This window comes from Limimaricola variabilis (assembly GCF_014195545.1).
Classification (GTDB): Bacteria; Pseudomonadota; Alphaproteobacteria; order Rhodobacterales; family Rhodobacteraceae; genus Limimaricola; species Limimaricola variabilis.
In genome coordinates this window covers 53,892-96,255 of sequence record NZ_JACIBX010000012.1, presented here as the reverse complement: position 1 = coordinate 96,255, position 42,364 = coordinate 53,892, and the positions used below count along the sequence as shown (strand labels likewise).

At 67.8% G+C, this 42,364-nt stretch carries 39 protein-coding genes (1 of these 39 running past the window's edge); 21 read left to right on the top strand and 18 right to left on the bottom strand.

Going from position 1 to position 42,364, the window contains the following annotated elements; genetic code table 11:
* From FHS00_RS14330 to FHS00_RS14295, 8 genes are all read left to right on the top strand, one after another.
* Positions 1-618 (top strand): substrate-binding domain-containing protein (locus tag FHS00_RS14330; RefSeq protein ID WP_183474773.1); only part of this gene is annotated, 618 nt, incomplete at its 5' end.
* Between the two features lie 144 nt (positions 619-762).
* Positions 763-1,827, top strand: a complete 1,065-nt coding sequence (locus FHS00_RS14325; RefSeq protein WP_183474772.1) for an ABC transporter permease — start codon at positions 763-765, stop codon at positions 1,825-1,827.
* A complete protein-coding gene (locus FHS00_RS14320) occupies positions 1,824-2,618 on the top strand; it encodes an ATP-binding cassette domain-containing protein (protein WP_183474771.1) in 795 nt (264 codons plus the stop codon). Before FHS00_RS14325 ends, FHS00_RS14320 begins: the two co-directional genes overlap by 4 nt.
* 26 nt (positions 2,619-2,644) lie before the next feature.
* Positions 2,645-3,322, top strand: a complete 678-nt coding sequence (locus FHS00_RS14315) for a nucleoside/nucleotide kinase family protein (RefSeq protein ID WP_183474770.1) — start codon at positions 2,645-2,647, stop codon at positions 3,320-3,322.
* A gap of 147 nt (positions 3,323-3,469) precedes the next feature.
* The gene (gene glgC / locus FHS00_RS14310; protein ID WP_183474769.1) at positions 3,470-4,732 is read left to right on the top strand and encodes a glucose-1-phosphate adenylyltransferase; all 1,263 of its coding nucleotides are present in this window, start codon (positions 3,470-3,472) and stop codon (positions 4,730-4,732) included.
* On the top strand, positions 4,732-6,171 hold the full coding sequence (glgA, locus tag FHS00_RS14305) for a glycogen synthase GlgA (RefSeq protein WP_183474768.1): 1,440 nt from the start codon (positions 4,732-4,734) through the stop codon (positions 6,169-6,171). Before glgC ends, glgA begins: the two co-directional genes overlap by 1 nt.
* Positions 6,168-8,279, top strand: coding sequence for a glycogen debranching protein GlgX (gene glgX / locus FHS00_RS14300; RefSeq protein WP_183474767.1), 2,112 nt, complete (start codon positions 6,168-6,170; stop codon positions 8,277-8,279). Before glgA ends, glgX begins: the two co-directional genes overlap by 4 nt.
* 1 nt (position 8,280) lies before the next feature.
* Positions 8,281-9,912 (top strand): alpha-D-glucose phosphate-specific phosphoglucomutase, encoded by a 1,632-nt coding sequence (locus FHS00_RS14295; RefSeq protein WP_183474766.1) that lies wholly within the window; start codon positions 8,281-8,283, stop codon positions 9,910-9,912.
* 39 nt (positions 9,913-9,951) lie between these two features.
* Here the strand turns inward: FHS00_RS14295 and FHS00_RS14290 are convergent, their stop codons facing one another.
* The 7 genes from FHS00_RS14290 to FHS00_RS14260 form a co-directional block, all read right to left on the bottom strand.
* On the bottom strand, positions 9,952-10,911 hold the full coding sequence (locus FHS00_RS14290; RefSeq protein ID WP_183474765.1) for a magnesium transporter CorA family protein: 960 nt from the start codon (positions 10,909-10,911) through the stop codon (positions 9,952-9,954).
* A 66-nt stretch (positions 10,912-10,977) separates the two neighbouring features.
* The gene (locus FHS00_RS14285) at positions 10,978-11,187 is read right to left on the bottom strand and encodes a hypothetical protein (protein ID WP_183474764.1); all 210 of its coding nucleotides are present in this window, start codon (positions 11,185-11,187) and stop codon (positions 10,978-10,980) included.
* A 115-nt stretch (positions 11,188-11,302) separates the two neighbouring features.
* A complete protein-coding gene (locus FHS00_RS14280) occupies positions 11,303-11,869 on the bottom strand; it encodes a PqiC family protein (protein ID WP_183474763.1) in 567 nt (188 codons plus the stop codon).
* A gap of 3 nt (positions 11,870-11,872) precedes the next feature.
* Positions 11,873-14,878: an MlaD family protein gene (locus tag FHS00_RS14275; RefSeq protein ID WP_183474762.1), complete on the bottom strand. Its 3,006-nt coding sequence runs from the start codon at positions 14,876-14,878 to the stop codon at positions 11,873-11,875.
* Positions 14,875-15,519 (bottom strand): paraquat-inducible protein A, encoded by a 645-nt coding sequence (locus FHS00_RS14270; RefSeq protein ID WP_183474761.1) that lies wholly within the window; start codon positions 15,517-15,519, stop codon positions 14,875-14,877. The genes FHS00_RS14275 and FHS00_RS14270 overlap by 4 nt, the downstream gene beginning before the upstream one ends.
* Positions 15,516-16,178: a paraquat-inducible protein A gene (locus tag FHS00_RS14265; protein WP_183474760.1), complete on the bottom strand. Its 663-nt coding sequence runs from the start codon at positions 16,176-16,178 to the stop codon at positions 15,516-15,518. The genes FHS00_RS14270 and FHS00_RS14265 overlap by 4 nt, the downstream gene beginning before the upstream one ends.
* A 219-nt stretch (positions 16,179-16,397) precedes the next feature.
* Positions 16,398-19,988 (bottom strand): hydantoinase B/oxoprolinase family protein, encoded by a 3,591-nt coding sequence (locus FHS00_RS14260; RefSeq protein WP_183474759.1) that lies wholly within the window; start codon positions 19,986-19,988, stop codon positions 16,398-16,400.
* Between the two features lie 162 nt (positions 19,989-20,150).
* Between FHS00_RS14260 and FHS00_RS14255 the strand changes: the two genes are divergently transcribed.
* Positions 20,151-20,831, top strand: coding sequence for an HAD family hydrolase (locus FHS00_RS14255; RefSeq protein ID WP_246391346.1), 681 nt, complete (start codon positions 20,151-20,153; stop codon positions 20,829-20,831).
* Positions 20,828-21,787 carry a sugar-binding transcriptional regulator gene (locus FHS00_RS14250; RefSeq protein ID WP_183474757.1) on the top strand — a complete coding sequence of 320 codons (960 nt, stop codon included), beginning with the start codon at positions 20,828-20,830 and terminating at the stop codon, positions 21,785-21,787. Before FHS00_RS14255 ends, FHS00_RS14250 begins: the two co-directional genes overlap by 4 nt.
* An 18-nt stretch (positions 21,788-21,805) precedes the next feature.
* Here the strand turns inward: FHS00_RS14250 and FHS00_RS14245 are convergent, their stop codons facing one another.
* From FHS00_RS14245 to FHS00_RS14220, 6 genes are all read right to left on the bottom strand, one after another.
* Complete coding sequence (locus tag FHS00_RS14245) at positions 21,806-23,272, bottom strand: mannitol dehydrogenase family protein (protein WP_183474756.1); 1,467 nt, start codon at positions 23,270-23,272, stop codon at positions 21,806-21,808.
* A gap of 32 nt (positions 23,273-23,304) precedes the next feature.
* Positions 23,305-24,078 (bottom strand): L-iditol 2-dehydrogenase, encoded by a 774-nt coding sequence (locus FHS00_RS14240; RefSeq protein ID WP_183474755.1) that lies wholly within the window; start codon positions 24,076-24,078, stop codon positions 23,305-23,307.
* Positions 24,075-25,079 carry an ABC transporter ATP-binding protein gene (locus tag FHS00_RS14235; RefSeq protein WP_183474754.1) on the bottom strand — a complete coding sequence of 335 codons (1,005 nt, stop codon included), beginning with the start codon at positions 25,077-25,079 and terminating at the stop codon, positions 24,075-24,077. The genes FHS00_RS14240 and FHS00_RS14235 overlap by 4 nt, the downstream gene beginning before the upstream one ends.
* An 11-nt stretch (positions 25,080-25,090) precedes the next feature.
* On the bottom strand, positions 25,091-25,921 hold the full coding sequence (locus FHS00_RS14230; RefSeq protein ID WP_183474485.1) for a carbohydrate ABC transporter permease: 831 nt from the start codon (positions 25,919-25,921) through the stop codon (positions 25,091-25,093).
* Positions 25,922-25,992: 71 nt separating this feature from the next.
* The gene (locus FHS00_RS14225; protein ID WP_183474753.1) at positions 25,993-26,865 is read right to left on the bottom strand and encodes a carbohydrate ABC transporter permease; all 873 of its coding nucleotides are present in this window, start codon (positions 26,863-26,865) and stop codon (positions 25,993-25,995) included.
* Positions 26,866-27,033: 168 nt separating this feature from the next.
* The gene (locus FHS00_RS14220) at positions 27,034-28,344 is read right to left on the bottom strand and encodes an ABC transporter substrate-binding protein (RefSeq protein ID WP_183474752.1); all 1,311 of its coding nucleotides are present in this window, start codon (positions 28,342-28,344) and stop codon (positions 27,034-27,036) included.
* A gap of 208 nt (positions 28,345-28,552) precedes the next feature.
* On the opposite strand from FHS00_RS14220, the gene FHS00_RS14215 reads away from it, so the two are divergent.
* From FHS00_RS14215 to FHS00_RS14190, 6 genes are all read left to right on the top strand, one after another.
* Positions 28,553-29,857 carry a hypothetical protein gene (locus FHS00_RS14215; protein ID WP_183474751.1) on the top strand — a complete coding sequence of 435 codons (1,305 nt, stop codon included), beginning with the start codon at positions 28,553-28,555 and terminating at the stop codon, positions 29,855-29,857.
* Positions 29,854-30,606 carry a COG3904 family protein gene (locus FHS00_RS14210; protein ID WP_183474750.1) on the top strand — a complete coding sequence of 251 codons (753 nt, stop codon included), beginning with the start codon at positions 29,854-29,856 and terminating at the stop codon, positions 30,604-30,606. The genes FHS00_RS14215 and FHS00_RS14210 overlap by 4 nt, the downstream gene beginning before the upstream one ends.
* 57 nt (positions 30,607-30,663) lie before the next feature.
* Positions 30,664-31,701 carry an alanine racemase gene (gene alr, locus FHS00_RS14205; protein WP_183474749.1) on the top strand — a complete coding sequence of 346 codons (1,038 nt, stop codon included), beginning with the start codon at positions 30,664-30,666 and terminating at the stop codon, positions 31,699-31,701.
* Positions 31,702-31,893: 192 nt separating this feature from the next.
* Positions 31,894-32,616, top strand: a complete 723-nt coding sequence (locus FHS00_RS14200) for a DNA repair protein (RefSeq protein WP_183474779.1) — start codon at positions 31,894-31,896, stop codon at positions 32,614-32,616.
* Between the two features lie 88 nt (positions 32,617-32,704).
* Positions 32,705-34,096: a DNA repair protein RadA gene (radA, locus tag FHS00_RS14195; protein WP_183474748.1), complete on the top strand. Its 1,392-nt coding sequence runs from the start codon at positions 32,705-32,707 to the stop codon at positions 34,094-34,096.
* An 8-nt stretch (positions 34,097-34,104) separates the two neighbouring features.
* A complete protein-coding gene (locus FHS00_RS14190; RefSeq protein WP_183474747.1) occupies positions 34,105-34,665 on the top strand; it encodes a CvpA family protein in 561 nt (186 codons plus the stop codon).
* 3 nt (positions 34,666-34,668) lie between these two features.
* Here FHS00_RS14190 and FHS00_RS14185 read toward each other — a convergent pair whose 3' ends face one another.
* From FHS00_RS14185 to FHS00_RS14175, 3 genes are read right to left on the bottom strand one after another with little or no spacing between them, the layout of a single operon-like run.
* The gene (locus FHS00_RS14185; RefSeq protein ID WP_183474746.1) at positions 34,669-34,764 is read right to left on the bottom strand and encodes a DUF2474 domain-containing protein; all 96 of its coding nucleotides are present in this window, start codon (positions 34,762-34,764) and stop codon (positions 34,669-34,671) included.
* Positions 34,764-35,783: a cytochrome d ubiquinol oxidase subunit II gene (gene cydB / locus FHS00_RS14180; RefSeq protein WP_183474745.1), complete on the bottom strand. Its 1,020-nt coding sequence runs from the start codon at positions 35,781-35,783 to the stop codon at positions 34,764-34,766. The genes FHS00_RS14185 and cydB overlap by 1 nt, the downstream gene beginning before the upstream one ends.
* Positions 35,783-37,219, bottom strand: coding sequence for a cytochrome ubiquinol oxidase subunit I (locus tag FHS00_RS14175; RefSeq protein ID WP_183474744.1), 1,437 nt, complete (start codon positions 37,217-37,219; stop codon positions 35,783-35,785). The genes cydB and FHS00_RS14175 overlap by 1 nt, the downstream gene beginning before the upstream one ends.
* Before the next feature lie 213 nt (positions 37,220-37,432).
* Between FHS00_RS14175 and purF the strand changes: the two genes are divergently transcribed.
* Entirely contained in the window at positions 37,433-38,896 is a 1,464-nt protein-coding gene (purF, locus tag FHS00_RS14170; RefSeq protein WP_183474743.1) for an amidophosphoribosyltransferase, read from the top strand.
* A gap of 25 nt (positions 38,897-38,921) precedes the next feature.
* Here purF and FHS00_RS14165 read toward each other — a convergent pair whose 3' ends face one another.
* Together FHS00_RS14165 and FHS00_RS14160 are read right to left on the bottom strand one after the other, a co-directional pair.
* On the bottom strand, positions 38,922-39,392 hold the full coding sequence (locus FHS00_RS14165; RefSeq protein WP_183474742.1) for a VOC family protein: 471 nt from the start codon (positions 39,390-39,392) through the stop codon (positions 38,922-38,924).
* 48 nt (positions 39,393-39,440) lie between these two features.
* Positions 39,441-40,070 carry a biotin transporter BioY gene (locus FHS00_RS14160; protein ID WP_183474741.1) on the bottom strand — a complete coding sequence of 210 codons (630 nt, stop codon included), beginning with the start codon at positions 40,068-40,070 and terminating at the stop codon, positions 39,441-39,443.
* A gap of 107 nt (positions 40,071-40,177) precedes the next feature.
* On the opposite strand from FHS00_RS14160, the gene FHS00_RS14155 reads away from it, so the two are divergent.
* From FHS00_RS14155 to FHS00_RS14140, 4 genes are all read left to right on the top strand, one after another.
* Positions 40,178-40,777, top strand: coding sequence for a hypothetical protein (locus tag FHS00_RS14155; protein ID WP_183474740.1), 600 nt, complete (start codon positions 40,178-40,180; stop codon positions 40,775-40,777).
* On the top strand, positions 40,774-41,427 hold the full coding sequence (locus FHS00_RS14150; RefSeq protein WP_183474739.1) for an SDR family NAD(P)-dependent oxidoreductase: 654 nt from the start codon (positions 40,774-40,776) through the stop codon (positions 41,425-41,427). Before FHS00_RS14155 ends, FHS00_RS14150 begins: the two co-directional genes overlap by 4 nt.
* 79 nt (positions 41,428-41,506) lie before the next feature.
* Positions 41,507-42,307, top strand: a complete 801-nt coding sequence (surE, locus tag FHS00_RS14145) for a 5'/3'-nucleotidase SurE (RefSeq protein ID WP_183474738.1) — start codon at positions 41,507-41,509, stop codon at positions 42,305-42,307.
* A protein-coding gene (locus FHS00_RS14140; RefSeq protein WP_183474737.1) for a protein-L-isoaspartate(D-aspartate) O-methyltransferase crosses the window boundary here: on the top strand, positions 42,304-42,364 show its beginning. 581 nt of this gene lie beyond the right edge of the window; 61 of the gene's 642 nt are visible here — the first part of the coding sequence; the start codon lies at positions 42,304-42,306; its stop codon lies off the right edge, out of view. The genes surE and FHS00_RS14140 overlap by 4 nt, the downstream gene beginning before the upstream one ends.

The following is a 42,364-nucleotide window of genomic DNA, read 5'->3' as shown; positions in this document are numbered from 1 at the left end:
GCGGGCGAACTGATCGGCAAATGGGCCGCCGCCAAGCTCGGCGAAGAGGCCGCCAACGCCAAGATCGCGATGCTCGACCTCGGCGTCAGCCAGCCTTCGGTCGACGTTCTGCGCGATCAGGGCTTCCTGACCGGCTTCGGCATCGACACCAAGGACCCGAACAAGTGGGGCGACGAGGACGACCCGCGCATCGTCGGCAACGACGTGACGGCCGGCAACGAGGAAGGCGGCCGCACGGCGATGGAGAACCTGCTCGCCAAGGATCCCGAGATCAACGTCGTCTACACCATCAACGAGCCCGCCGCCGCCGGTGCCTACGAGGCGCTCAAGGCGATCGGCCGCGAGAACGATGTGCTGATCGTCTCGGTCGATGGCGGCTGCCCCGGCGTGCAGAACGTGGCCGACGGCATCATCGGCGCCACCTCCCAGCAATACCCGCTGGAGATGGCCCGGCTCGGCGTCGAGGCGATCGCGCAATACGCCGAGGATGGCACCCTGCCCGAGAACACCGAGGGCAAGGACTTCTACGACACCGGGGTGAAGCTGGTGACCGACGAGCCCGTCGATGGCGTCGAGTCGATCTCGGTCGAGGAAGGCCAGGAACTCTGCTGGGGCTGAGGCCCTGCCACACAAATGATTTGTCCTGAGCCTCCTCGGAGGCGCAGGATGTCCCAGACGGGGCGGGCCCCGTGCCCGCCCCGATCACGAGGGGCTGCGCGCCGGTGGCGTGTGCCCTGACACACGCCACGGGAGGGGCGCGTCATGACAGATACCGATCACTACGAAGCCTCGGTGCGCGAGAAACGCGCCGAGACGGTAGCCGAGTTCCACGAAGACCGCAGCAGCCCGCTCAGCCGCTTACAGCACGCGCTGCACGTCACGCCAGCGCTGGTACCGCTGATCGTGCTGCTCGCCTCGATCGTGATTTTCGGCCTGCTCCTGGGCTCGCGCTTCTTCTCGCCTTTCGCTCTGACGCTGATCCTGCAACAGGTGCAGATCGTCGGCATCGTCGCCGCCGCGCAGAGCCTCGTCATCCTGACCGCCGGGATCGACCTCTCGGTCGGCGCGATCATGGTGCTCTCCTCGGTCGTGATGGGTCAGTTCACCTTCCGATACGGCATCCCCGCCCCGATCGCGGTTCTGTGCGGGCTGACCGTCGGCACCGCCTGCGGCTTCGTAAATGGCTGGCTCGTTTCGGTGATGCGGCTGCCGCCCTTCATCGTGACGCTGGGCAGCTGGCAGATCTTCCTCGCCACCAACTACCTCTATTCCGCCAACGAGACGATCCGAGCGCAAGAGATCGAGGCCGCCGCCCCGATCCTGCAGATCTTCGGCGCCAAGTTCCAGATCGGCGGGGCGGTGTTCACGGTGGGCGTGGTGTTCATGATCGCGCTGATCCTCGTGCTGGGCTGGGTGCTGCGCCACACCGCCTGGGGACGGCATGTCTATGCGGTGGGCGACGACGCCGAGGCCGCGCAGCTGTCGGGCGTCAACGTCAAGCGCACCCTCGTCTCGGTCTACATGCTGTCGGGGCTGATCTGTGCCTTCGCCGGCTGGGCGCTGATCGGACGGATCGGCTCGGTCTCGCCCACCTCCGGCTACGACGCCAACATCGAAAGCATCACCGCCGTGGTGATCGGGGGCATCTCGCTCTTCGGCGGGCGCGGTTCGATCATGGGCTCGCTGTTCGGCGCTCTGATCGTGGGCGTGTTCTCGCTCGGGCTGCGCCTGCTCGGGGCCGACGCGCAGTGGACCTATTTCTTCATCGGCGTGCTGATCATCGCCGCCGTGGCCGTGGACCAATGGATCAGGAAGGTGTCGGCATGAGCATCGAACAGAAACGCGAACCCATCCTCAAGGGCCGAAACCTCGTCAAGCGCTACGGCAAGGTGGTCGCCCTCGATCATTGCGACTTCGACCTCTACCCGGGCGAAATCCTCGCGGTGATCGGCGACAACGGCGCGGGCAAGTCGACGCTGATCAAAGCTCTATCGGGCGCGGTCACGCCCGACGACGGCGAGGTCTCACTCGAGGGTCGGCAAGTGCATTTCCATTCGCCCAACGACGCCCGTCATGCCGGCATCGAAACGGTGTACCAACAGCTCGCCATGTCGCCCGCTTTGTCGATCGCCGACAACATGTTCATGGGGCGCGAACTGCGCAAACCGGGCTTCCGGGGCAAGTGGCTCCGTCAGCTCGACCGCCCGGCGATGGAGCAGTTCGCCCGCCAGAAGCTGAACGACCTCGGGCTGATGACGATCCAGAACATCAACCAGGCGGTCGAGACGTTGTCGGGCGGGCAACGCCAAGGCGTGGCGGTCGCCCGCGCCGCGGCCTTCGGCTCCAAGGTGATCATCCTCGACGAGCCAACCGCCGCGCTCGGCGTGAAGGAAAGCCGCCGCGTGCTCGAACTCATCCTCGATGTGAAGTCGCGCGGCATCCCGATCATCCTGATCAGCCACAACATGCCGCATGTCTTCGAGGTCGCCGACCGGATCCACGTGCACCGTCTCGGCAAGCGGCTTTGCGTCATCGACCCCAAGAATCATTCGATGTCGGACGCGGTTGCCTATATGACGGGGGCGAAGGAACCCGAAGACGAGTTCGAGGCCGCATGACGGCCGACCAAGACCGAGAGGCGCGCTTGCTCGACGTGACATCGCACATCAACGCGCTGGCGGAACGGGTCCACGAACTGGCCGAGCGCAAGCCCCGGGTGATCGTCGGCATCGCCGGCGCGCCCGGCAGCGGCAAATCCACCCTGGCCGCCGAACTGGCCCGACGGCTGGAGCGGCAGAAGCTTTCGGCCCGGCTGGTGCCGATGGACGGTTTTCACCTCGACAACGCCGTGCTCGACCGGCGCGGCCTGCGCAACCGCAAGGGCGCGCCGGAGACCTTCGACGCGCGCGGCTTCGTGCTGCTGGTCAAGCGGCTCGCGCGCGGCGAGGAGGTCGTGGCCCCGGTGTTCGACCGAACGCGGGACATCGCCATCGCCGGCGCGCAGCTGGTGGAGGCCGAGGCCAAGGTGGTGATCGTCGAAGGCAACTACCTGCTGTTCGATGAAGCGCCCTGGTCCGAACTGGCTCGGATCTGGGACATCTCGGCGCTGCTCGACGTGCCGCTTCCCGAGTTGCGCGCGCGACTTATCGCTCGCTGGCTCGGCCATGGGTTGAGCCGTGCGGCGGCGACGCAGCGGGCGATGCACAACGACGTGCCCAACGCGCAGCGGGTGATCGAGCACGCCCTGCCCTCCGATCTGGTTTTGCGCCCCCCTTACGTCGCGTCATCGGCTCAGCCCGCCATGCGTCACGCGTCGGATTAGCCTTAACCAAAAAAACCTGCGAAATCCGTGTGTTCCAAAGCGACTTTGGACGTTGCTGACAGCCGATTCTGCCCTATGCTCACGAACCTGAGAGCCTCCGCGCCGGGCGCGTGGGCAGGACGACGAGGGACAGGGAGGCCCGTACTCATGGCACAGACTCATCGCAGACTTTCGCAGCGCTCCATGGCCTTCGTACTTGCCGGCGGCCGAGGCTCCCGGTTGCGGGAGTTGACCGATCGCCGGGTGAAGCCGGCCGTCTATTTCGGCGGCAAGGCGCGGATCATCGACTTCGCGCTCTCCAACGCCATGAACTCCGGCATCCGCAAGATCGCGGTGGCGACGCAGTACAAGGCGCACAGCCTGATCCGCCACTGCCAGCGCGGCTGGACCTTCTTTCGCGCCGAGCGCAACGAGTTCCTCGACATCCTGCCCGCCTCGCAGCGGGTCTCGGAGAGCATGTGGTACCGCGGCACCGCAGATGCGGTGACGCAGAACATCGACATCGTCGACGGCTACGATGTCGATTACGTCGTGATCCTCGCGGGCGACCACATCTACAAGATGGATTACGAGATCATGCTGCAGCAGCACGTGGACTCGGGCGCCGACGTCACCGTCGGCTGCCTGACCGTGCCGCGCATGGAGGCTACCGCCTTCGGCGTCATGCATGTCGACGAGGACAGCCGCATCACCTCCTTCCTCGAAAAGCCCAAGGATCCGCCCGCGATCCCCGGCCAGCCGGACAAGGCGCTCGCCTCGATGGGGATCTACGTCTTCTCGTGGAAATTCCTGCGCGAGCTCTTGGCGAAGGACGCCGAGGACGAGAATTCCAGCCACGATTTCGGCACCGACCTGATCCCCGACATCGTCAAGAACGGCAAGGCGATGGCGCATCGCTTCGACGATTCCTGCGTGCGTCCGGAGGGGCGCGAGGCCTATTGGCGCGACGTCGGCACGGTCGACGCCTTCTGGCAGGCCAATATCGACCTCACCAATTTCGACCCCGAGTTGAACCTGTGGGACCGCGAATGGCCGATCTGGACCTATTCCGAGAGCGTGCCGCCTGCCAAGTTCATCCATGACGAGAAGGACCGGCGCGGCTCGGCCGTCTCCTCGATGGTGTCGGGCGGCTGTATCATCTCCGGTACCGAGGTGCGCAATTCGCTGCTCTTCACGCAGGTGCACACCAATTCCTATTCGGTGCTCGATCACACCGTGGTGCTGCCCTATGTCAACGTCGCGCGCCATGCGCGGTTGAAGAACGCGGTGATCGACGCGGGCGTGAAGATCCCCGAAGGGCTCGTGGTAGGCGAGGACCCGGAAGAAGACGCCAAGCACTTCCGCGTCTCCGAAGGCGGCGTGACGCTGATCACCCAGGCGATGCTCGACAAGCGGGCGGCCTCGCTCTGATGCGGGTGCTGTCGGTCGCCTCGGAATGCGCGCCGCTGGTCAAGACCGGCGGTCTCGCCGACGTGGCTGGCGCCCTGCCCGCCGCGCTGCGCGCCGAGGGCGTCGAGATGCGCACGCTGTTGCCGGGCTACCCGGCGGTGATGGCGGCACTGGGCCACGGCGCGGGGCAAGTGGCCGCGGAAGCCGACCTCTTCGGTGGTCCGGCCCGGCTGCTCGCCGGGCACGCGGCCGGGCTCGACCTGCTGGTGCTCGACGCGCCGCATCTCTTCGCCCGCGAGGGCTCGATCTATCTAGGGCCGGACGGGCAGGATTGGCCCGACAACCCCGAACGCTTTGCCGCGCTCAGCCTCATGGCGGCGCGGATCGGCGCCCGGGGCCTGACGATCGACGGCGCGGCATGGCGCCCCGAGCTGATCCACTGCCATGACTGGCAGGCCGGTTTCGTGCCTGACTATCTCGAGCGCGAAGGCGGCGACTGCGCGACGGTGCTGACGATCCACAACATCGCGTTCCAAGGGCTGACGGGTCACCACATGATCGAGCGGCTCGGTCTGCCACGATCGCGCTTCCACGCCGACGGCTTCGAATATTACGGCAAGCTCTCGGCGCTCAAGGCCGGGCTGATGCGCGCCGACCGGCTGACCACCGTGTCGCCCACCTATGCGGCCGAGCTGATGCGGCCCGAATTTGGCATGGGGCTCGACGGGGTGATGCGGGCCCGCCGTCGCGACCTGTCGGGCATCCTCAACGGCATCGACGAAACGGCCTGGAATCCCGCCACCGACCCGCATATCGCCGAAGGCTATCGTCATCCGGCAGGGAAGGCGCCCAATCGCGACGCGCTGCGCGCCGAGATGGGCCTGCCCGAGGCCCCCGGGCCGCTCTGCTGTGTCGTGTCGCGGCTGACCGAGCAGAAGGGCCTCGATCTGCTTCTCGAGGCCCTGCCCGCGCTTCTGGATCGCGGCGGCCAGCTGGCGCTTCTAGGCTCGGGGGACCGGGCGCTGGAGGATGCATTCCGCGACGCCGCGCGGGAGGACAACGTGGCGGTACGGATCGGCTATGACGAGGCACTGTCGCATCGGCTGATCGCCGGCTCCGACGCGATCCTCGTGCCCTCGCGCTTCGAGCCCTGCGGGCTGACCCAGCTCTACGGCCTGCGCTATGGCACCATTCCCGTGGTGGCGCTGACCGGGGGCCTCGCCGATACCGTGATCAACGCCTCTCCCGCCGCGCTCGACCGTGGCGTGGCGACCGGGCTGCAATTCCACCCGGTCGCCAAGGATCCCCTGGCCGTGGCGCTCGACCGGCTGTGCGACCTTCATGCCGAGCCGGAGGTCTGGGCCCAGATGCAGGCCAACGCGATGCGCCAGCCGGTTGGCTGGACCAGCTCGGCGAGGGCCTATGCGGCGCTCTACCGGGATGCTATCGCCGCGGCATGAACAGGAAGAACCGGATCAGCGCCGGCCGGCCCCACCCGCTCGGCGCAACCTATGACGGCGAAGGGGTCAACTTCGCCGTCTTCTCGCAAAACGCCACGCGCATGCAGCTCTGCCTGTTCGAGCGTCACGGCCGCGAGACTGCCCGCATCGATCTGCCCGAGCGCGAGGGGCATGTCTGGCACGGCTACATCCCTGGATTGAAGCCTGGCCAGCATTACGGCTTCCGCGCCCATGGCCCCTACCGCCCCGACGAAGGCCATCGCTTCAACCCCAACAAGCTGCTGCTCGACCCGTATGGCAAGCAGATCAGCGGCCATCCGATCTGGCACGACGCGCTGCATGGCTACGACACCCGCTCGAAGCTGCAGGATCTGAGCTACGACACCCGCGACAGCGCGCCCTACATGACCCGCTCGGTGGTCTGCGACACCTCCAAGCTGTTGCCCGCGCGCCATCCCGACCGGCCCATGGCCGATACGGTGATCTACGAGGCGCATGTCGCAGGCCTCACCGCAGACCGGCCCGACATTGCCAGCCGGGGCCGGTTCCAGGGGTTGGCGTCAGACCGGATCATCGACCATCTCGGACGCCTCGGCATCACCGCGATCGAGCTTCTCCCGGTGCATGCCTTCGTCAATGACCGCTTCCTCGTGGAAAAGGGCCTGTCGAACTACTGGGGATACCAGTCGATCGGCTTCTTCGCCCCCGAGCCGCGCTACCTCGCCTCCCACGACATCGCCGAGTTCCGGGCCATGGTGGACCGGTTCCACTCCGCCGGGATCGAGGTGCTGCTCGACGTGGTCTACAACCACACCGGCGAGGGCAACCAGCTCGGCCCGACGCTGTGCTTCCGCGGCCTCGACAACGCCAGTTACTACCGGCTGGCGGAGAACCGGCGCTACCACATCGACGACACCGGCACCGGCAACACCCTCAACATCGAGCATCCGATGGTGCTGCGCATGGTGATGGACAGCTTGCGCTACTGGGTCGAGGTGATGGGCGTGGACGGCTTTCGCTTCGACCTGTGCACGACGCTGGGCCGTCGGCGAGATGGCTTCGACCGCAACGCCCCGTTCTTCCAGGCACTGCGCCAGGACCCGGTGCTGGGCCGGGTCAAGCTGATCGCGGAGCCTTGGGACATCGGACCGGGCGGCTACCAGCTCGGCGCCTACCCGCCGCCCTTTTCGGAGTGGAACGACAAGTTCCGCGACGAGGTGCGGGATTTCTGGCGCGGCAGCCCCGACATGATCGGCAAGCTGGCCAGCCGGCTTTCGGGATCGGCCCAGCAATTCGACCATGACAACCGACCCGCGACCGCCTCGATCAACTTCCTGACCGCGCATGACGGCTTCACGCTGATGGACTTGGTGTCCTACAACGAGAAGCACAACGAGGCCAATGGCGAGGACAACCGCGACGGCCATTCCGCCAATCACAGCGACAACATGGGCGTCGAGGGGCCGACCGACGACGTGTCGATCAACGCCGCCCGCGCCCGGCGGCGTCGCAACATGCTGGCGACGTTGATGATCAGCCAAGGCACGCCGATGCTGCTTGCCGGCGACGAGCTGGGCAACAGCCAGCAGGGCAACAACAACGCCTATTGCCAGAACAACGAAATCGGCTGGGTCAACTGGTCGGGCAATGACCCGGACTTCCTCGCCTTCGTACGCAAGCTGGTGGCGTTCCGACGCGCCCATCCGATCTTGCGGCAGAAGCGTTTCCTGCACGCCCGCAGCCGCAAGATCGACAACCGCACCGATCTGTTCTGGCGCCGCGCCGACGGCCGACCGATGACCGACGCCGACTGGCAGGACCCCGAGCGGCGGTTGTTGGCCTGCGAGATGCGCACCGCGTCGGGAACGCCCGACTACGCGGCGTTGGAATACGCGCTGTTCATCGTCATCAACAATGGCGGCCCCTGCCCAGTCGCCCTGCCCGCCCCGCCCGAGGGCTATCAATGGGTGCGCCATATCGACAGCGCCCGGCCCATGGCCGACCCGCGCCCGCACGGGCTGCGCACCCGCATCCGCGGCCGTTCCGTCGTGGTGATGGTGCTCGAACCCGCAGAGACCGCCCAGACACCCGCAAGCCGAGGAGACTGACATGAAACCGATCACGGTCGACACCAAGCCGATCCAGGGCCAGAAGCCCGGCACCAGCGGCCTGCGCAAGAAGACGCGCGTCTTCATGGGCCCGCATTTTCTTGAGAACTACGTGCAGTCGATCTTCGACGGCATCGGCGGGGTCGAGGGCAAGACCCTGGTTCTCGGTGGCGACGGGCGCTACTTCAACGACCGCGCGGCACAGGTGATCCTGCGCATGGCTGCCGCGAATGGCGCCGCCAAGGTCATCGTCGGTCAGGACGCGGTCCTGTCGACGCCCGCCGCCTCGCACCTGATCCGCAAGCGCGGCACCGATGGCGGTCTGATCCTCTCGGCCAGCCACAATCCCGGCGGCGAGGACGAGGATTTCGGGTTGAAGTTCAACGCCGCCAATGGCGGTCCCGCCCCCGAAAGCATCACCGACAAGATCCACGCCGCGACCCAGGGGCTGACCCGCTACCGCATCGTCGAGGCGCAGGACGTCGATCTCGCCTCCCCCGGCACGACCAGCCTTGGTGACATGCAGATCGAGGTCGTCGACCCGGTGGCCGACTACGCGATGCTGATGGAGGAAATCTTCGACTTCGACGCGATCCGCGAATTGCTCGCCTCGGGCTTCCGCGTCCGGTTCGACGCGATGCATGCGGTGACCGGCCCCTATGCGGTCGAGATCCTCGAAAACCGGCTCGGCGCTGCGTCGGGATCGGTGGTCAACGGCACGCCGTCGCCTGATTTCGGCGGCGGTCACCCGGATCCGAACCCGATCTGGGCCAAGGATCTGGTCGATGCGATGATGGGCGACGACGCGCCCGATTTCGGCGCCGCCTCGGATGGTGACGGGGATCGCAACATGATCATGGGGCGCGGCGTCTACGTCACCCCCTCCGACAGCCTCGCGCTGCTCGCGGCCCATGCCCATCTCGCCCCGGCCTATAGCGGCGGCCTCAAGGGCGTGGCCCGCTCAATGCCGACCTCGGCCGCCGTGGACCGCGTCGCCGAGAAGAAGGGCATCGCCTGCTACGAGACGCCGACCGGCTGGAAGTTTTTCGGCAACCTGCTCGATGCCGGGAAGGCGACGCTCTGCGGCGAAGAAAGCGCCGGCACCGGCTCGGACCACGTGCGCGAGAAGGACGGGCTCTGGGCGGTGCTCCTTTGGCTCAACATCCTCGCCGCGACGAAGAAGAGCGTGAAGGAGCTGCTGGCAGAGCATTACGCCGAATACGGGCGCAACTACTACTCGCGTCACGACTACGAGGATGTGGAGACCGACAAGGCCAACGCGCTGATGGATGGGCTACGCGGCAAGCTGGGCAGCCTGCCCGGCCAGAGCTTCGGCGGGCTGACGGTGAAGACCGCCGACGAGTTCTCCTATGACGATCCCGTCGATGGCAGCCGTGCCACGGCGCAGGGTCTGCGCATCGGCTTCGAGGATGGCGGCCGCGTCGTGTTCCGGCTCTCGGGCACCGGCACGGTGGGCGCGACGCTGCGCGTCTATCTCGAAGCGCTGGAGACCGATCCCGCCAAATGCGATCGCGACCCGCAGGACGCGCTGGCGCCGATCATTGCCGCCGCCGACGAGATCGCGGGCATCAAGTCCCATACCGGCCGCGACGCGCCCAATGTCATCACCTGACGCATCCGGCCCCGCCGTCCCGGCGGCGGGGCCCCGGCCTCACAGCCAGCCCTTGGCCTTGAACCAGATCCAGGTTCCCACCGCCGAAGCGACCATCGCGCTCAGTGCGATGAAATAGGCATAGGGCTCGTCCAGTTCGGGCATGTGGGCAAAGTTCATCCCGTAGATCGAGGCGATCAGCGTCGGCGGCAGAAACAGCGCCGCGACGACCGAGAGCGTGCGCACCACGGCGTTCTCGTCGAGATTGATCATGCCCAGCGTGGCGTCGGTCGCCAGCGCCACGCGGCTGTTGAGAAAATCCAGATGCACCTCCAGCGCGTTGATGTCGCGCATCTGCGCCTTGGCCAGCGTCGCGATCTGCGGGTCGCGGTGCTTCATCGTGCCGTTCCAGACGATGAAAGTCGAAAGCATCCGCTCCATTGTGAATAGGGCCAGCCGCACCTTGGCCGTCAGTTCCCCCTGCTGGCCGATATCGCGTAGGGCCAGCCGCAGCCCCTCCACGTCGTTGGCCTCCTCGCCATAGACTTCGCTCGCCACACGGTCGAGCACCCGACCCGTCGCCTCCAAAAGGTCGGCCTGACGCGCGATGATCTCCTCGACCAGCCCAAGGAAGACCCGCACCGGGCTGCCGATGCCCGCGCTCGACCGCTCGGCCCGGGTCCCGAAGGTCTCGAAGGGGCGCGGCGTATGGTGGCGCACCGTGATCAGTCGATCGGGCGTCAGAAGGAAGGTCACCGGGCCAGAGAACTGCCGCCTCTCGGCGTCTCGCCCGGGCAGCATCACCGTCATCACCTGGCAGTCGCCCTCGCGATGCAGGCGGTTGGAGATCTCGATCTCCTCCATGTCTTCGAGGGTCGGAACCGACAGCCCCAGCGCCTCGACCCGCGCGGTCTCCTCGGCATCTGGCTCGAGCAGGTCGATCCAGATCGCCTTCGCAAGATCGGCCTCGGCCTCGAGCGGCGCGAGACCGGGGGCATCGGGTCGGTAGGCAGCCAGCATCGCGTCTCTCCTGTTTCATGCGTCGCATGAGGGAGATAGCGCCACCTCGCCCCGGTCCAGCCCGGCTCAGCGGTCGCGGTCGGTGTCGTCCTCCGGGAGGCGGAAATCGAAGAAGAACTGCCAGCCGATCCAGAGCGCCGCGACGCCGAACAGCAGCGCCCATCCCGGCGCGCCGCGCCACAGCTCCAGCAGCGCCCAGCCCAACACGAGGCCGAACACCAGCACCCGCCGCCAAAGCGGGATGAAGATCGGACTACGCACGTCGAAGAATCTCATCTGGCCGCCTCCGTTGGCATTGCCGTGGCCCCTTCGGGCCCCGACATCGTCCGCGCGATCATGCCCGAGAGAGCGGAACGAAGCACAGGGTTTCGTTCCGCTCGGGAAGTTTACGTCAGCGCAGGCCGGACTTGGCGATCAGTTCGGCCAGCTCGGTCATTGCCTTGGCGCGCGCCGCTGCGAGGCCGGCCGCACCGGGGGCCTCGGGGATCGGCACGGCGATCGCGAAGGTATCGGCCTTGTCGCGACCCAGCGCGTCGCGCGTCGCCACGAAATACTGCCCCGCCACCCGGAAGCGGCCCTGCGCGTCGGCCAGGAACTCCTCGACGCGGACCTCGACCCGCGCCTCGGCGAAATCGTCGAAGGGCCACGGTTCGGGCGCCACCCGCGCACCCGTCGACAGGCCGAGGGCGCGCGACAGTTCCAGCGTCGCGGCGCGCGCCGGATCGTCGGCCCAGAGCAGCTTGTCGGCGGTGGTGATCACCCCTTCGGGCGTCTCGACGAAGATCTCTTCGAGCGCCGCATAGGTCGGCAGCGTGATCTCGCGCACCTCGACCGAGGCGAAGGCGATCGAAACCTTCTCGGTCGGTGCGATCTGCGGCACCGCGTAGCGCAGTTCCGGCCCGCCGCAGGCGGCTAGCAGAGTGAGGAGCGCCAAGGCGGCGAACGGACGGTTCTTCATGGTCTAGCGTCCTGTCAGAAGCGAATTGGGGCGGCGTTCGATGGCCCGGGCGAGCGAGCCCACGGCCTCGGCGGCCTGAGACACCTCGCGCAGGGCCGCGCGCAGGTCGCGCAGCGCCGGTTCGGTGCTGTCGCCGATCGTCGCCACCGTGCCGTTCGAGGTCACCAGCAGCGCCTCGGCGCGGCTGACCAGCGAGGGCAACGTGCGGGCGGCCTCGGCCAGACGGTCGGCGGCGTTGGCGGCCGAAGCGAACGTGGCGTTGGCGTTCTCGACCACGCCGCCCTCGCTGATCTGCGCGAGGATGACCCGCAGCTCGCCGAGCGCGCCGTTCAGCTCACCCGGCAGCGCACGCACCGAGTCCTGCTTGATCAGCCGATCGGCGCTGTTGAGCAGGCTGTTTGCCTCGGCTACCAGCACCTCGAGCGGCAGATCGGCAGCCTTGCCCGCCACCGCGTTCAGGCTGTCGATCAGCTGCGGCGCGCCCGATAGCGAGCGGTCGAGGCTGTCGGCCGCGCGTGCGGCGCTGTCGATCGCCGCCACGAGGCTCTCGCCGCCGCCGCCCGCGTTGACCTCGGCCAGCAGGGTACGCGCTTCGGCGACCCCCAGCTCGAGCTCGCCTGCAAGCGTGCCGAGCTGGCCCGGCAGCGCCCGCGCCGCCTCGGTGCCGATCAGAGCGCGCGCGTCCTGCGCGAGGCCCGAGACCCGGTCGAGCAGCGTGTCGACCGGCAGCTCCTGGGCCATCGCGGCCACGGCGTCGATCCGTTCGATCAGCTGCGGCACGCCCTCGAGCGAAGCGTCGAGCCGCGACGCCGCCTGTCCTGCCGCGTCGACGGTCTCCAGCAGGCGCGTCACGCCCTGCTCCTCATTGAACGTGGCGATCAGGGTCCGCGCCTCGGCAGTGCCGGTCTCGAGCTCGGCCAGCAGCGCGTTGACCCGGCCCGGCAGAGCGCGGGCGTCGTCCGTGTCGATCAGGCCGCGCGCGGCGCCGGCGAGATCGCCGACCTCGGTAAGCAGCGTCTCAAGCGGCAATTCGTTGGCGGTGGCCGCCAGCGTGTCGAGCCGCGAGACCAGCTGCGGAACACCGGCCAGCGACTCGTCGAGCGTCGTCACCGCGGCGCGGGCCGCGTCGACCGTCTCCAGCAGCCGCGTGACGGCCTGCTGTTCGTTCAGCCCGGCGATCAGCGTCCGTGCCTCGGCGGTGCCGCCTTCCAGCTCGGCGAGGAGCGTGTTGACACGCCCCGGCAGGGCCTGCGTCTCCTCGGTACCGATGAGGCCGCGCGCCTCCTCGGCCAGACCCGACACCTCTGTCAGCAAGGTCTCGAGCGGCAGCTCGGCAGCCGTCTCGGCCACGCGGTTGAGGTTGTCGATCAGCTCCGGCACGCCGTCGAGCGCGGTGTCGAGATCGGCGGTCACCGCCGTGGCCCCGTCGACCGCCGCGAGGATGCGCGTCACGGCCTCGGCCGCGCGCACGTCGTCGAGGATCGCGCGGACATCCGAGACGGCGAGCTCAATCTCGCTCATCACCACGCCGATCTGCTCCGGCACGGCCTGCACTTCATCGGAGCCGACGAAGCCGCGGATATCGCCGAGCAGCGCGCGGATGTCGCTCGGGGTCTGCTGCAGATCCTCGGAGCCGATCAGCCGGGCCGAATTCTCGAGGAAGCTGGTGGCGGAGGCCAGCAGTTCCTCGATCGGCAGGTTGTTGATCCGGTCAAGCGTGCCCTGCGCCGTGGCCTGCACGTCGGAGATCTCGCTCTCGGTCACCGGGATCGCCGGATAGGGCAGAGCGTTGACGTCGAGCACGGCCTGCTCGGTGGCCGGTACGTCGATCAGCTGCACCTTGAGGCCGCCGGTCAGGATCGACCCGGTAACGAGCCTAGCGCGGAGCCCATCGGCAACCTCGTCGACGAAATACTGCAGCGCCTCCTCGACGCCGCCTTCATCGGCCATGCCGAGCCGCGACGGCAGGATGGTCAGCACGGTCTGAAGCCTGACGCCGCGATCGCCGAAGCGCTCCTCGTCGACGAGGCCGTTGAGACCGGACACCGAGCCGATGCGCACGCCATCGAGCTCGACCGGCGCGCCGACCGCAAGCCCCGAGACGTTGCCGTCGAACACGGCCACGAGGTTGAGCGAGGGGCCGTCCGGGGTGTTGAACACCGAGTTGCGAGCGGTTTCCTCGGCGTCGTAGACCTCGAAGGTCTGGCCGCTCTGGGCCAGCGTCGCGCCCGACACGAAGGTGTCGAAGGCAAGCCCGCCCGCGAGCAGGGCCGCGACGCTGTCAAAATCGATCTCGGCCCCACCGGTGCCGATCTTGACCGAGAAGCCGGAGGTGTCCCAGAACCGCGTCGTCTCGGTGACGAGGTTGTCAAAGGGCGCGTAGATCACCGCAGGCGCCTCGACGTAGAAACCGTCGGCGGACACGCCGGCCTGACCGATGCGTCCAGCCTCCACGCCCTTGTAGAGGATCGGGCTGTTGCCGGAGAGGACGCCCTCGGTCGCGCGCAGCGTGATCTCGATGCCATCGCGGTCGGGGCCAAGCAGCGGTGCGCGTTCGAGCCCGGCGAAGCTGCGTCCGGCCTTGCCGGCCTGACCGTCCCACTGGCCGCGGATATAGACCCCCGACAGCACCGTATCGAGGCCTGACACGCCCTCGGTCGAGACCTCGGGCCGGACGATCCAGAAATCGGCATCGTCGTCGATGTATGGAGCGATGTCCTTGTCGACCCGGATCGAGATCGCCACCTGATCGAGGCCTTCGGTGAAGCTCACCTGCTCGACGATGCCAACCGCCACGTCACGAAAACGCAACTCGGTCTCGCCGGCCAGCACGCCGCCAGCCTCGTCGAATTGCACCTTGATCAGCGGCCCCTGCTCGCTCCACTGCTTCCAGCCGATGCCCAGCGCCACGGCCAGCGCGCCGAGGGGCACCAGCCAGACGACCGAGACGCGGCTGCGCAGCGGCCGCCGTTCGCCCTCGACGGGCACGTCGGGTATCTCGCCGCTCACGCGCGCTCGTCCGAGGCGGAATCATCCGCCGCGCGATCCCAGATCAGGCGCGGGTCGAAGGCTTGGGCGGAGAGCATCGTGAAGATCACCGAGAGTGCGAAAGCGAGCGCCGCCGGGCCCGGCTTGATCGAGGCGGCCAGATTCAACTGCACCAGCGCCGTCAGGATCGCAACCACGAAGACGTCGATCATCGACCAGCGCCCTATATACTCCACGATTTCATAGAGCCTGTGGCGCGATTGCGGCGGCGTGCGCGAGCCGCGCCGCACCGAGGTGGCGAGCCAGGCGATGGCCGCGAACTTGCCGATCGGGATCGCCACCGAGGCGATCAGGATGATGATCGCCACGAAGGGCGCGCCCTGCTTCGCCAGCTCGATCGCGCCGCCGACGATGGTGTCCTCGGAGACTTGGAACAGCACTTGGGTGCGCAGCATCGGGTAGAGGTTCGCCGGAAAATAGCACAGCAGCCCCGCCGCCCACCACGCCCAGACCCGGCTCAGGCTATGGGTGTCGCGCGACACCAGTGTCTTGCCGCAGCGGCCGCACCGGTCGGTTCCCATCGGCCAGACCCGGGTGCAGCGCGTGCAGGCGACGAGACCCGCCTCGCGAGCAGTGGTCATGGGGGTGGCGGCGCCGCTCATGCCGGGGCCTTCGCGCGACGCGCGCCATAGCCATGCTCCAGCGATTCCCAGACCGACCAGCGGCACATCCAGCGGTCATGGATCACCGTAAGGAAGACGAGCGCGGCGAACATCCAGAAGGCCGGGCCGAAGCTCAGATGCGCAAGGTCGGCCACCTTGACCAGCGCGACGGCGCAGCCCAGCGCGAAGATCTCGGCCATCGACCATGGCCGCAGCGCCTCGGCCAGCGCAAAGAGGCGAAGTGCCCCCGGCGGCGCGGGCCGGTCGAAGACCAGCGGGCCGAGCACGTAGATGGTTAGGATCGCGCGCGCCATCGGCACCAGCACGATCAGTGCCGTCACCGCGATGGACAGCAGAAGCAACGGCCCGCCGGTGAAGCTCAACGCGGCGTCGAGCAGCGTCGCCTCGTTGACGAAGCCCTGCCTGCTGATCTTCAGGAACGGAAACCACACCGCGCCGAGCACAAGGATCAACGAGGTGGCGGAAAGCATGATGATGATCATGCCCGCGCGTTTTCTCGGGGCGATCAGCACGGTGTGGCAGCGCGCGCAGACCGCGCGTTCACCCTGCTCCGGCATCCGCGCACGATAGATCGCGTCGCACTGCGGGCAGGCGATGAGATGCGCCGGATCGACGCGCGCAATGTCCGTGCTGTGCATGGGGTCCGCCCGTCAGATCACTTGGCCCGAATACTACGGCCGCATGAGGGGAAAGGCCACGGGCCGCGCACGACACTGCGCGCACGGCACCGTGACGGGGCACGGCCCAAAGCTTGGCAAGCTCAGGTCCGAGAGAGCTGGAAGGGAACGGGCGTCAGCTTCGCGCTTGCAAGCGCTCCCCAGCGACCTTCTCGAAATATGTGCTGCCGTCGTCAGCTCTCAGTCCCTCCGCCCGACCCCGCCAGGCGTCGGCGTCACCACGGTGACCGTCTCACCCGGTCGCAACCGGGTCTGCGCACAGGCGACCAACGTCTCCACGGAGCCGTCCAACCGCCCGACCTCGGTGCGGCCAACCTCGCCCGCGCCGCCACCATCGAGGCCCTCCGGCGGACGATGCCGGTGCGAGGACAGGATCGACAGGTCCATCTCCTCGAGGAACCGCAGCCGTCGCGTCGTGCCGTCACCGCCCGGGAACGCGCCCTGCCCGCCCGAGCCGGGCCTGAGCGCGAAGCTCTCCAGCAGCACCGGGAACCGCGTTTCCAGCACCTCAGGGTCAGTGAGCCGTGAATTGGTCATGTGAGTGTGGACGCCGGAGGTCCCGGCAAAGCCGCGCCCGTCATTCAGCCGTCCCGCCGGGCTGCCAGAGCAAATCGTCTCGTAATACTGGTGCCGCTCGTTGCCGAAGGTGAGGTTGTTCATCGTCCCCTGGGCATTGGCCAGCGCGCCCAGCGCCTGGAACAGCGCGTTGGTCACGTGCTGCGAGGTCTCGACATTGCCCGCCACGACCGCGCGCGGATAGGCGGGGCGCAGCATGGAGCCCTCGGGGATCACGATCTCGATCGGCCTGAGGCAGCCCGCGTTCATCGGGATCGGCTGCTCGCACATCACCCGGAAGACATAGAGCACGGCAGCACGGGCGACCGGTTCGGGCGCGTTGAAGTTGTTCTCGCGCGCCTCGGAGGTGCCGGTAAAGTCGACCCGCGCCCGCCGCGCCTCGCGATCCACGGTGATCCGTACCCGGATCACTTGGCCGGTGTCGGTCTCGTAGTCGCAGTCGCAATCCGACAACCGCTCGATGAGCCGCGCCACCTCTTCGGCGGCGTTGTCCTGCACATGCCCCATATAGGCGCGCACCACGTCGAGGCCGAACTCGCCCACCATGCGCCGCAGCTCCGCCGCGCCACGCGCGTTGGCCGCGACCTGTGCCTTGAGGTCGGCGATGTTCTGGTCGGGGTTGCGGCAGGGGTAGCGATGCGCGGTGAGAAGCTCGCGCAAGGCCTCCTCGCGGAACGCGCCTCGATCGACGAGATGGAAGTTGTCGATCAGCACCCCTTCCTCGTCCACCGTCGTCGCCAGCGGCGTCATCGAGCCGGGCGCGGTCCCGCCGACATCGGCGTGGTGTCCCCGGCTCGCCGTCCAGAACAGGATCTCTGCCCCGGCCTCATCGAAGACCGGCGAGACGACGGTGATGTCCGGCAGATGGGTGCCGCCATTATAGGGCGCGTTCAGTGCGAAGACGTCGCCCGGCCGGATCGTCTCGTTCTGCCGGATGATCGCCTCGACCGAACGATCCATGCTGCCCAGATGCACCGGCATGTGCGGCGCGTTGGCCACCAGCGCGCCGTCGCGATCGAAGACCGCGCAGGAGAAGTCGAGCCGCTCCTTGATGTTGACGGACTGCGCAGTGTTCTGCAGCGCCACGCCCATCTGTTCCGCGATGTTCATGAACAGGTTGTTGAACACCTCAAGCAGGATCGGGTCGGCCTCGGTTCCGGCCGCAAGCTGGCGCGGGGCCCGCTCGTGACGGGTGAGCAGGATGTCATCGCGCACCGTCAGCCGCGCGGTCCATCCCGGCTCGACCACGATGGTCTGGTTCGGCTCGACGATCAGCGCGGGCCCGCGCATCTCGTGGCCCGGGGCGATATCGGCCCGGCGATGCACCTGCGCCTCGTGCCAGGCGCCGCCGAAAAAGAAGCGCGCCGTCTCGCCCGCGCCGGCCTGCCCGCGCGCGGGCGCGTCACCCCCGGTCTCGGCCGTCGCATGCGGCGGCTCCGTGCCCTCGACCTCGACCGCCTCGATCACCAGCTCCCGTCCGGGGCTGAGAAAGCCGAACTGCGCCTCGTGAGCGGCTTCAAAGGCGGCGCGGGCGGCCGCCATGTCGCCCGAATAGCTCACCTGCAGCGCGGTATCGGTGCCGGCATAGCGCAGGTGCAGCCGGGTCGCGTAGCTCTCCTGCGTCACGCCCTGCCCGGCCAGATCGCCGCGCACCTGGTCGGTCAGATCCGCGATCACCGCGTCGAGCGCCGCGCGCGTCGCCTCCTCCATCGGCTGCACCAGCCCCTGCTGGCGGCTCGCCGAAACGGTGGCCAGCCCGATGCCGTAGGCCGAGAGCAGGCCCGAGAGCGGGTGCACCAGCACCGCCTCCATGCCCAGCGCGTCGGCGACGAGGCAGGCATGCTGCCCGCCCGCCCCGCCGAAGGAGTTGAGCAGGTAGCGCGTCACGTCGTGACCGCGCTGGACCGAGATCTTCTTGATCGCGTTGGCCATGTTCTCAACGGCAATCCTGACGAAGCCCTCTGCGGCCTCCTCCGGGCTGCGCTCGCCCGCGATCTTCGCGAAGGCCGCCCGCACCCCGTCACGATCAAGCGGCTGGTCCTGACCGGGCCCGAAGATCGCCGGAAAGAGACCGGGGTCGAGCTTGCCCAGCATGACGTTGGCATCGGTCACGGTAAGCGGCCCGCCGCGCCGGTAGCACAAAGGCCCCGGATCGGCGCCCGCGCTGTCAGGCCCGACGCGGAAGCGGCCCGGCTCGGCATGCAGCACCGATCCTCCGCCCGCCGCGACCGTGTGGATGCGCATCATCGGCGCCCGGATCCGCACGCCCGCGACCTCAGTGTCGAAGGCGCGCTCGAAATCGCCGGCGCAGTGCGCCACGTCGGTGGAGGTCCCGCCCATGTCGAAACCGATCACCTTGTCCCAGCCGGCAGCCCGGGCCGTCTCGACCATGCCGACCACGCCGCCCGCCGGTCCCGACAGGATCGCGTCCTTGCCCTGGAACGCCTCGGCCGCGGTCATCCCGCCCGAGGACATCATGAATTGCAGCGTTGGTCCCACCTCACCCGGCGGCGTCGCGCCCAGCGCGCCGGATACCCGCGCCACGTAGCGGCGCAGGATCGGCGAGAGATAGGCGTCGACCACCGTGGTGTCGCCCCGGCCGACGAGCTTCAGCAGCGGCGACACCTCATGGCTAACCGAGACCTGCCCGAAGCCCATGCCACGCACCATTTCCGCCAGCGCCGCCTCGTGGGCGGGTGCGGTCCAGGCATGCATCAGCACGATCGCCACTGCGTCGATACCATCGGCGCGCAGCCGCTCGAGTTCTGGGCGCAGGGCTTCCGCATCGAGCGACCGCTCGACGGCACCATCGGCCCTCACCCGCTCGTCGACCTCGATCACGCGGCTGTAGAGCTGCTCGGCCAGTTCGATCTGCTTGGCAAAGATGTCCGGCCGGGCCTGATAGGCGATCCGGAGGGCATCTCGGAAGCCCCGGGTGATCAGCAGCGCCGTCCTGTCACCCTTGCGCTCTAGGAGCGCGTTGGTGGCGACGGTGGTGCCCATCTTGACCGTGCCGATCCGCGCCGGGTCGATCGCGCCGCCGAGCAGGCGCCGGATGCCCTCGATCGCCGCGTCCTCGTAAGCCTCGGGATTTTCAGACAAGAGCTTGAGCGGATGGAGCGCACCGTCGGGCGCCCGACCCACCACATCGGTGAAGGTGCCGCCACGGTCGATCCAGAAATCCCACACGCTCATGCTTCGCCCCTCTCGCAATTCCCGCACAGGGGTGCGCAATCCTCCTCCAGTGGTCAAGCCGCTCCGAATCTCGCGCATTAGCTCAGGCACTGGGCAAATGCCCGAAGCTGTGGCAGTCTGCCCCCGGAGGAGATAAGGGCCGCGAACTGCATGGAGGATGGCATGGCGCGCGACTGGGACCTGATCATATTCGACTGCGACGGTGTGCTGATCGACAGCGAGCTGCTGAGCGCCGAGGTGCTGATCGCTCTGCTCGCCACCGAAGGCGTCGAGATCGACTTCGACCACGTGCGCCGCAATTTTCTCGGCCGCAGCTTTCCCACCGTGGCCAGGCATATCCGCGAAGAGCTGGGTCATCCGCTCGCGCCAGAATTCGAAGCGCTCTACCGGTCCCGGCTGCTGGCGCGGTTCGAGACCGAACTGCGGCCGATGCCGGGGATCGCTCCGGCTCTGGCGCTGCTCGCCGCGCGCGGAATGCCGGTCTGTGTCGCGACCTCCTCCTCGCCTCAGCGTGCGGCGCGCTCGCTGGCCATCGCGGGCCTCGCGCCGGCGCTACCGCATGTCTTCACCGCGAGCCAGGTCGAACGCGGCAAGCCCGCCCCCGACCTGTTCCTGTTCGCCGCGGAGCGCATGGGTGCCGCCCCAGGCCGCTGCCTGGTGATCGAGGACAGCCTGCCGGGGCTGGAGGCTGCCGAGGCGGCCGGCATGACGGCTGTGCGCTTCATCGGCGGCGGCCACCTTGCCGGCGCCACCTTGCGCCACGACCCTGATGTGCCGCTCCTGCGCGACTGGGCAGAGCTGCCAGTCCTGCTCGACAGTCTGCCCGCCCAGGAGGCCGTATGAGCCAGTCCCGCTTTACCCCCGAAGCGACGCGCCTCGATGATGCCGCGCGCGCCGGCTGGCTCTACTACGTCGCCGGCAACACCCAGGACGAGATCGCCAGAAAGCTGGGCGTCTCGCGGCAGTCGGCGCAGCGGCTGGTGTCGCTCGCCGTTTCCGAAAAGCTGGTCAAGGTGCGCCTCGATCACCCGATCGCCCGCTGCATGGACCTGTCGGGGGCCCTCGCGGAGCGCTACAAGCTGAGGGTCAGCGAGGTCGTGCCTTCGGATCCCAATGCCCCGGAACTGCTGACCGGCATCGCCATCGCGGCCGCGGCCGAGCTGGAAAAGATGCTCAAGAGCCCCGACGAGAAGATCATCGCGCTGGGCACCGGCCGTGCCTTGCGCGCCTGCGTGGAGCAATTGCCGCGCATGGACTGCCCCCAGCACCGGATCGTCAGCCGGCTAGGGAACATGATGTCGGACGGCTCTGCTACGCCCTACAACGCCGTGATTCGGATGGCCGAACGGGTCGGCGCCAAGCACTACCCCTACCCGCTGCCGGTAGTGGCGCGCGACGAAGCCGAGCTTCAGATCATGCATGGGCAGGAGCCGGTGCGGCATACGATGGAGCTGTGCGCGCGCGCCGATCTGACGCTTGTCGGCGTCGGACAGGTCGGCGCGACCGCGCCGCTGCATGTCGATGGATTCATGGATGCGGCGGAAATGCAGATGCTCGTCGATCAGGGCGCCGCGGGCGAGATTACGAGTTGGGTCTATGATGCCGAGGGCCGGATCATGGACTGCGCGTTCAATGCCCGCGTCGCCTCGGCGCCGCTGCCGGTGCAGGGCGGCGGGCCGGTGATCGGCCTCGCCACCGGCCCGGCGAAGGCTCAGGCGATCGCCGCGGCGCTGCGCGGGCGGCTGATCGACGGGCTGATCACCGACGAGGTGACGGCCGGGCGGTTGCTCAAGGCCTGACCGCCCGACCCGGTTTCATCACTTGGCGTAGCGGTCGAGCGTGGCTGCAACGCCGTCGGACCACAGCGCGCGCAGCTGGCGCGCGAAGGCATCGGCGAAGGCCGGCCGCTCGCCCAGATCACCGAACACCGTCTCGTTCGACAGGAAGGCCGCAGGATCGTCCTTGGCGGCCAGCGCCCGGCGCTTGAGGTCCTCGGCATTGTCGTCATTGGGGGCGATCGCGTTGCCCTCTTCGTCGGTGCCGGCGCAGTAGCGGCACCACAGCGCCACCTCGAGGGCGAGCCCATCAACGTTGCTGCCCGCGTCGAGCGCGTCACGGATCACCGGCAGGACGAACTTGGGCTGCCGGTTCGAGCCGTCATGGCACAGCCGCGGGATGGTGTCCCCGATTTCGGGGTTGGCAAAGCGCTCGGCCACCTTGCGGCGATAGGCCTCGAAATCGACGCCTTCGATCGGCGCCAGGGTCGGGATGATCTCGCGCGTCTCCAAAGCGGCGAGCCAAGCCACGATGCGCGGATCGGCCATGGCGTCGTGCACGAAGTGGTGCCCGAGCAACGCCGAGGGATAGGCGATGGCGGCATGCCCACCATTGAGAATGCGCAGCTTCATCAGTTCGTAGGGCGCGACATCCTCGACGAACTCCGCCCCGACCTTCTCGAGCGCCGGGCGCCCCTGCGGGAAGTTGTCCTCGAGCACCCACTGCCGGAACGGCTCGCAGACCACCGGCGCCGCGTCGGTCACGCCGAAGCGGTCGCGCATCAGCGCGCGTTCGCGGTCCGAGGTGGCCGGGGTGATGCAGTCGACCATCGTGTTCGGGAAGGCCACGTTCGACGCGACCCAGCTGGCGAAATCCGCGTCCGACAGCTTCGCCAGCCCGACGACGGTCTGCTTGGCGACATGGCCGTTCTCGGGGAGGTTGTCGCAGGACATCACGGTGAACGGCGCGTTGCCAGCCGCGCGACGCCGCTTGAGCGCGGCGAGGATCATGCCGAAAGCCGTCTTCGGGCTGTCGGGGTTGGTGGCGTCGTGCCGGATATCGGGATGGTTCTCGTCGAAGCCGCCGCTGCGCGCATCAACGAACCAGCCGCCCTCGGTCACGGTGAGCGAAACGATGCGGATCGCCGGATCGCTCATCCGCTCGACCAGCGCGGCGGAGTCGATCTCGGTAAAGTCGATCATCGCACCGGTGACGCTGGCCGAAAGCCCTGCCGGGTCAAGCTCGACCACGGTGGTGAGCCAATCCTGCTTCTGCAGGGCGTCGCGCATCTTCGCGTCGCCGGGACGGACGCCTGCGCCGCAGATCGCCCAGTCTTGGCCTTCACCGGTGGCGAAGAGCCGGTCGAGATAGACCGCCATATGGGCGCGGTGGAAGTTGCCCACGCCGATATGAACGATGCCCGCGCTCAGCGCGTTCCGGTCGTAGCCCGGCCCCTTCACGGCGTCGGGAAGGCGGCCCAATGCCGCGGCGTTGAGATCAATGGCCATTGTCAGCCTCCTGTAAAATTGGGGAAAGAGCCTCAGCTCATCCACTGGCCGCCATCGACGTTGTAGGTCTGCGACACGATGTAGTCGGCCTCGTCCGAGGCTAGGAAAACGGCCATGCCGGTCAGGTCGTCCGGCGTGGCGAAACGGCCCGCGGGCACGCCCGCGGCGACCTCTGCCTTCTTCTGGCCCGGCTGCTTGCCCTCGAGCCTGGCGAACATGGAATCGACATGCTCCCAGTGCTCGCCATCGACCACGCCGGGCGCGATGGCATTGACGTTGATGCCGTGCTTGATGAGGTTCAGCCCGGCCGACTGGGTCATCGAGATCACCGCCGCCTTGGTCGAGCAATAGACCAGCACCAGCGGCTCGCCGCGGCGTCCGGCCTGGCTCGCCATGTTGATGATCTTGCCACCTCGGCCTTGGGCGATCATCTGCCGGGCGGCGGCCTGCATGGTGAACAACGTGCCGGCGACATTGACGGCGTAGAGCTTGTCATAGCTCTCGCGGGTGATGTCGACGGTCTCGGCGGCATCGAACAGCGCGGCGTTGTTGACGAGTATGTCGATCTTGCCCGCGTGCTCCACCACCGTGGCGATGGCGGCATCGATGCTGTCCTGACGGGTCACGTCGATCTCGACCGCGTAGGCGCCCGCGCCGATCTCGGCGGCTGCGCTCTGCGCCCCACCGAGATTGATGTCCGCGATGGCGACCGTCGCGCCCTCGCGGACATAGGCCTCGGCGAAGGCGCGGCCTAGGCCGCGCCCCGCACCGGTGATCAGCGCCGATTTTCCGGCGAGACGGCTCATGCGATCCGCAGCCCCTGCCCGTCGAAACGATGCAGCTTGTCGGCCTGCGGGGTCAGGAACACGGTGTCACCGTGATGGAGTCCCACTTCGCCACCGGCGCGGATGGTGATGGTTTCCGCCAAGCCGGTGTCGTGCACGTGGAAGAACGTGTCCGACCCCAGATGCTCGGCGACGCCGATCCGGCCCTTCCAGGTGCCTTCGCTCGGCGACACGTCGATGTGCTCCGGCCGCACGCCGATCGTCTCGGCGCTGTGCTTCTTGGCCTCGGCGCCGTCGATCAGGTTCATCTTGGGCGAGCCGATGAAGCCGGCGACGAAAGTGTTGCGCGGGTTGCGGTAGAGTTCGAGGGGGCTGCCCACCTGCTCGATGTTGCCCGCGCGCAGCACCACGATCTTGTCGGCCATGGTCATCGCCTCGACCTGGTCGTGGGTGACGTAGATCATCGTGGTGTCGAGCTTCTTGTGCAGCTCGGAGATCTCCATCCGCATGCCGACGCGCAGCGCCGCGTCGAGGTTCGACAGCGGCTCGTCGAACAGGAAGGCCGCCGGTTCGCGGACGATGGCGCGGCCGATCGCGACCCGCTGACGCTGGCCGCCCGAGAGCTGGCCGGGGCGCCGGTCGAGATAGTCGGTGAGGTTGAGCGCGCGCGCCGCGTTGTCGATGCGCCGCTTCTGCTCGTCCTCGGGCATGCCCGCCATCTTCATCGGGAAGGCGATGTTCTTGCGCACCGACATGTGCGGGTAGAGCGCGTAGCTCTGGAACACCATGGCGAGGCCGCGCTTGGCGGGCGGCAGGTCGGTGGCGGGCTTGCCGTCGATGCGGATCTCGCCGCCGGAGACGTCCTCGAGCCCGGCGATCAGCCGCAGCAGCGTGGACTTGCCGCAACCCGAGGGGCCGACGAAGACGACGAACTCACCGTCTTCGATGGTCAGGTCGAGGGGCGGAATGACCTCCACATCCCCGAATTTCTTGGTCACCTTGTCGAGCGTGATGCGTCCCATGGGTATATTCCTTATTTCACTGCGCCGAAGGTGAGCCCGCGGACGAGCTGCTTCTGGCTGAACCAGCCGAGGATGAGGATCGGCGCGATGGCCATGGTCGAGGCGGCCGAGAGCTTGGCGTAGAACAGGCCCTCGGGGCTCGAGTAGCTGGCGATGAAGGCGGTGAGCGGAGCGGCCTTGGCGGCCGTGAGGTTGAGCGTCCAGAACGCCTCGTTCCAGGCGAGGATGACGTTGAGGAGCAGCGTCGAGGCGATGCCCGGCACGGCCATCGGCGTCAGAACATGGATGATCTCGTCACGCAGGGTGGCGCCGTCCATCCGGGCCGCTTCGAGGATCTCGCCCGGGATCTCCTTGAAGTAGGTGTAGAGCATCCAGACGATGATCGGCAGGTTGATCAGCGTCAGCACGATCACCAGACCGGTCTTGGTGTCGAGAAGGCCCACGTCGCGGAAGATCAGGTAGATCGGGATCAGCACGCCGACGGGGGGCAGCATCTTCGTCGACAGCATCCACATCAGCACGTCCTTGGTGCGCTTGCCGGGCACGAAGGCCATCGACCAGGCGGCCGGGATCGCGATGATCAGGCCCAGCACGGTCGAGCCGAGCGAGATCACCACCGAGTTCCAGAAGTGCCGGAAGTAGTTCGAACGCTCCTGCACGGTAGTGTAGTTCTCGAGCGTCCAGTCGAAGAACAGGAAGCTCGGCGGCGATGAGATCGCCTCGGCCTCGGTCTTGAAGCTGGTGAGGATCGTCCAGAGGATCGGGAAGAAGATCGCGAGGCCAACGGCCCAGGCGGCGATGGTGAAGCCGATCTTGCGGCGGGTGGAGACGGCGCGGGCCATGTCAGGCGCTCCCTCTGTTCGGCGTGCGGGGCGTGCGCGGGGTCAGGCCCCGCGCGGCGAAGGTGATCTGCTCAGGCATCGAGGTTCTTTCCGATCATCCGCATCAGGAAGATCGCGACGATGTTGGCGAGGATGATCGCGACCACACCGCCGGCCGAGCCGCCGCCCACGTCGAAGTTCAGCAGCGAACGGGCGTAGACGAGGTAGGTCAGGTTGGTCGAGGCGTTACCCGGACCGCCATTGGTGGTCACCAGGATCTCGGCGAAGACCGACAGCAGGAAGATCGTCTGGATCAGGATCACTACGGTGATGGCGCGCGAGAGGTGCGGCAGGGTGATGTACCAGAACCGCGACAGCGCCGAGGCCCCGTCCATCTCGGCCGCTTCCATCTGCTCGCTGTCGAGCGACTGGATCGCGGTGAGCAGGATCAGCGTGGCGAAGGGCAGCCACTGCCAGGACACGATGCCGATGATCGAAGCCAATGGTGCCTGACTGAGAAAGTCGAATGGTGCCAAACCCACCGCCTTGGAGAACTCCGCGAAGAGCCCCGAGACTGGGTTCATGAACATGTTCTTCCAGACCAGCGCCGACACGGTGGGCATGACGAAGAAGGGCGCGATGACGAGGATGCGCACGATCCCCTGCCCCCAGATCGGCTGATCGAGCAGGATCGCCAGGAGGATGCCCCCGACCACGGTGATGATCAGCACCCCGCCCACCAGGAGCAGCGTGTTGATCAGCGCGGTGAAGAAGGCCGGGTTGTTGAAGAACAGCTTGTAGTTCAGCAGCCCGACGAAGCGCTCGGTGCCCGGCATCAGCAGGTTGTAGCGCAGCAGCGAGAAGTAGATCGTGAGCGCCAGCGGAACGATCATCCACGCCAGCAGAAGCACGACGGCGGGCGAAATCATGATCCGCGCGGCGGAGCGGGAATGTTGGGTGGCCATCGGTCTCTCCGATTGTCTGGGACGGGCGGCGGCGCGCGATCCCCCGACCCGGTCGCGAATGCGGCCGGAGAGGATGGCAGGCGGCGGCCCGTGACGATGATGGGGTGATCGGCGGGGGTCGGCGGGGCCGGCCGGGAGGGTCCGGCCCCGCCTGTCATGCGGTGGGGGTTACTGGCCGTAGCCCGCCGCCTGCATTTCCTGGGAGGTCAGCTCCTGAGCCGCCTGCAGCGCTTCTTCGGCCGACTTCTGACCGGCAAGCGCCGCCGAGAACTGCTGGCCCACCGCGGTGGCGATGCCCTGGAACTCGGGAATGGCGACGAACTGCACGCCGGTATAGGGCACCGGGTCCACGGTCGGGTTGTTCGGGTCGGCCGCGTTGATGCTGTCGAGCGTCATCTGCGCGAAGGGCGCCGCGTCCAGGTACTCCTGGTTCTCATAGAGCGAGGTGCGGGTGCCCGGCGGCACGTTGGCCCAGCCTTCCTTCTCGGCGACCAGCTCGGCGTACTCCTTGGAGGTCGCCCAGGCCACGAAGGTCTTGGCGGCGTCTTCGGCGTCGGTGCCGGCCGGGATGCCGAGGCTCCAGGCCCAGAGCCAGTTGCCGCGCTTGCCCAGACCGTTGTCGGGAGCGAGCGCGAAGCCCACCTTGTCGGCCACGGTGCTGTCATCGCCGGTCACGAAGGACGCGGCGACGGTGGCGTCGATCCACATGCCACACTTGCCCTGCTGGAACAGCGCCAGGTTCTCGTTGAAGCCGTTGTTCGCGGCGCCCGGAGGACCGTAGTTGTTCAGCAGATCGAGATAGTCGGTCAGCGTCGCCTTCCAGGCCTCGCTGTCGAACTGGGGCTGCCAGTTCTCATCGAACCAGCGGGCGCCGTAGCTGTTCGACATGGCGGTGAGGAGGGCCATGTTCTCGCCCCAGCCGGCCTTGCCGCGCAGGCAGATGCCGTAGACCTCGTTCTCCTTGTCGGTCATCGCCGCGGCGGCTTCCTTGATGAAGTCCCAAGTCGGCGCGTCGGGCATCTCGAGCCCGGCCTCTTCCATCAGGTCGGTGCGATACATGACCATGGAGCTCTCGCCGTAGAACGGCGCGGCATAGAGCGTGCCGTCGACCGACAGGCCACCGGCGATGGCCGGCAGGATGTCGCCGGCGTCATATTCCTCGGGAAGGTCGTCAAGCGGGACAAGCCAGTTCTGCTTGGCCCAGATCGGAACCTCGTAGGTGCCGATGGTCATCACGTCGTACTGGCCGCCCTTGGTGGCAATGTCAGTGGTGACGCGCTGACGCAGCACGTTTTCCTCAAGGGTCACCCAGTCGAGTTCGATGTCCGGATGCTTCTCGGTGAAGTCCGAGGACAGCTCCTGCATGCGGATCATGTCACCGTTGTTCACGGTGGCAATGGTCAAGGTCTCTGCCTGCGCGATGGCGGCCATGCCGCACAGCGCGGTCGCCCCCATGAGGATACGGGTCGTCTTGGTCATGTCTCTCCTCCCAAGTTCTGCCAGGGCATTTGCCTAGCCGATGAGCAATTACTCACCGATTTAGTGAGTCGTGTCAAGCCGCACGCATGGCGGCATTGCGGCGGGCGCATGGTTAACCCTAGGTGAATGGCCGAGTCGTGATGGCGGCGGACTTCGCATTCCGGCTCGGCCGATCTAGGCTGCATGGCGGATCACAGGGGGGCCGATCATGGATGAGGAGCGAGGCCGTGCCGCGGCGCGGGGCCTGCGCCATGCGCGCGAGATCGAGGGACATCTCGATTGGCTCGACAGCTTCACCGGCACGGCGCTGGGCGTACTGTCGGTGGCCAGCGGCATCTACACCTATCTCGGCGTCTCGACGCTGCTCGACGATACCGGCGCGCTCTCGGTCTTCGCGGCGATGGCCTATTCGATCGCGGTCTCGGTCGGGATCTTCGTGTTCTGGTCCTACATGCTGCGCCTTTTGCCCGCGATGCGCTCGGCCGGGTCCCGGATCGGGCTCGCCGCCTCCATGGCATTGGGATCGCTGGCAATCGTGGCGATGTCGTCTTGGCTCAACGCCGCGGCGCTTGCCGGGGCGGCGGCGGTCGAACAGCATCTGGCAACCACGGTTCAAAGCTATCAAGGCGCGCTGGAACGGGCGAACACCATAGCCGTTTCGGCGCAAGGGCTGGGTCGCGATGTCGCCCGGGTTCGCAGCAGCTTCGAGGATCTGGGCGAACAGGAAGCCAGCGGCGGGCTATCGGGCTTTGCCGGTCGCGGGGCGGTGTTTCGCCTGCTGCGCCAGAAATCCGACGAGCTCTCCGCGCTCGAAGCGCAAATCGCCAGCCAGCAGCCGCTGCTCGACGCGGCTTTCGCCGAGGGGAACGCGATCCTCAGCCGGATGCGCGCGCTCACCGTCGAGCCCGGACCGGTCGAGGCCCGTTCGGTCGAGTTCTCCGAAGAGGCAGTGCGGCTCGCAGGCGTCATCACGACGCTTCGTCAGCTGTCTGTGGCGCCCCTCGTGGTCCGCGCGGCCAGCGACCTGTCCGCCTCGGTGGTGCTACCGCAGCTCGACGGTGGCGACGACGCGGCGCGGTCCGGACAGCAGGCGACCATAGATTCGGTCCTGACCGTACTGGGCCAGCGGGCCGAGACCCTGCGCCGCGCGGCCGAGACGGTGATCGCGATGCCCCCGCCCGCCGACACCACCTATACGCCAATCTCTGCCGCGGACGCGGTCATACTCTATGCCCGCAACTTCGTGCCCTCTTGGGCCGGTGCGATCGCCATCGACCTGCTGCCGGCCGTGCTCGTGCTGATCGTTGCGGTCGCGCAGGCAGCGATGCGCTCGGGCCGCGAGGGTGTGGCGGTCGAGGAACGGATGACGCTCGCGGAGCTGCGCGGGGCGCTGCTGGCACTGCGCGATATCGAGGCGGCGGCGCCAGACGGGCCGCTCGTACGAGAGGAAACCGGCGCGGAGCCGCCGAGCGACCGGCCCCAGCCGGTCGAGATCGCGCGGCCGGCCGAATGAGCGGGCCGCGCCGCTGGCTCGCGGCGGTGCTCGCGGCCGAGATCGCGCTCGGGGCGCTGCTCTTCAGCGGCGATCTGAGCCGGGCCCTGCCCCGCATCGCCTGGCCCTCCACCGCCCCCCAGCTGACCGAACCGGCCCGCCCCGGCGACCAGACCCGCCGCTTTCGCCCCGACCAGCTGCCGGTCAGGCAGCGGCCCGATGGCACGCCGCTGCCCGACACCGCCGACATGCCCGAGCGGCTTCAGATCGAAGCGGTGGAGGACGGGCTGCATCTATGGGGCCGCATCGCGCCAGGCGACGCGGCCCGGCTGGCCGAGAGGCTCGAACGCCGCGATGAGGCGGACATCACCATATGGCTCGACAGCCCCGGTGGTTCGGTCACCGACGCGCTGAAGATCGGTCGGGCTCTGCGAGCCGGCGGCTTCGACACCGCCATGCGAACCGGCGCCGTCTGCCTCTCTGCCTGCCCCTACATCCTCGCCGGGGGTGCCACGCGGCGGCTGGAGGATGGCGCAATGGTAGGTGTGCACCAGCACTACTTCGACCAGAACGTCGCCTTGCCCGCCATTTTTGCGGTCGAGGACATCCAGCGGGGTCAGGCCGAAGTAATGGGCTATCTCATCGAGATGGGGATCGACCCGGCGCTGATGCGCCACGCGCTCGCCACGCCCCCGGACGAGATCTACCTGCTCTTGCCGGAGGAGCTGGAGCGCTACGGCATCGTCGAGACGCCCGCACCCGCCGGTTGACGCGGCGCCGCCGGGCAGCCTCTTGACGCGACGCGCGCCTCTGTCACAAGGCAGGGCATGAGCACTGGCGCCCTTACCATCGATCTCGACGCGCTCGCCGCCAATTGGCGCGCGCTTGACGCCATGACCGGTTGCGAAACCGGCGCCGTGGTCAAGGCCAACGGCTACGGGCTGGGCGCAGGACGCGTCGCCCGCAAGCTGGCCGAAGCCGGGGCCCGGCGGTTCTTCGTCGCGGTCGCAGAAGAAGGCGCCGCCGTCCGTCGTGCGGTCGGACCCGAAGCCGAAATCTACGTTTTTGCAGGGCATATGGAGGGCGACGCCCGCCGCCTGAGCGAAGCCGGGCTGATCCCGATGCTGAACTCGATCAATCAGCTGGCGCGCCACATGGAGGCCCTGCCGGGCCACCCCTTCGGCATCCAGCTCGACACCGGGATGAACCGTCTCGGCTTCGAATGGGCGGATTGGGCCGAAGCCGCGCCGATCGCCCTCGACAATGGGCCGCTCTGGCTGATGAGCCATCTCGCCTGCGCCGACGAGCCGGACCACGAGATGAACGCCTACCAGCTCGACATCTTCCGGCAGATGACCGACGGGCTGGGCGTGCCCCGTTCGCTTTCGGCCACCGGCGGCATTCTGCTCGGTCCCGATTACCATTTCGACATGACCCGCCCGGGCATCGGCCTCTATGGCGGGCTGCCCTTTGAGGACGCCCAAGCGGTGGTCCGGCTCGACCTGCCCGTGGTCCAGTGCCGCGATCTCGTGGCCGGTGAGGTGGTCGGCTATGGCAACTCTTGGCAGGCCGACCGGCCGAGCCGCATCGCCACGATCTCCGGCGGCTATGCGGACGGGCTGATCCGGTCGCTGTCCGGCAAGGCCACCTTCTGGCACGGCGACACGCCCTGCCCGCTCGTCGGTCGGGTCTCGATGGACCTGATCACCGTGGACGTCACCGATCTCGATGGCGATCCGGCCTACCTGACCCTGCTCGGTCCGCACCAAGGCGTCGATTCGCTGGCGCGCGATGCCGGCACGATCGGCTATGAGGTCCTCACCTCGCTGGGTCGACGCTACGTTCGCCTCGAGAATCCGGCCTGATCAGGGCGGCCAAGGGCCGCTTGGATCAAATTTGACGACAATCGCATCACAATTCACCGTGATGACGTCCTTTCAGGAACCGGCAAGGAGCCGCCGAGGTTAGAGTGGAAACTGACACATTCGTGCCGGAGACCGCTCGTGCCAAAGTCCAGCCCTGCCGCCCTCGCCACACGTGCCTTGCAGCTGATCGCCATGGCGGTCCTCGCGATCGCCGCCGCCGCTGCCTTGGCCGCGACCATTGCCGCCGCGCTGGGCTATCTGCCCTGGCTCGAACTGACCGCCCGGTTCGGCGAGACCGCCGTGCCGTGGGCCGGGATGGCGCTCCAGATCTTCCTGACCACCCTGCTCGTGACGCTGGTGTTCTTCCTGCCGTCCTCAGGCCGGGTCCTCGCGCTTGAAAACAGCCACCGCAACTTCCGCATCTCGATGAACGACGTGGCGCGCGCCTACCATGTCGCGCACACCGCCGATCGGGCCGGTGTCTTCACCATGTCGTCTGAGTTCGACGCGGTCCGCGAACGGCTTGCCTTCCTGCGTGATCACCCCGATCTCGGTCATCTCGAGCACGAGGTGATGGAGGTCGCGGCCCAGATGGGCGAGCAGGCCCGCGAGCTTGCCGACATCTACTCGGACGAAAAGGTCGCCCGCGCCAAGAAATTCCTCGCCGCACGGCAAGAGGACGCCGAGCGCCAGCAGGAGCGCATCATCGAGGCGCTGCATATCTGCCGCGAGCTTAAGCGCTGGTCCGACCAGGTCGAGCTGGAGGAAAGCGTCGTCGCCAGCCAGCTGGCCCAGCTCGACGACCAGCTGCGCGAGATCCTGCCGGAACTGGGCTACGATGCCACCAAGCGCGACAGCCACACTCCGGAGGAGGACGCGCCCAAAGTGGTCAACATGAAGCCCGCGGCCGAGTAATAATCGGGTCAACGCAAGGTGAACATTCATGGCCCGGCGCGCTGCGCCGGGCCATTGCTCGTCCCGCCCCGATCGGTGAAAAGACCCCATGGCCAAGGATCTTGCTTACGTCTGCACCGAATGCGGCGCGACCCATTCGAAATGGTCGGGGCGCTGCGACGCCTGCGGCGCGTGGAACACCATTCAGGAAGAGGCACCGCTGACCGCGGGTCCGGGCGCCAAGGCGCTCGGCGCGCAACGCGGCCGCAAGTTGGTGCTGACCGATCTTGCCTCCACCCCCGAGGCGCCACCCCGCACCGTGTCCGGCGTTGCCGAACTCGACCGGGTGCTTGGCGGCGGCCTCGTCGCGGCATCGGCGCTTCTGGTGGGCGGCGATCCCGGCATCGGTAAGTCGACCCTGCTTCTGCAGGCCGCGGCCCGCTTTGCCAGGGGCGGCCTCAAGGTTATGTACGTCACCGGCGAGGAATCGGCGGCGCAGGTGCAGATGCGCGCCCAGCGCCTCGGCCTCACCGAAAGCCCGGTCACGCTCGCGGCCGAGACCAACCTGCGCGACATCCTGACCACACTCGACGCCGAGCGGCCGGACCTCGTGATCATCGATTCGATCCAGACCATGTGGTCCGACAAGGTCGAGGCAGCGCCCGGCTCGGTCAGCCAGGTGCGCACCGCCGCGCATGAGCTGACGACATTCGCCAAGACCCGCGGCATCGCGGTCATCATGGTGGGCCACGTCACCAAGGAAGGCACGCTGGCGGGTCCCCGCGTGGTCGAGCACATGGTCGATTGCGTGCTCTACTTCGAGGGCGAGCGCGGCCACCAGTTCCGTATCCTGCGCGCGCACAAGAACCGCTTCGGCCCGGCCGACGAGATCGGCGTGTTCGAGATGACTGGCAAGGGGCTCGCCGAGGTCAAGAACCCCTCGGCGCTGTTCCTCTCCGAGCGCGACACTGCGGCACCCGGCTCGGTCGTCTTCGCCGGCATCGAAGGCACACGCCCGATCCTGTGCGAGATCCAGGCGCTGGTCTCGCCCGCTGCGCCGGGCCAGACCCGGCGCTCGGTCGTGGGCTGGGACGGGGGCCGACTGGCGATGATCCTCGCCGTGCTGGAGGCCCGGTGCGGCGTCTCTTTCTCCGGTCTCGACGTCTATCTCAACGTCGCGGGCGGCCTCCGGATCACGGAGCCCGCCGCCGATCTCGCGGTCGCCGCGGCACTGATCTCGGCCCGCGAGGACAGTGCCTTGCCGGTCGACTGCGCGATCTTCGGCGAGATTTCTCTCTCCGGGGCGGTGCGGCCCGTGGCGCAGATGGAAAACAGGTTGAAAGAAGCCGCGAAACTTGGTTTCACGCAGGCGATCCTGCCACAGCGCCCCAAGCGCCGCGCGGCGGCGGAGATGGCGGCCGGGCTGGAGCTGCGCGAGATGCGCGACCTGCCAGGCTTCGTCGACACGGTGTTCGGATTGGCGCCGGGCGAACGGGAATAAGGGCTCTCATGGAAAGTTTCACGATCATCGACGGCATCGTCGCGCTCATCGTCGTGGTGTCGGCGCTTCTCGCCTATTCGCGCGGATTGGTGCGCGAGGCGCTCGCCATCGCCGGCTGGATCGGCGCGACGATCCTCGCCTTCATCTTTGCAGACCAGGTGCGGCCGCTAGTGCGGCAGATCCCGGTCGTCGGCGACTTCATCGGTGACAGCTGCGAGCTGTCGATCATCGCCGCCTTCGCGGTGGTCTTCGCGGTGGCGCTGGTCATCTTCTCGATCTTCACGCCGGTCTTCTCCGGCGCGGTGCAGCGTTCGGCGCTGGGCGGCATCGACCAGGGCCTCGGCTTCCTGTTCGGCGTGGCACGCGGCATCCTGCTCGTCGCGGTGGGCTTCTTCGTCTACGAGGTGATCCTCTCGGCGCAGCAGATCCCGATGGTCGAGAATAGTCGCGCCGCGGCGGTGTTCGGCCAGATCACCGAAAGCTTCTCGACCGAGGAACCGCAGGCGGCGCTGGCCTGGGTCACGCTGCAATACGAGCAGCTCGTCGGCCTTTGCGGCGCGCCGGCCTGATCCCTAGAGAATGACGGCGCGGATGGCATAGGCCACCGCGCCGACAACCCCGACCCCCATCGCCCAGAGCGCGATGAACCAAAGCACCCGCTGCAGCATCAGTGGTAGCCCTTCTCCGGGTCGAGCTTTCCGCGGAAGACCCAGTAGGCGTAGGCGGTGTAGCCGAGGATGATCGGCACCAGCACGATCGCGCCCACGAACATGAAGAGCTGGCTCTTGGCCGGTGCGGCTGCTTCCCACAGGGTGATCTCCTGCGGCACCGCCAACGGCCAGATCGAGATCCCCAAGCCCAGAAAGCACAGCGCGAACAGCACCAGCCCGAGGATGAAGGGCAGCCGGTCGCGTTCGGGGTGGAACAGCGTACGGAACAGCAGCAGCGCAATCCCGGCGATCAGGATCGGCACCGGCGCGGTCAACGCGATCTGCGGCCAGTCGAACCAGCGCGCAGCGTAGCCCGCGCCAAGGAACGGTGTGGCAAGGCTGACTGCCGCGATGCCGATGATCGTCGCCACGAAGAAGCCACGCGCCATGATCCGCACCCGGTGCTGGATCTCGCCCTCGAGCTTCATGTTGAGCCAGCAGGCTCCCAAGAAAGCATAACCCGCCACCACCGCCACGCCGCACAGGATCGAGAACGGGGTGAGCCAGTCCCACCAGCCGCCCGCATAGGCGCGGCCCTCGACCTCGATCCCCTGCAGGAAGGCACCGAGGATGATCCCCTGCGCCAGCGCCGCCGTGACCGAGCCTCCGATGAAGGCCGCGTCCCAAGCCCGTTTGGACAGGCGCGAATTGGCGCGCCAGCGATACTCGAAAGCGACGCCTCGGAAGATCAGCGCGAGCAGCATCGCGATGATCGGCGGATAGACCGCCGGCATGATGATGGCATAGGCCATCGGGAAGGCGGCGAAGAGCCCGCCGCCGCCCAACACGAGCCATGTCTCGTTGCCGTCCCAGACCGGTGCGACCGAGTTCATCATGATGTCCCGGTCCGACTTCTCCCGGAAGAACGGGTAGAGGATGCCGATCCCGAGATCGAAGCCGTCCAGCACGACATAGACGAAGACCGAGAACGCCAGCAGCAGGGCCCAGGCGATGGTGAGGTCGATGGAGTAGAACATCACGGGGTCTCCGGGGCGATGTCATGGCCACTTTCGCGCATCTGGTTCTGCGGCGTCACGCCGGCGGTGCGGATCGGGCCCGGCTCGACGCGCACGCCCCGCTCGCCCAGCGCTGGTGCATGGTGCATGAGCTTGAGGATATAGGCGACGCCAGCGCCGAAGATGACGAAATAGATCACCACGAAGGCGATCAGCGAGGCCCCCACCGCGCTGGCGCCCAGAGGCGAATGCGCCTCGGCGGTCCTGAGCGCGCCATAGACCACGTAGGGCTGCCGCCCGACTTCGGTGGTGATCCATCCCGCGATCACCGCGACCAGCCCCGAGGGCCCCATCACCAGCGCCGCGCGATGCAGCCAAGGCGCTTCGAAAAGCCGCTTCCGAAACCGCGCCCAGAGCGACCACATCCCGATCCCCAGCATGGCAAAGCCGATCCCGACCATGACCCGGAAACTCCAGAACACCACCGCCACGGGCGGCTGCTCGTCGCGCGGGATGGTATCGAGCCCGTCGAGCGGGGCGTCGAGGTGGTGCTTGAGGATCAGCGAGGACAACTTCGGGATACCGACCGCGTATTTCAACTCCTGCGCCTCCTGGTCGGGAATGCCGAAGAGGTAGAGCGGCGCGCCGTCGGGATGGCTCTCGAAATGCCCCTCCATCGCCATGACCTTGGCGGGCTGGTGTTCGAGCGTGTTGAGACCATGCGCATCGCCGAGGAAGATCTGGACTGGCGCCACGATGGCGGCCATCCACATCGCCATCGAGAACATGGTGCGCACGCCGGGATTCTCGCGCTGCCCGCGCAGCAGGTGCCACGCCCCGACCCCGCCGACGATGAAGGCGGTGGTGAGATAGGCCGCGGTCAGCGTATGCGCGAGGCGGTAGGGAAAGGACGGATTGAAGATGATCGCCCACCAGTCCTCGGGCACGAACTGGCCGTTCTCCGCCACGGCAAAGCCCTGCGGCGTCTGCATCCACGAGTTCACCGACAGGATCCAGGTGGCCGAGATCGCCGTGCCCACCGCGACCATCAGGCAGGCGAACATGTGCAACCCCGGCCCCACCTTGTCGCGGCCGAAGATCATGATCCCCAGGAACCCGGCCTCGAGGAAGAAGGCGGTCAGCACCTCGTAGGCCATGAGCGGGCCGATCACCGGCCCGGCGATGTCGGAGAACACCGACCAGTTGGTGCCGAACTGGTAGGACATGGTGATGCCCGACACGACGCCCATGGCGAAGGTGATGGCGAAGATCTTCAGCCAGTATTTGAACAGCCGCAGATAGGCTTCGTCCTTGGTCCACAGGAACAGCCCGTTGAGCACCGCGAGAAAGCTTGCCAGCCCGATCGAGACCGCCGGAAAGATGAAGTGGAAGGCGACGGTGAAGCCGAACTGCATCCGCGCCAGCATGACCGCGTCGAAGCCGAGAAAGGTGTCCATGGCCGGGTTCCTTGTGCCTTGACCCTGACTTAGGGACCTATCTGCCCCTGACAACGCGACATCGTGACCCTGCGGCACGCGGTCCGGCTTGCGCTGCGCCGCTGGATTGGGCATTGGGCGACCCGACGGAAAGGATGATATGATCCTTTCGTGACACTCGGACGCGGAGGTCGTAAACGGACCCCGCAACGCACCGGATTCGGAGCCAGCCAGATGCGCGATTTCCCCGCCCACCCCTTCGATGACGACAAGCTCAAGGAGGAATGTGGCGTATTCGGCGTCATCGGCGTCGCGGACGCCGCGAACTTCCTCGCGCTCGGGCTGCACGCCCTGCAGCATCGCGGCCAGGAAGCCGCCGGCATGGTCACCCACGACCCCGAAGCCGGCTTCTGCTCGGCCCGCCGGATGGGTTACGTGCGCGACAACTTCACCTCGCGCGAGGTGCTCGAAACCCTGCCCGGCACGCTCGGCATCGGCCATGTCCGCTACTCGACCTCCGGCCACAAGGGCCAGACCGCGATCCGCGACGTGCAGCCCTTCTTCGGCGAATTCTCGATGGGCGGCGCCGCCGTGGCCCATAACGGCAACCTGACCAACGCCGCCGCGCTGCGCCGCGAGTTGATCGAGCGTGGCTCGATCTTCCAGTCCTCTTCGGACACCGAATGCATCATCCACCTGATGGCGCGCTCGATGGGCCGTTCGATCCCCGACCGGATGGAGGAAGCGCTGCGCAAATGCGAGGGCGCCTTCTCGATCGTCGCGATGACCCGTACCAAGCTGATCGGCTGCCGCGACCCGCTGGGCGTGCGCCCGCTGGTGCTCGGCAAGCTGGGCGATGGCTGGGTGCTATCGTCGGAAACCTGCGCGCTCGACATCGTCGGCGCCGAGCTGGTGCGCGAGATCGAGCCGGGCGAGATGGTGGTGATCACCCCCAAGGGCGTCGAGAGCAACTTCCCCTTCAAGAACCGCGCCTCGCGCTTCTGCATCTTCGAGCACGTCTATTTCTCGCGCCCCGACAGCATCCTCGGCGGCCGCTCGGTCTATGAAACGCGGCGCCAGATCGGTGTCGAGCTGGCCCGCGAGGCCCCGGTCGAGGCCGATCTGGTCTGCCCGGTGCCCGATTCAGGCACGCCCGCGGCGATCGGCTACAGCCATGAGAGCGGCATTCCCTACGGCATGGGGATCATCCGCAACCAGTATATGGGCCGGACCTTCATCGAACCCTCTGAGCAGATCCGCAACATGGGCGTGCGGCTCAAGCTCAACGTCAACCGCGCGCTCATTCGCGGCAAGCGGGTGATCCTCGTCGACGACTCGGTGGTGCGCGGCACCACCTCGCGCAAGATCAAGGAAATGATCCTCGATGCGGGCGCAGCCGAGGTGCATTTCCGGATCGCCTCCCCGCCGACCGCGTGGCCCTGCTTCTACGGCGTCGATACGCCCGAGCGCGAGAAGCTGCTGGCCTCGCATATGAGCGAGGAGGAGATGCGCCGCCATCTCGACGTGGACAGCCTCAAGTTCATCTCGCTGGACGGCCTCTACCGCGCGGTCGGCGTGTCCGAGGGCCGCGATCCCAAGGCGCCGCGCTATTGCGACGCCTGCTTCTCTGGCGACTATCCGGTGGTGCCGGCGGACATGGTCGACAAGGGCTTCCAGCTCAAGACCGCCGCCGAGTGAGATCGCGCGCGGCGCGGCGGAGGCCTCACTCGGCCTCCCGCGCCGCCGCTTCCAGCACCGCGATGTCGATGCGGCCCATTTCCATCATCGCCTCGGCCATGCGCCCGGCCGCGTCGCGGCTGGCGCGGGCGAGCATGTGCGGCAACGCCTCGGGCAGGATCTGCCAGGACAGGCCGAAGCGGTCACGCAACCAGCCGCAGCGGCCGCCTTCCCCGCCATCCGCCGTCAGCGCTGCCCACAGGCGGTCCGTCTCGGCCTGATCCCGCGTCATCAGGGAAATCGGCACGGCCTCGGTCAATCGCAGATGCGGGCCGCCATCGAGCGCCAGATAGGCCGCGCCGCCGAGCGTGAAGGCGACCACGGTCGCCACCTCGTCATCGGGTCGGCGCAACATCTCGTCGATCCGGCTGTCGGGCAGAAGCGTGACGTAGAACGACGCCGCCTCCTCGCACTGGCCGTAGAACCAAAGACATGTCCGCTGCGGCGACCACCCCATGCGCGTGCCTCCCTTTCGGCAAGGCTACATGCCGCGGGGGCCCCTGTCTCAACCGCCGCGAGGCGGCGCTTCCGGCTGAGCGGTCATCCGCCGCCCATGCCAGGGCGGCACCCCGCGCCGCTCCAACTCGGCCCCGACCAGCCGCGCCACGAGCACCGCGAGCGTGGTCTTCACCAGCTTGCCGACGAGGAACGGCACCGCGCCGGTCATCACGGCAGCGCCGAGCGTCAGCGACGTGCTCGCCGCGAGCCACAGAACACCCGGCACCAAAAGCGCCAGAGACGGCAGGAAGGCCGCGACGAACAGGGCACCAAAGCTGTGCCGCCGCAACCGGCCAACCAGCCATGCGGTCATCCATGCCATGCCGACGAAGCCCCACAGATAGCCCGCCGTGGGCCCGGAAAGCGCCGCAAGGCCGCTATTGCCACCGGCGAACAACGGCAGCCCCGCCGCCCCCAGCGCCAGGTAGGTGAGGAGAGTCACCGCCGCCAGCATCGGCCGACAAAGCAGGCCGATCACCGAGACGGCAAAGGTCTGGAGCGACATCGGCACCGGATACATCGGCACGTCGATCTGCGCCGCCAGCCCCACCAGCAGCGCCCCGCCCAGCGCGATCCCGACCGGGACGAACAGGCTCTCTTTCCAGAGGGTTCGGACCAGTACGCGCGTTCCGTTCATGAGGCCGCTCCTCGATCTTGATGCCGGGTCAGGGTCATCGGCAGCCCCCCTCGGGTCAAGCGCGCAGGCCTTGCCGGGCCGGGGATAATGCTTCAAATGCAGGGCAAATGATCGACCATCCGTCCCCCCTTTCTGCGCCGGAGCGCCCGGACCTCGTGCTCGTGCTGTGCACGGGGCGCTGCGGCTCGACGACGTTGGCGCGGGCCTGCGCGCATCTCGACGGCTGGAGCGCGGCGCATGAAAGCCGGACTCATCTGGTCGGCCCGGCTCGGCTCTCCTACCCGTCGCGCCACATCGAGATCGACAACCGGCTGAGCTGGTATCTGGGGCGGATCGGCCGCGACATTGGTGACCGTGCGGCCTATGTGCACCTGACCCGAGATGCTGAGGCGGTGGCACAGAGCTTCGCGCGTCGCGCCAATCAGGGCATCATGCGCGCATGGCGGCAGGACGTGCTGACCCACACCCGCTGGCGGGAGCCGAAGGCTTCGCTGATCGAGCAGTGCCGGGACCATGTCGAGACCGTCACCGCCAATATCGAGGCCTTCCTCGCCACCCGCCGCCACGTGATGACGATGCGGCTGGAGACGATCGAGGCCGATTTCGAGCGCTTCACCAGCTGGATCGGCGCACAAGGCGATCTCGCCGCCGCTCGCGCTGAACTGGCGCGCCGCCACAACGCGACCCAAGGAGACACCCCGGCATGACCGATACCGCCAAGCCCGTCCTGATCACCGGCGCCAGCCGCGGCCTCGGCGCCGCCTTGGCCGAGGCGCTGGCGCCGGGCCGCCACATCGTCGCTGTGGGTCGCACGACCGGTGCGCTCGAAGAACTCGACGACCGGATCCGCGCCGCCGGCGGCCAGGCGACGCTGGCACCGATGGACATCACAGTCCCGGAAGCGATGCAGCAGCTCTGCCGCTCGATCCATGACCGCTGGGGCGGGCTGTCGATGTGGGTGCACACCGCCATCCACGCAGGCCCCCTCGCCCCGGCGCCGCATCTGGCCGACAAGGATCTCGACCGATCCATCGCCACCAACCTGCGCGCCACGGCGCGGTTGATCGCCTATGTCGCGCCGCTTCTGGGCCAGGACGGGCGGGCGGTGTTCTTCGACGACCCCATGGGCGGCGAGAAATTCTTCGGTCATTACGGCTCGACCAAGGCCGGTCAGATGGCGCTGGCGCGGAGCTGGCAGGCCGAGACGGTGAAGACCGGACCGCAGGTGCGCATCCTGGCCCCGCACCCGATGCCCACTGCGACCCGCGCCCGGTTCTACCCCGGCGAGGACCGCACGCCGCTGGCCGACATTCGGGCCGAGGCGGCGCGGCTGCTGCCCGAAATCCTGGCGGACTGAGCGCCCCGGCGCGCCTGCCGCGCGCAGCGCTTGCCGCATCCCGGCGGCTCCCGTAACAAGGGGCCAAAGGGGGCCCGGCATGCGTATTCTCATCACCAATGACGACGGCATCAACGCGCCCGGGCTCAAGGTGCTCGAGGAGATCGCCGCCGAGATCGCCGGCCCCTCCGGCGAGGTCTGGGTCGTGGCCCCCGCCTTCGAGCAGTCGGGCGTGGCCCATTGCATCTCCTACACTCATCCCACGATGATCGCCGAGCTGGGCCCGCGCCGTTTCGCGGCCGAGGGCAGCCCAGCGGATTGCGTGATGGCCGGGTTGCACGACGTGCTGGCCGACGGCCGCCCCGACCTTGTGCTTTCCGGCGTCAACCGCGGCAACAACGCCGCCGAGAACGCCATGTATTCCGGCACGGTGGGCGGCGCGATGGAGGCAGCGCTGCACGGGCTGCCCGCGATCGCGCTGTCGCAGTTCTACGGCCCCGGCAATGCGAGACGCGACGACCCGTTCGACGCGGCCCGCCGGCACGGCGCCGCGACGGTACGGCGCCTGCTCGACCATGGGATCTGGGACGCGGATGCAGATTACCGGCTGTTCTACAACGTCAACTTCCCCGCTCTGCCGGCGGCCGAGGTGCGCGGGCTGAAGGTCGGGCGGCAGGGCTTCCGCCGCGAGACCAGCTTCGGGGTCGAGCCGCATGTCTCCCCGTCCGGGCGGCGGTTCCTGTGGGTGCGTGGCGGGCGGCAGGACGTCCCGACCGGCCCCGGCACCGACGCGCAGGACAATCTGGACGGCTACATCTCGGTGGTGCCGATGCGCGCCGACCTGACCGCCCATGACGCGCTCGACGCGGTGAGCGCCGCGCTCGGAGATGCCGTGGCATGAGCTTCGACGCCGACGCCAAGATGAAGTTCCTCTATGCGCTGCGGTCGCACGGAGTGA

What these genes read in the sequence shown, in the direction of transcription:
- FHS00_RS14175 (WP_183474744.1), bottom strand. Translation starts at nt 37,219, where the DNA reads ATGGACACCTTTCTCGGCTTCGACGCGGTCATGCTGGCGCGGATGCAG.
- glgX (WP_183474767.1), top strand. Translation starts at nt 6,168, where the DNA reads ATGAACAGGAAGAACCGGATCAGCGCCGGCCGGCCCCACCCGCTCGGC.
- FHS00_RS14185 (WP_183474746.1), bottom strand. Translation starts at nt 34,764, where the DNA reads ATGCTGCAGCGGGTGCTTTGGTTCATCGCGCTCTGGGCGATGGGGGTC.
- FHS00_RS14255 (WP_246391346.1), top strand. Translation starts at nt 20,151, where the DNA reads ATGGCGCGCGACTGGGACCTGATCATATTCGACTGCGACGGTGTGCTG.
- FHS00_RS14215 (WP_183474751.1), top strand. Translation starts at nt 28,553, where the DNA reads ATGGATGAGGAGCGAGGCCGTGCCGCGGCGCGGGGCCTGCGCCATGCG.
- FHS00_RS14200 (WP_183474779.1), top strand. Translation starts at nt 31,894, where the DNA reads ATGGCGGTCCTCGCGATCGCCGCCGCCGCTGCCTTGGCCGCGACCATT.
- surE (WP_183474738.1), top strand. Translation starts at nt 41,507, where the DNA reads ATGCGTATTCTCATCACCAATGACGACGGCATCAACGCGCCCGGGCTC.
- FHS00_RS14290 (WP_183474765.1), bottom strand. Translation starts at nt 10,911, where the DNA reads ATGCTGGCTGCCTACCGACCCGATGCCCCCGGTCTCGCGCCGCTCGAG.
- FHS00_RS14165 (WP_183474742.1), bottom strand. Translation starts at nt 39,392, where the DNA reads ATGGGGTGGTCGCCGCAGCGGACATGTCTTTGGTTCTACGGCCAGTGC.
- FHS00_RS14150 (WP_183474739.1), top strand. Translation starts at nt 40,774, where the DNA reads ATGACCGATACCGCCAAGCCCGTCCTGATCACCGGCGCCAGCCGCGGC.
- FHS00_RS14230 (WP_183474485.1), bottom strand. Translation starts at nt 25,921, where the DNA reads ATGGCCCGCGCCGTCTCCACCCGCCGCAAGATCGGCTTCACCATCGCC.
- FHS00_RS14280 (WP_183474763.1), bottom strand. Translation starts at nt 11,869, where the DNA reads ATGAAGAACCGTCCGTTCGCCGCCTTGGCGCTCCTCACTCTGCTAGCC.
- FHS00_RS14155 (WP_183474740.1), top strand. Translation starts at nt 40,178, where the DNA reads ATGATCGACCATCCGTCCCCCCTTTCTGCGCCGGAGCGCCCGGACCTC.
- cydB (WP_183474745.1), bottom strand. Translation starts at nt 35,783, where the DNA reads ATGTTCTACTCCATCGACCTCACCATCGCCTGGGCCCTGCTGCTGGCG.
- glgC (WP_183474769.1), top strand. Translation starts at nt 3,470, where the DNA reads ATGGCACAGACTCATCGCAGACTTTCGCAGCGCTCCATGGCCTTCGTA.
- FHS00_RS14270 (WP_183474761.1), bottom strand. Translation starts at nt 15,519, where the DNA reads ATGAGCGGCGCCGCCACCCCCATGACCACTGCTCGCGAGGCGGGTCTC.
- FHS00_RS14240 (WP_183474755.1), bottom strand. Translation starts at nt 24,078, where the DNA reads ATGAGCCGTCTCGCCGGAAAATCGGCGCTGATCACCGGTGCGGGGCGC.
- FHS00_RS14265 (WP_183474760.1), bottom strand. Translation starts at nt 16,178, where the DNA reads ATGCACAGCACGGACATTGCGCGCGTCGATCCGGCGCATCTCATCGCC.
- FHS00_RS14260 (WP_183474759.1), bottom strand. Translation starts at nt 19,988, where the DNA reads ATGAGCGTGTGGGATTTCTGGATCGACCGTGGCGGCACCTTCACCGAT.
- glgA (WP_183474768.1), top strand. Translation starts at nt 4,732, where the DNA reads ATGCGGGTGCTGTCGGTCGCCTCGGAATGCGCGCCGCTGGTCAAGACC.
- FHS00_RS14325 (WP_183474772.1), top strand. Translation starts at nt 763, where the DNA reads ATGACAGATACCGATCACTACGAAGCCTCGGTGCGCGAGAAACGCGCC.
- purF (WP_183474743.1), top strand. Translation starts at nt 37,433, where the DNA reads ATGCGCGATTTCCCCGCCCACCCCTTCGATGACGACAAGCTCAAGGAG.
- FHS00_RS14225 (WP_183474753.1), bottom strand. Translation starts at nt 26,865, where the DNA reads ATGGCCACCCAACATTCCCGCTCCGCCGCGCGGATCATGATTTCGCCC.
- FHS00_RS14250 (WP_183474757.1), top strand. Translation starts at nt 20,828, where the DNA reads ATGAGCCAGTCCCGCTTTACCCCCGAAGCGACGCGCCTCGATGATGCC.
- FHS00_RS14245 (WP_183474756.1), bottom strand. Translation starts at nt 23,272, where the DNA reads ATGGCCATTGATCTCAACGCCGCGGCATTGGGCCGCCTTCCCGACGCC.
- FHS00_RS14295 (WP_183474766.1), top strand. Translation starts at nt 8,281, where the DNA reads ATGAAACCGATCACGGTCGACACCAAGCCGATCCAGGGCCAGAAGCCC.
- FHS00_RS14285 (WP_183474764.1), bottom strand. Translation starts at nt 11,187, where the DNA reads ATGAGATTCTTCGACGTGCGTAGTCCGATCTTCATCCCGCTTTGGCGG.
- alr (WP_183474749.1), top strand. Translation starts at nt 30,664, where the DNA reads ATGAGCACTGGCGCCCTTACCATCGATCTCGACGCGCTCGCCGCCAAT.
- radA (WP_183474748.1), top strand. Translation starts at nt 32,705, where the DNA reads ATGGCCAAGGATCTTGCTTACGTCTGCACCGAATGCGGCGCGACCCAT.
- FHS00_RS14210 (WP_183474750.1), top strand. Translation starts at nt 29,854, where the DNA reads ATGAGCGGGCCGCGCCGCTGGCTCGCGGCGGTGCTCGCGGCCGAGATC.
- FHS00_RS14320 (WP_183474771.1), top strand. Translation starts at nt 1,824, where the DNA reads ATGAGCATCGAACAGAAACGCGAACCCATCCTCAAGGGCCGAAACCTC.
- FHS00_RS14160 (WP_183474741.1), bottom strand. Translation starts at nt 40,070, where the DNA reads ATGAACGGAACGCGCGTACTGGTCCGAACCCTCTGGAAAGAGAGCCTG.
- FHS00_RS14190 (WP_183474747.1), top strand. Translation starts at nt 34,105, where the DNA reads ATGGAAAGTTTCACGATCATCGACGGCATCGTCGCGCTCATCGTCGTG.
- FHS00_RS14220 (WP_183474752.1), bottom strand. Translation starts at nt 28,344, where the DNA reads ATGACCAAGACGACCCGTATCCTCATGGGGGCGACCGCGCTGTGCGGC.
- FHS00_RS14235 (WP_183474754.1), bottom strand. Translation starts at nt 25,079, where the DNA reads ATGGGACGCATCACGCTCGACAAGGTGACCAAGAAATTCGGGGATGTG.